We start from the raw sequence: 57671 nt of genomic DNA on the forward strand, positions 1-57671 counted from the left end.
GTTGTACTGTGCTGGCGCCCTGAAAAATGTCAGTGCCAGAGGTAATGATTTGGTCGCCGGTTTTCAGGCCGGACAGAATTTCCACGGCGTTAATGCTGCGTGCACCGGTCTCAATCGGGGTTTTGACGGCAAGACCATCGCGCACCAGATAAGCAAAGCGGCCATTGCTGCTATCCAAAAACTGACCGCGTGCGACCTGTAACACCGCTGGGCGCTGTTCCAGCAAAATCCGGCTGGCGAGGCGTTGGTTTTGTCGCAATGACGTTGGCGCATCTTTGGTGAAACGCACCCGGCCTTTGACCTGGTTTTCAAACACCTCCGGTGAAATGGTGACCAGTTTGCCGGCGTAAACCTGGCTTTCGACGGTCACTTCCACCGGCAAGCCAATGCTTAAGTCATTGGCGTAACTTTCAGGTACGGCAATTTCCACTTCGAACTGGCTTAAATCCACCACCGATAAAATCAGCTGGTTTTTGATGATGTAGGTTTTGTTTTCCACTGCGAGGTTGCCGAGCAAACCATCGACCGGCGAGCGCACATTCAGGCTGTCAACCTGACGCTGATAATCGGCCACCAGCAACTGTTGCCGTTGCAGCGCCTGCGCCAGACTTTGCAGTTCAAATTCGAGGTTTTCTTTATTTAATGTGGCGTCTTCCACCGCATGACGGTGCTGCACTTTGGCGGTTTCCAGGTCATCCTGCGCTTTCTCAAAATCAATCTGGCTGATAGCTTTGAGCGCATAACCCTGCTCGGCGCGGCGTTTTTCCCGATCTGCAGTGGTCAGCGTAACCTGGGCGATGTCCACCGCTTTTTGGTCAGTCAGCTGCTGTTTTTTCGCCAGAATTTTCTGCCGGTCATAGCTGGTCTGCAGGCTGAACAGCGTGGCTTGTTCCTGCTGCAGCCGGCTGGTCAGTTCAGGGCTGTCGAGCGTCGCCAGAATTTGGCCTTTTTTCACTTCAGTGCCGGCATCGAGCAGCAGGGTCACAGTACCTTCGGCCGGTGCGTACAGTTTCGGGCTGACTGCCGCGACGACCTGGCCCTGCGCGGAAATATCGCGGGTAAAATCCGCGGTTTTGACGGTATCGACCCGCACGCGCGACAGCGGCACTGAAATGTCGGATTGTGACCAGCTTTGTACGGCCGGCAGCACTAGCCAGAGCAGCAATGCTGCGCCGCCAAGTGCAGCAACTGGCCACAGCCAGCGGGGTTTGGAACGGGGTTGGTGCAGCACTTCATCCTGCGCACTGGTATCGGCTATTTTCATCAGCAATTCCTCATATGATTGCCAATGAGTCAGAGCGAGCGCGAAAATGGTTGGAAATTACGGCACTAAAACATGTAACGGAATGTGTCATTGACAGTTTTACTGTCGGCCGGCGCTGTGGGGCTGTGCGCCGGATGAAAACTTGCGGTAGAATCCGCCGCCTTCAGCTCAGGCTGCCACATGAAATGCAGAGGTGATCCGCGCATGCTGCTGTTGATCGACAACTACGACTCTTTTACCTGGAACCTGGTGCAGTATTTTGCTGAATTGGGTGAGCAAGTCGTGGTGAAACGGCATGATGAAATCGACCTTGCCGGCATTGCGGCACTAAGGCCAGACCATTTAGTAATTTCACCCGGCCCCTGCAGCCCGAATGAAGCCGGCATCTCGCTGGCGGCAATCAAGCAGTTTGCCGGCAAGCTGCCGATTTTGGGGGTGTGCCTTGGTCATCAGGCGCTGGCACAGGCCTTTGGTGGCAACATCATCCGGGCACGTCAGGTGGTGCATGGTAAAAACTCGTTGATTAAGCATGACAACAGTTCAGTGTTTGCTGGCCTCAACAATCCACTCAGTGTCACCCGTTACCACTCACTGGTCGTTGAAAAACACAGTCTGCCGGCAGAGTTTCGTCTGACGGCCTGGACTGAAACGGCGGATGGCGAGATTGATGAAATTATGGGGATAGCGCATCGCACTTTACCATTGCATGGTGTGCAATTTCACCCGGAAGCCATTTTGTCGGAACAGGGGCATCAGCTACTCGCTAATTTTTTAAGCGGACACTGCGGCTGAGCCGGCCGCAGCATTGACAGTGCCGGCCTTCGCACCGCACACTGCGGTTATTCGCAGCTAAAAATCAAAGCGGTACCATGTCGTCTATTGCTCAGGTGCAACAACAGCGTTTTTTTGATTGCATCCTTGAAATTAAGCCAGATCAAAAACGATATGGCGTTAAACGCCAAAACCAGAAAAGCAACAGTCCTCTGAATGCGCCGGCAGTGGCGACCGGTAATGCCGGCCGGACTTTGCTCGATATCGAGCAGCAGGCTGCTTTTAACCGCCAGGCCGGGGTCATTGCCAAACAACAGTTTGTTGAATTTACCCAGGCACATTTACATGATCAGGTTGCCGAAGAGCTGTTTCTGAAGCTGGGCAAGTTCGACACTGTGGCGAGCACCGTATTTAATCTGGCCGAGGGGTTCCCTGCGGTGCTTGATGTTTTGAGTGCGCGGGCTTTGACACTGAGTCAGCTGGAAAACCTGATTTCTCCGGTCGAGTGGCTCAAAGAAGATTTGCTCAAGCTGGTCAATCAACCACAGTATCGGAATAAAACGCCCTCCGGCAACTTTATCAAAGAATTAAAACCGGCCATTGGTTTGCTGGGTATTGAAACCATGAAGCAAATCCTGCCGGTATTTGCCCTGAAGCGCTCGTTACCGCACGCGACAGATCCTTTTACCGGCTTTAAAAGCCAAATCTGGCAATACAGTATTGCGGTCGCGTTGGCGGCGCAGCGGCTGGCCGAAGAAACCGGTGAAAATGCTTTTGTTGCGTATTGTGCCGGCCTGTTCCATTCATTGGGTTATCTGGTGGTGACCCGCACATACCTGCGCACTTACCAGCAGGTGAAACAAGCGGCGATGCTCAAAGCCCGCGATGCGCGGGACACTGAACTGACGGATGCACTGGACAGCCTCGATGCGGATGCCAGCTTCCTCAATTCCTGTTTCGCCGAATTCGCTGCCATTATCAGCGCCGATTTGGTGTCGAAATGGGGCCTGAAACGATTGCCGCTGAGCCAGGTGCTGGATCAGGTTGCTGAAGGGGTTGGTTATAGTGGCGCCAGTCGCCTCACCGAAATCGTGCATCAGGCGGTGTGTTTTGTGCAGGCGCAGACACTGCGCAAATATAAACTGCTGGATGACGTCGAAGAATTAGCCTGGATGCAGGCGGTACAACTGCGGCCGGAACACCGGCAGCTCCTGCAACAAACCCGGCTGGATCGACTGGAAATTGATTAATTGCCGTTGAAGTAGCTGGTAAGACCAGATTTTTTTTCACCATATTCATGCAACAGCCGGCCAGTCCGGCTGTTGTCGTTTTTAGCGTCCGGCGCTGTTTGCCAGTGGTTGCATAAGGAAACAATCAGTTGCTTAGTTATTCATCTGAACTGCAAATCTATCTGTAGCCCTTTATTTTCGCACCTTGCAGCGATTTTTAACCCGAGACTTCCAGGTTTTTTTCTGTAATACTCGAGCAGAATTCTGAATAAAAATCTGCCGGAATTTTGCATAATTGCATAAGCCAATTTCGGCCTCCCAGACTCAGAGGAATAAATCATGTCAGCAGCTTTACCCGTTACCCGCGCTTTGTTTGATGAAGTCATGGTGCCCAATTACGCACCGGCGCCGATTATTCCGGTACGGGGTCAGGGCTCCCGCGTCTGGGATCAGGACGACCGCGAGTATGTCGATTTTGCCGGTGGTATTGCGGTGAGTTCGTTAGGTCATTGTCACCCGGCACTGGTCAATGCGCTGACCGAACAGGCCGGTAAGCTGTGGCATTTAAGTAACGTGATGACCAACGAGCCGGCATTGCGTTTAGCCAAGCAGCTGGTCGACAACACCTTCGCGGAAAAAGTTTATTTTGCCAACTCTGGCGCTGAAGCCAACGAAGCTGCGTTAAAGCTGGCGCGGCGCTGGGCATTAGAGAAATTCGGCGCACACAAACAAGACATTATCTCCTTTGGCAAAAGCTTCCACGGCCGTACTTTTTTCACGGTAACAGTGGGTGGTCAGGCCGCTTATTCTGACGGTTTCGGGCCAAAACCTGCGGCAATTCTGCATGCTGAATATAACAATCTCGACAGTCTCAAAGCGCTGATTTCCGACAATACCTGTGCGGTCATTATGGAACCGGTGCAAGGCGAAGGCGGCATTATTCCGGCCACGGCTGAATTTATCGCCGGCGTGCGGGAGCTGTGTAACCAACACAATGCGCTGCTGATTTTTGATGAAGTGCAAACCGGTGTCGGCCGCAGCGGCAAACTCTATGCTTACATGCATACGCCGGTAGTGCCGGACATTCTGACCAGCGCCAAATCCCTAGGCGGTGGTTTTCCAATTGGCGCCATGCTGACCACGACAGAAATCGCTTCGCACCTCAAAGTCGGCACGCACGGCTCGACTTACGGCGGCAACCCGTTGGGCTGTGCTGTGGCTTATGCGGCAATTGAAACTATCAATCAACCAGATGTGCTGAGCGGCGTACTGGCCAAAGAAGCACTGTTCCGCGCAGAACTGGCCAAAATCAACGCCAAATATGGCGTGTTCAGTGAAGTGCGCGGCCAGGGGTTATTACTTGGTGCCGCTTTGGCTGACGCCTACAAAGGCCGCTCACGTGATTTCCTGTTAGCCGCTGCAGCTGAAGGATTATTTGTGCTGATGGCCGGTTATGACGTGGTGCGTTTTGCGCCAAGTCTGGTGATCCCGGATGCCGATATCATTGAAGGCATGGCACGATTTGAGCGGGCTGTGGCCAAAGTCGCGCAGGGCTAAGTTCTGCTATTCAAAGCGGCGACTATTCAGGTCGTCGCAGCTGTTAACCACTGCGGGACTATCAGCCACTGCGATGCTATGCCCGCAACGCAACTCCGAGGAAGCGACCCATGATGGTGATCCGTCCAATCCGCGCCGCAGATTTCCCGGTGCTTTATGAAATGGCGGTTGAATCCGGCCACGGTTTTACTTCGTTACCGGTCAACGACGAACTGCTGCAACGCAAAATTAACCGCTCCGAGCAGAGCTTTCGCAAAGCGGTACAGAAGCCGGTCGATGAGGGCTATCTGTTTGTGCTGGAAGATACCGTCAGCGGCGAGATTTGCGGCACCAGTGCCATTGAAGCCGCGGTCGGGCTGGACGATGCCTTTTATAACTATCATCTGGGGAAGGTTGTCCATACGTCGCGGGCGTTAGGCGTCTACAAGACCGTGGACATTCTGACGCTCTGTAATGACTACACCGGCGCCACTGAACTCTGCACTTTGTTTTTGCGTGAACACCGCCGCGAGAAAAACAACGGCAAGATGTTGTCGCGCTTTCGTTTTTTATTTATGGCGGAGTTTCGTGAACGCTTTTCCGACCGCATCATCGCTGAAATGCGCGGAGTGTCGGACGAAAACGGCAATTCGCCGTTCTGGGAATGGCTGCAGGAACATTTCTTTTCGGTCGATTTCCCGACTGCCGATTATCTGACCGGCATTGGCCAGAAAGTCTTTATTGCCGAATTAATGCCGAAATACCCGATTTACGTCAGCCTGCTGAGCAAAGAAGCACAGGCGGTCATTGGCAAAGTGCATGAAAAAACCCGTCCGGCGCTGCAGTTGCTGCAGTCGGAAGGTTTTTCCACTACAGGTTATGTCGACATTTTTGACGCCGGTCCGACCGTGGAAGCCAAGCTTGAGCATATCCGCACGGCGCGCAACAGTCGCCGGCTGCAGGTACGTATTGCGCCGGTCAGCGGCGGTCAGCCTTATCTGGTTTGTAATACCGACCGCGAGAATTTCCGCGCCAGCTGGACGCATCTGCATCTGGCAGAAACTGCCGCTGAGGTGAATTTGCCGGCCGAGTTTGCTGAAGCACTGCAGGTCAGCGATGGCGACTGGGTGCGGTTAGCTCGTTTATAAGTTTGAAGGAACAGTGTGATGACACAGCAAGTACAGTTTATTGACGGCGTTTGGTTAGCAGGCGAAGGTCAGGATTTCAGCTCATCAGATCCGGCGAAAAATCGTATCATCTGGCAAGGTAAGGCGGCGTCAGAGCAACAGGTCGATTTGGCATTTCGCGCCGCCCGTGCCGCGTTTGAGCCCTGGGCTGATTTAACATTTGCGCAGCGCGCTGATGTGGTCCGCGCTTTTGGTCTGCAACTGAATGAACACAAAGAAGCGCTGGCGCTTTGCATTGCTGAAGATACCGGTAAACCTTTGTGGGAAACCCGCACCGAAGTCGCTGCAATGATTGGCAAAGTGGATATTTCGATCCGGGCTTATCAGGAACGTACCGGCGAAAAAGAAAGCCCGATGCCACAAGGCCGCTCTATGCTGCGCCACAAACCGCACGGCGTGGTGGCGGTATTTGGCCCTTATAATTTCCCCGGGCATTTGCCGAATGGCCATATCATTCCGGCTTTGTTGGCAGGCAATACCCTGGTATTTAAACCAAGCGAACTGACGCCTAAAGTGGCGGAAGCGACCGTGAAATTATGGCAGGCAGCAGGTTTGCCGGCCGGCGTGCTGAACCTGTTACAAGGTGAAGTCGCAACCGGCAAAGCCATTGCCGCACACGCGGAGCTGGACGGTTTATTTTTCACCGGCAGCTCACGTACCGGTCATTATTTACATCAACAATTCGCCGGCCGGCCGGACAAAATTCTGGCGCTGGAAATGGGTGGCAATAACCCGCTGATAGTCGCTGAAGTCAGCGACATCGATGCCACAGTGCATGACATTATCCAGTCGGCTTTTATCTCTTCGGGCCAGCGTTGTACCTGTGCGCGCCGCTTGTATTTGCCGCAAGGCGAAGCTGGTGATGCCATTCTTGCGCGACTGCTTGAAGTCACCGCCAACATCAAAGTCGGGCTTTATGACGACGCAGCCCAGCCGTTTATTGGTTCGATGATTTCCAACAAAGTCGCTTTGGGTATGTTGGCGGTGCAACAGCAGCTCGAGGCTTTAGGTGGCAAAGTGCTGTTACCGATGCAGTTACTGGCCGAGGGGACAGGTTTACTGACGCCAGGCATTGTCGAGTGTTCAGCCGCGGCGCAGCTGCCGGATGAAGAACATTTTGGTCCTTTATTAAAAGTGTTCCGTTACAGCGATTTTGATGCGGCTATAGTTGCAGCAAACCAAACCAGCTTTGGTTTATCGGCCGGTTTATTGTCTGACAACGAAGCCTTGTATCAGCGTTTTTTCCGCCGTATCCGCGCCGGCATTGTCAACTGGAACCGGCCTATCACCGGCGCCAGCTCGGCTGCACCGTTTGGCGGTATCGGCGGCAGTGGTAATCACCGCGCCAGCGCTTATTACGCCGCTGATTATTGCGCGTATCCGGTGGCTTCAGTGGAACTGGCACACAGTGAATTACCGGCACAGTTATCGCCGGGGTTGCAGTTCTGATTTAGGCTGCTCGTATTTCAAATGAACCCGTTTAAAGCGGGTTCATGTTTGATAAAGCGCAAACTTTTTGTATTGAATTGCGTTGCTGGCTTGTACTTGGTCAACACCAGATATATTTTTAAGCTCAGCGCTTTACGCTGAAATGCAATCTATGGCAGATTGAATTCCCTCATCTACTTCCGGTACGCAAAGCTATGGTCACGGACAAACCCGGTTATGAACATCTGATTCAGTTTTTAACCGAACATTTAGCGTTATTCGAGCAACAAGGCACGCCGACGTCGCATCGCAAAACGCTGGGCGTGATTATCGAAGAACAAATTGCTGAACAAATTATTCAGCTCTGTCTGCAGCATACTGAGCTTGAGACTATCCATCGCAGCCAAATCATCCGTGAAGTCGATGGCATCATGTACGACTTCCAGGAAGTGCTGGCCTCAGTTATCGAAAAACCGGCGACTGAAGAGCAAATCGAACTGATTAACGAAGTGTCCTTGCTGATTAAAAACCTGTTTGATACCGCGATTGCCCATCTGATGGATTAAGACCGCACTGGTCTGACATAACTGCTGGCAGGTGAAGCCTGTTTTTCGTTAGAATAACTGTTTCCCCTCAGACAGCAGGAGCCTTATATGGCTGATAATAACCAACTTCATGCCACCGTCAGCTGGGCGGGCGACAGTAACTTTATCGGTCGTTCCGGTTCAGGCCATGCCGTAGTATTTGATTCCAACAAAGACAATGGTGTTGCCCCAACACCGATGGAAATGCTGCTGATGTCTGCCGGCGCCTGTTCATCGGTTGATGTGGTCAGCATTCTGCAAAAAGCCAAACAGCAAGTGACCCACTGTCGCGTGGTATTAAGCGGCGAGCGCGTCGATTCTATCCCGCGGGTATTTGAAAAAATTCATCTGCATTTTGAAATCACCGGCTTTAATGTCAGCGAAAAACACGTGGAACGCGCCGTGAATCTGTCAGCAGAGAAATACTGCTCTGTGTCCATCATGCTGCAAAAAGCCATGACAGTGACGCATTCATTTGCAGTGATCCAAAGCGAACTGCAGCCAGAAGGCTGACAGTTCTGAAGTTGAGTAACCTATACTGAGTACTCTGTACTCAGTGGAGAGAAGAAGACCGTGGTCAAACCTTTTGAAAAATTGAAGCTGCATGGCTTTAACAATTTAACCAAAAGCCTGAGTTTCAGTATCTACGATATCTGCTACGCGCAGACCGATCAGCAGCGCCAGGAGTATATCTCCTACATTGACGAGCAATACAATGCCGACCGGCTGACCGACATCCTGTCCGAAGTGGTGCACATCATCGGCGCTAACATTCTGAATATCGCCCGGCAGGATTACGATCCGCAGGGCGCCAGTGTGACCATTTTGGTCTGCGAGGAACCGATCGAAGAAAAAGCTGCAAATCCCACGCCGGATGCGATTGTGGCGCATCTGGATAAGAGTCATATCTGTGTGCACACTTACCCGGAACACCATCCGCATGATGGGATTTGTACTTTCCGTGCTGATATTGAAGTATCAACCTGCGGTGTGATTTCGCCGCTCAAAGCGCTGAATTTCTTAATTCACAGTTTTGAGTCGGATATTGTCACTATCGATTACCGGGTGCGTGGTTTTACCCGCGATGTCAGCGGCGTCAAACATTACATTGACCACCCGATCCACTCCATTCAGAACTTTATGGATGATGCGACCAAAAACGCTTTCCAGATGGTCGACGTTAACGTCTATCAGGAAAACCTGTTCCATACCAAGATGATGCTGAAAGACTTTGCGCTGGATAACTACATCTTTGGTGCCGGCGTGGAGTCCGTCAGCGCTGAGGAACAACGAGCTATCGCGAAAAAAGTAAAACGCGAAATGCGTGAAATTTTCTATGGCCGTAATCTGCCGGATTTGGCTTAAATATTAAGGCCTTGCTCGCAAAGAGTAAGGCCATCTCTCTATCGCGAACAGGACTCTCTGATGCCCCAGTCTGACATGCTGATCCGCGCCGCTACCATCGCAGATGCCGAAGCGATTGCCGCGATTTACAATCCTTATGTCATGGAGACCGCGGTCAGCTTCGAAGAACAACCTGTGACTGCAGGCGAGATGGCTACACGTATCAGCGGCGTGCTGCAACAAGGCTTGCCTTATCTGGTGGCTGAAGCTGACGGCGACGTGTTGGGTTATTGCTACGCCACGCCATGGAAAGCGCGGGCGGCTTATCGTTATTCAGTGGAAGTGACTGTCTATCTGCAACCGGCTGCGCAAGGGCGCGGCCTGGGGTATGCGTTGTATCAGCAGTTGTTTAGCCGGTTAAAAGCCGCGGGTTACCATGCGGCGCTGGGTGGTATCGTGCAGCCGAATCCGGCCAGTGTGGCTTTGCATGAAAAATGCGGCATGAAACAGGTGGCCTTGTTACCCGATATTGGCTTTAAACAAGGCCAGTGGCACAGCGTCGGTTACTGGCAGTTGCTACTCAGTGAGTTTCAGCCGGGCTAAGCCCGGTTAAAAACCGGTTAAACCCCGCCTTATTCAATCCAGCTGACCTGACCCCGTGCCTGGCGGCGTTTGAGCATCAGCTCTTCAATCAGCGGCGTTAAAATCAGCTCCATTGCGAGGCCCATTTTGCCGCCCGGCACCACCAGCGTATTCACCCGTGACATAAAAGAGCCCTGCAGCATTTGCAGGTAATAAGGGAAATCGACGTGTTTGATGCCGCGAAAGCGGATCACGACAAAACTTTCATCCAGCGACGGAATATCTTTGGCACTGAACGGGTTCGAGGTATCGACCGTTGGCACACGCTGAAAGTTAATATGGGTGCGGGAAAACTGCGGCGTGATGTGGTTGATGTAGTCGTCCATGCTGCGCACTATGCTGGCCATCACCGCTTCACGCGAATGGCCGCGCTCCGAGGTGTCGCGCATGATTTTCTGGATCCACTCCAGGTTGATAATCGGCACCATGCCAATCAGCAAATCAACGTGGCGCGCCACGTTATTCTGCTCAGTCACTACACCGCCGTGCAGACCTTCATAAAACAACAAATCGGTATCAGGGCGGATATCCTGCCAGGGCGTGAAAGTACCTGGCAGCTGATTAAAAGGTACTGCTTCGTCAAAGGTATGCAGATATTTGCGGATTTTAGTGCTGCCATGTTCAGCATAACTGGCAAAGCAGTTTTCCAGCGCAGCGAAGTCATTGGCTTCTGCGCCGAAATAACTGATATGGCGGCCTTGTTCGCGCGCTTTGCGAACTTCGACATCCATTTCCGGTCTGCTGTAGCGATGGAAACAATCGCCTTCAACAAAAGCCGCATCGATACCCTGGGTGCGGAAGATATGCGAGAAGGCGTTGGTGGTCGTGGTCGTGCCGGCTCCGGAGGAGCCCGTCACGGCAATAATCGGGTTTTTTTGTGACATCCGCGCACTCCGTTCTGATTTGCTTTGGCTTTACCATAAAGGATAAAGTGAAGTCACAGCAAGCGGCAGCGGATGTCGTCTTCTACTTCTAAAGCAGGAATTTCATGAAAGTGTTCAGTTTTGCCGCGTTGTTTCTGGCCTTGAGTGCCAGTGCGGACCCGCAATATCAAATTCAGTACGCGCAATATCAAAGTGCCGAACATGGGGTTGCCATCCAAAAGGTCCTCGGCACTATCGAGCAAAAAGGCTATCAGAATCAACCGGCTTTCAGCCGTGACGGCAGCCGCTTGCTGTGGACGGCGCAAGCCGGGGAAGGCCCGATGGCAACCGATATTCACTGGTTGTTGTTAACGGAAGGCGGCGCTGGCAAAGCACTGCGCGCCACGCCTTTTGGTGAGTTTTCCGCGACCCCGCTGCCAGGTTCTGACAGCGACTACTCGGTCGTGCGGGTTGAAGCCGACGGCACCCAGCGCCTGTGGCAAATCAACAGCCAGACTGAACAGCTGTTGTTTCCGGAGCTGAAAGGCGTCGGGTATCACGTCTGGGGGGCAGATGAAGATTTATTGCTGTTTTTACTCGAAGACAGTGAAGGCCCGAATCGTGCTGTCTACAGAACCAAAGACGGCGAGCTAACGACGTTAGCGGGCCATATTGGCCGGGCTTTGTTGTATCAGGCCAGTACAGACCGGTTTTTCTTCACCGCACCACGGCCAGGCCAGCCAGAAAACAGCCCGCTGTGGCTCTGGCGTTATCAGGCTGGCAGCAAAAAAGCCGACGCTTTATTACCGATGCCGGCCAATGGTCAGGATTTAGCCGTCACCAGCCAAGGCACTGTACTGGTCAGCGCCGGCAAATATGTCTTCCAGCTGGTCGATGACCACTGGTTGCCCTGGGCTGATTTATCCAAACAATGTGACGGCAAAGTCAGCCGTTTTAAATTAAACCCGGTCCAGCCGGTGCTGGCCTTTGTTTGTGAGAAGGAGAGCTAATGGCCAGTATCCTGTGGGCGTTATTTGCTGTGGCTTTGCTGCCTTATCTGGCGCGTATTCCGGTCGCTCGGGCAATGAATCAGTTAGGCGGTTATGACAATCACCTGCCACGCGTTCAACAAGCGCGGCTGGAAGGGCTGGGGGCGCGCGCTAATGCTGCGCATTACAACAGCTTTGAAGCACTGCAGCTGTTTTTAGCGGCGGTGGCTGGTTGTGTAGTCAGCGGCAATTATGACGGCACTATGCAGACTCTGGCCTGGTTGTATGTCGGCTGTCGGGTACTGTTTATCCTGTTTTACCTACTGGATTATGCCTTGTTACGCTCTATTGTCTGGGGCGTTGGTGTGATCAGCGTGTTCAGCATGCTGGTGCGGGCGGCTCTCAGTGTATGAGTGTTAGTGTGTAAGCGGCATCGCAGATAAAACAAAGCCCCGGTGATGGGGCTTTGTTTTTGCTACTGTCAGAACTTAAAGTCCATGTACAGCGGGTCATGGTCAGACGAGCGGTACGGCGTTGGTGCGTACAGCTCTTGCTGCTGTGCTTTGGATTTAAACTCAGTGTTGTAATCCAGTACCGCCGGTTCGTCGGCGTTGATGCCCCAGTGATGGAACTGCTGCAGTTTGGCTTTTAGCTGCGGGCTGGCCAAAGCGTGGTCCAGCGTGCCGGAGCGGCCGCGATAGACAAAAGATGAATGCACCGCATCTTTTGGTGCCAGATGCTGCCAGCCATTTTGTTCCAGATATTGCAGCGGCGCTTCTTTGCGGTAGGCGTTTAAGTCGCCCATCATCAGCACATTGTCGGTATCAATGCCGGTCGGTTCGGTTTTCAGCCATGCAGTTAAAGCTTTAGCGGCCGCGACCCGGGTTGGCGTCCAGCAGCCCTGACCATCGTTCAAATCTGAATCCGGCCCGCTTTGTTTCGGACAACTGCCTTTGGATTTAAAGTGGTTGATGCTGACCGTCAGCTGCTCTTTTGATTCAAGGTGACGGAAACTTTGCGCCAGTGGCGGCCGGCTGCCTTTATCAAACGGTGCTTTGGTGTAAACAGCCGTGGTGCCGATAGGCTCTACGCTGGCCTTGCGGTAAATCATCGCCACCATGATATCGTCCGAGCCCGGTTTTTCGCTTGGCTGCACAAAAGCATAAACCTCACTGCCGAGCTGCTGGTTCAGGCTCTGCACTATGGTTGCTATGGCGCTACCGCTGCCAAAACCGTTATTTTCAACTTCGAGCAGACCTATCACATCTGCGTCCATCGCGCTGAGCGCGGCCAGCATCTTGGCTTGTTGGCGCTGTAACTCATTGGCATCACTGGCGCCGCGTTTGGTTGGGAAACGGGGGCTGCTGCCTTCGCCGGTGAAGAAATTCAGCACGTTAAAGCTGGCGATACGCAGCTCGCCGGCTTTTTTCGCTGCTGGTGCCGCCGGTCGTGGATTGCTGGCAACAAACTCCGGTTGCTGACTCACCACCAGCCGGTAACCGGCTTTGGTGTGCAGCAGATAACCCTGCAGTTTATTGACGGTATCGCCGACCCGTACCGTGTTGACGGCAGACAAATTGCCGGTCGGGAAGCGCACTGGCTGCGGGTTTTGCTTCAGGCTGGCATCATCGATGGTGATTTCCTGCAGCAGTTGCTTTGCCATTAGCGCTTTCGATGCATCGCCGGGTACAGCGACTTCGGTCGCGACCGGCAGTCGTTCGTTGGCCAGCACTAATTCGCCGTAGCGGGAGAGGCCATAGCTGTCGTTAACAATCAGCGATTGCGGGAAACTCAGCCACATGCCTTCCAGCGCTTCAAAACTTTGTAACGAGGCGACCGGCAGAGTCACGGTAGCAGGGGCAGGCAGTGGTTGTCGTGCGCAATATTCTGCCACAGTGATGTTAGTCAGCGCCGTCATCCCGGATATTTCGCGCACTGTGCCGGTGAGTTGCAACACGTCACCGGGCTGGCGTTGTTTAGCCTGTTGATTATCGAGGATCAGCATGGCTTCGGCTGTTGCCGGATCCTGGTCTGCTGCGATACTGCCAAGTAATAACTGCGGGCTTTTACTGTCGGCGTAAAGTACGCTGAGCACCACTCCACGGGTAGTCAGGGTTTCGCCGGCTTTTGGGCTTTTATCGCTATTACCCTGAATAGCATGCACAGGCACAAAAGGTGCGGCGCATTCAGCTGCCAGCAGCGGGTTGCTGAGGCCGGCGCACAACAGCGCCAGCGGGGTTAAGGTTAAACGCATGATCTGATCCTGTGTTGCTAAAAAAGCCGGCATCAGCCGGCAGTTTCATAAGATTAAAAGCTCAGTAAACAGCGTTATTGCTGTTTTTCCCGCGCCACGGCGCGATAACCGATATCCCGCCGGCTAAACACGCCATCCCAGTGAATTTGATCCACCAGCTGATACGCGGCTTGTTGTGCGGCCGTGACGTTGGCGCCTAAAGCTGTGGCACAAAGCACACGACCACCGGCAGTCAGTACCTGACCGTCTTTGAACACTGTGCCTGCATGGAACACTTTGGCTTCGCGGTTGTCATCCGTTGGCAGACCAGAAATCACATCGCCTTTGCGATAATCATCCGGGTAACCACCGGCGGCCAGTACGACACCAACAGCGGCACGACTGTCAAAGTCAATGTGCATGCTGTCGAGTTTACCGGCACAAGCGGCAGCGCACAGCTCAACTAAGTCAGACTGCAGGCGCAGCATGATAGGTTGCGTTTCCGGGTCGCCGAAGCGGCAGTTAAATTCCAGCACTTTGGCAGTACCGTCTGGCGCAATCATCAGGCCGGCATAGAGGAAACCGGTATAGACCTGACCTTCGGCAGCCATGCCTTGCACTGTCGGGTAAATCACATGCTGCATCACCCAGTCGTGTACTGCAGGTGTGACTACCGGAGCTGGCGAATAAGCACCCATACCACCGGTGTTTGGGCCTTTGTCGGCGTCATCACGGGCTTTGTGGTCTTGTGACGATGCAAAGGGCAGGGCGTTTTTGCCATCCACCATCACGATAAAAGACGCTTCTTCACCGACCAGAAACTCTTCTACTACTACGCGGCTGCCGGCGCTGCCAAATTTGTTGCCGGCCAGCATATCTTCAATAGCGGCGAAAGCTTCGGCTTCATTCTGCGCGATGATCACACCTTTACCAGCGGCCAGACCGTCGGCTTTAATAACAATTGGCGTGCCCATTTTCACAACAAATGCTTTAGCAGCTGCAATGTCGGTGAAAGTCTGATAAGCCGCTGTCGGGATTTGGTGGCGGGCGAGAAAGTCCTTGGCAAAGGCTTTTGAGCTTTCCAGTTGTGCTGCGCCTTTGGTCGGGCCAAAGATCTGCAGACCGTCAGCGCGGAAGGCGTCGACGACACCCCGCGCCAGCGGCGCTTCCGGGCCAACGATGGTCAGCGCAATCTGTTCCGCTTTGGCAAAAGCCAGCAGCGCCGGCACATCGTCAGCCGCAATAGCGACGTTAGTTAAAGTGCTTTCCAGCGCAGTACCGGCATTGCCCGGGGCCACAAACACCTGGCTGACCTGTGGCGACTGTGCCGCTTTCCAGGCCAGGGCATGTTCACGGCCGCCGCCGCCAATCACAAGAACTTTCATCGGTTTATCCACTTATTTAGTTGCAGGTTTACGGAATTTGAGGGTCATACGGTCGCTTTCACCAATGGCCTGATATTTGGCTTTATCTTGCTCTTTGTTGGTGTAAGTCGGTGGCAACGCCCAGACGCCGCCAGGATGATCAGCGGTATCTTTCGGATTGGCGTTCACTTCACTGCTGCCTTCCAGCACAAAACCAGCCTGTTCAGCCAGTTTAATCACCAGACTTTGCGGCATATAACCGGATTTCTGCCAATCGGTGTTCAGTTTGCTTTCTGGCAGGCGGTGTTCCACCACGCCAAGCACACCACCTGGTTTTAACGCGGTATGGAAAGATTTAAAGGCAGTCAACAGGCTTTCATCGCCTTTGGCCATATACCAGTTGTGCAGGTTGCGGAACGTCACCACCACATCTGCGCTGGCGGCTGGTGCGATTTGTTTGCCACCGGCGGCAGAGAACTCAGTCACTTCAACTTTGCTGTAGACCGGGTTAGCAGCGAGTTTTGCCAGATAATCGGCGCGGCTCTTTTGCGCGTATTCAGATTTGGCATCCTTTGGTTGATGCGCAGCATAATATTTACCTTGTTGCTGCAGCAGCGGTGCCAGGATTTCAGTGTACCAGCCACCGCCAGGAGAAATTTCAACCACAGTACTTTGTGGCGTGACACCAAAGAAACTCAGAGTTTCCACCGGATGGCGATACTGGTCACGGGCTTTATTAGTGGCACTGCGCACCGGATTGTCGACCGCGGCCTGAATGGCGGCAGTATCCACGGTATTGGCAGTGACAGAGAACGAAGAGAGGGCAAACAAACTGGAAATAACCACGAGCGAAGTCAAAGCTTTCATGCGATCTATCCTTATTGTGAGGAAAACGGGCGCTATTCTAGCAAAGCCATCAACGCTTTGCAGTGGCAAATACGTCAGATGCCGCTCGCTGGACTACAACCGCACTTTTAGATGGCCAGACATCTTTTTTTCCTGCCCATCAGTGAATTCCTTATGCTAAAATGCCGCTCTTTTTGAAATTGCTATGCCTTTTCATCTGGCGTGGCCGTAGCCGGACTTTTCACCCATGTTTGCACAGATCCGTATCGTCCTCATTGAAACCACTCACAGCGGCAATATTGGCTCTGTGGCGCGGGCAATGAAAACGATGGGCCTGTCACAACTGGTGCTGGTGTCGCCAAAAACTGAAGTGGATGGTCAGGCTTATGCCTTGTCGGCCGGCGCCAGTGATGTACTGGCCAATGCCCGCACTGTCGTGACGCTTGCTGAAGCTATCGCCGATTGTCCATTAGTGGTCGGCACCAGTCACAAGCCAAAAAGCCATGATATTGCAGTGCTGGATCCGCGTCAGTGTGGCTTAAAAGTAGCGGCGGAAGTGGCGCAAGGGCCGGTGGCTATTGTGTTTGGCCGCGAAAGTAATGGCTTGTCTAACGAAGAATTACGCCAGTGCAATTTCCATCTGTGTATTCCAACGAACGCTGACTACACCTCGCTGAATCTGGCGATGGCGGTGCAGGTGGTCAGTTATGAAATCCGCATGGCGCTGCTGGGTGCGCAAACGCTGCCACCTGCCGATGTGCCGGAAAAATATCCGACAGCTGAACAGCTGGAAGGGTTTTACCAGCATCTGGAAACCACACTGGATCAAACCGGTTTTATCATCCGTCAGCATCCTGGTCACATTATGATCAAACTACGCCGGCTCTTCAGCCGGGCACGGCCGGATGAGACAGAACTGAATATTCTGCGCGGCATTTTAACTTCTGTGCAGCGCTTTGGCCGGCAACACCGGCAAGACGATTAAGACAAGGACCCGCTCATGTTTGCAGGTATCAGAGAAGACATCAAAAGCGTATTTGAGCGTGACCCGGCGGCACGTAACTTTATCGAAGTGCTGACCAACTATCCGGGTTTACACGCCATTTGGTGGCACCGGATGAATCATCAGCTGTGGCAAGCCAATTTTAAATGGTTAGCGCGTTTTTTGAGCACTATCGCACGCTGGTTGACCGGTGTTGAAATTCACCCGGGTGCCAAAATCGGCCGGCGTTTTTTTATCGACCATGGCATGGGTGTGGTGATTGGTGAAACCGCCGAAATCGGTGACGACGTCACCTTGTATCACGGCGTAACTTTAGGTGGTACCAGCTGGAATCCGGGCAAACGTCACCCAACACTGGGTAATAACGTGGTCATCGGCGCCGGCGCAAAAATTCTCGGGCCTTTGTACGTCGGCGAAAATGCCCGCATCGGCTCCAATGCTGTGGTGGTGAAAGATGTACCGCCAGGCGCCACAGTGGTGGGTATTCCGGGGCGGATCGTCGCGAAACAGGGCGCTGAAGTCACCGCCGAGCGCCAGCAGCTGGCGAAAAAATTCGGCTTTGATGCTTATGCGGTCGCCAGCGATAACCCGGATCCGGTCGCGAATGCCATTGGCCGGATGCTGGACCATATCCATTGCTTGGATAATAAAGTCGCGGAGCTGTGCCAGAGTGTGAATCAGCTCGGTGGCAACGTCTGCAGCGCAGTGCCAACGATGGATATTGATGATGAAGCGTTTCGGGAAGCGGAGCGGGTTGCCGCCGAGCAGCGTAAGAAGCAACTGGACGAGTTTGACCCGACAATTTAGCGGTAAAACCGGCAAAATGACTGTGGATGAAACAGGCCAGAACTTGATAATACCTGACTAAATTAGTCGGATTAATACTTGACTAAATCAGTCAGGAATGTACAATCGGCGCCATTCCTTGACCGGACTCCGGAGTTCAGATGCGACTTACCTCGAAAGGGCGTTATGCCGTCACCGCAATGCTGGATGTGGCGCTGCACGCAGCCGCAGGGCCGGTACCTCTGGCTGACATTTCAGTCCGCCAGGAAATTTCATTATCATATCTTGAACAATTATTTGCCCGCCTGCGTAAACAGGGTCTGGTCAGCAGTGTGCGCGGACCCGGCGGCGGTTATCAGTTGGGCAAACCAGCAGAACAAATCAGCGTTTCGGAAGTGATTAGCGCGGTCGACGAATCTGTCGATGCGACACGCTGTCAGGGAAAATCCGACTGTCAGGGCGGCGCCAAGTGTCTGACCCACAGTTTATGGAGCGATTTAAGCCATCGCATCGAGGACTTTTTGACCCGGATCACGCTGGGCGAGCTGGTCAGCCAGCACGAAATTCAGAGCGTGGCCAAGCGGCAGGACAGCCGCCAGTTAAAACACCCAATCAGCGAAATTGAAGTCAATTGCCAGTTGTAGACTTCAGACGGAGCCAAGCATGAAGTTACCGATTTATTTAGATTACGCCGCGACAACGCCGGTTGACCCACGGGTCGCAGAAAAAATGATGCAATACCTGACGATGGACGGTGATTTTGGTAACCCTGCATCGCGCTCACACCGCTTTGGTTGGCAAGCTGAAGAAGCCGTTGAAGTGGCACGTAGTCAGATTGCAGAACTGGTCAATGCTGACCCGCGCGAAATCGTATTTACCTCTGGCGCGACAGAATCAAACAACCTGGCCATCAAGGGCGCTGCACAGTTTTATCATAAAAAAGGTAAGCACCTGATCACCCTGCGCACCGAACACAAAGCCGTATTGGACACCATGCGGGCGTTGGAGCGCGAAGGTTTTGAAGTGACTTATCTCGATGTAGAAGCCAACGGCTTGTTAGATCTGGAAAAATTCAAAGCTGCGTTACGCCCTGATACCACAGTCGTCAGCGTGATGATGGTCAACAATGAAATCGGTGTCGTGCAGGACGTGGCTGCCATTGGTGAGTTATGCCGTGCCAACGGCACTATTTTCCATGTCGATTCTGCACAAGCGGCCGGCAAAGTCGATATCGACCTGCAGACACTGAAAATCGACCTGATGTCGTTTTCAGCCCACAAAATTTACGGTCCAAAAGGCATTGGCGCGCTGTACGTGCGTCGTAAACCACGTATTCGTTTAGAAGCGCAAACCCACGGTGGTGGTCATGAGCGTGGTATGCGTTCAGGTACTCTGCCGACCCACCAAATCGTTGGTATGGGCGAAGCTTTCCGCATCGCGAAGCTGGAAATGGCTGAAGAAAATCAACGTTTTGCCACGCTGCGTCAGCGCCTGTGGGACGGTATTAAAGACATCGAACAGGTGTTCTTAAATGGCGATGCCACGCACCGGGTGCCGGGCATTACCAATATCAGCTTTAACTATGTCGAAGGCGAATCACTGATTATGGCGCTGAAAGACATCGCGGTGTCTTCTGGTTCTGCCTGTACTTCAGCAAGTCTGGAACCTTCCTATGTACTGCGGGCGCTGGGACTTTCTGATGAACTGGCCCACAGCTCAATCCGTTTCAGTATCGGCCGTTTCACCACGGCGGAACAAATTGACCACACCATCAAAATTGTGCACGAAGCCATCGCGAAATTACGCGAAATGTCGCCGCTGTGGGACATGTACAAAGACGGTGTTGATTTAAATACAGTGGCCTGGGTGGCTCACTAAGCACAGGGCGGGGCGCAAACCCAACCTGCATTGAGGTAAAGATCATGGCATACAGCAACAAAGTTATCGATCACTACGAAAACCCGCGCAATGTCGGCGCATTTGCCAAAGATGACCCGACTGTAGCCACCGGCATGGTCGGCGCACCGGCGTGCGGCGACGTGATGAAACTGCAAATCAAGGTCAATGACCAGGGCATTATCGAAGATGCCAAGTTCAAAACCTACGGCTGCGGCAGCGCTATTGCATCAAGTAGCCTGGTGACTGAATGGGTCAAAGGCAAAAGTCTGGACGAAGCTGCCCAGATCAAAAATACCGACATCGCACAAGAACTGGCGTTGCCACCAGTGAAAATTCACTGTTCGATTCTGGCGGAAGACGCGATCAAAGCGGCGATTGCGGATTATAAGCAACGTCACGGAGGTTAAGCGCCATGGCTATTACCATGACCAGCGCAGCCGCTGAGCGGGTGCGTAGTTTTCTGACAAATCGCGGCAAAGGCGTCGGGCTGCGGGTGGGCGTCAAAACCACCGGCTGTTCTGGTCTGGCTTATGTGCTGGAATTTGTTGATGAGCTGAATGACGATGATCAGGTGTTCGAACAAGACGATTTAAAAATCATCGTCGATGGCAAAAGCCTGGTGTATATCGATGGCACTCAGCTGGATTTTGTCAAAGAAGGCTTAAATGAAGGTTTTCAGTTCAATAACCCGAACGTCAATGGCGAGTGTGGTTGTGGCGAGAGCTTCACGGTTTAAGTGCAATGCCGGTTAGTTGCAAATTGGTGCCCTAAATGAATTATTTCCAGCTGTTTCAGCTGCCTGCGCAGTTTGATGTGGATTTGACCGAGTTGGGCACCCGGTATCTGGCGCTGCAAAAGCAATTCCACCCGGATAATTTTGCCAGCGCCTCTGAGCGTGACCGCATGCTTGCGGTACAACAGGCCGCCAATATTAACGACGGTTACCACAGCCTGAAACAACCTTTGCTGCGCGCCGAACATTTGCTGGCTTTACGCGGCGTGAAAATCAGCGCTGAGCAACGCAGTTTTACCGATACTGCGTTTTTAATACAGCAAATGGAACTGCGAGAGCTCCTAGGTGAGATACCGCATGCTGCCGATCCCGATGCATTGATTGACGACGCTGAGCGACAAATCCGCGTGCAGAAAAAGCAATTGCTCGCCAGCCTCAGTGCTGCGCTTGGCAGCAACACACACGAGCACGATTTAGCGGCGGCTGATATAATCCGCAAACTCAAATTTTTCTTTAAACTCGAGCAAGAACTTGAGTTTATCGCACAGCAGACACAAGACTGACCGCCATGGCCTTATTACAAATTGCTGAACCCGGCCAAACCGCCGCCCCGCATCAACATAAACTCGCAGCCGGCATCGACCTCGGCACTACCAATTCATTAGTCGCAACCGTGCGCAGCGGCGAAGCCAAGACGCTGCAAAATGCTCAGGGCGACGATATGGTGCCATCTGTGGTGCGTTATACCGCAGATAAAGTCATCGTCGGTAAAGCAGCACTGGCTGATGCAGCGCTGGACCCGCACAATACGATTATTTCGGTGAAACGCCTGATGGGCCGCGGTTATCAGGAAACGCTGGCGCATGCCGCTGAGTTGCCTTACGAACTGGTGGACCAACAAGGTTTAGTCGCGCTGGGTACCGTCGCCGGAGTGAAAAACCCGGTTGAAGTGTCAGCGGAGATTTTGGCGACATTAGCCGATACCGCCAGTCAGACGCTCGGCGGTGAGCTGATCGGTGTGGTTATTACTGTGCCGGCTTATTTTGATGATGCGCAGCGTCAGGCGACTAAAGACGCCGCACGGCTGGCTGGCCTGAATGTGCTGCGGTTATTGAATGAACCGACTGCCGCGGCGCTGGCGTATGGCCTGGATTCTGGTCAGGAAGGCGTGATAGCCGTATATGACTTGGGCGGTGGCACTTTTGATATTTCTATTCTGCGCTTAAGCCGTGGTGTGTTTGAAGTCTTAGCAACTGGCGGTGATTCGGCACTGGGCGGTGACGATTTTGACCAGCAAATTCTGCTGCATTTGAAACAACAAGCTGGTTTGAACGAACTGAGTCATCAGCAGTTACGCCAGTTATTACAACTGTCGCGTCAAATCAAAGAAGCATTAAGCAGCGCCGACAGCTATAGCTATCAGCTGGATGTTGCAGGGGTTGCTACCACTTTCAGTTTAAGCCGCAGCGAATTTGATGACCTGGTCCAGCCGTTGGTTCGCCGCACTTTGCGCGCCTGCAAACAGACGCTGCGTGATGCCAGCCTGGATGTCGCAGACGTTGCCAAAGTGGTGATGGTTGGTGGTTCGACCCGGGTACCGCTGGTGCGTCAGGCGGTGGCTGAACTGTTTGACACTGAACCATTAACCTCAATTGACCCGGACAAAGTAGTCGCCATTGGTGCTGCGATTCAGGCCAACGTGCTGGTCGGTAATAAATCGGACAGCGACACTTTGCTGCTGGACGTCATTCCGCTGTCGCTGGGTCTGGAGACTATGGGCGGACTGGTTGAAAAAATCATTCCGCGTAATACCGTGATTCCGGTCGCGCGGGCGCAGGAATTCACCACTTTTAAAGACGGTCAGACTGCGATGGCCATTCATGTGCTGCAAGGCGAACGTGAAGGTGTTGCCGACTGTCGCTCATTAGCGCGCTTTGATTTAACCGGCATTCCGCCGATGGCCGCCGGCGGCGCGCATATCCGTGTGACCTTTCAGGTCGATGCGGACGGGTTGCTGAGTGTCACAGCGCAGGAAAAATCCAGTGGCGTCAGCGCATCGATTGAAGTGAAACCATCTTATGGCCTGAGCAATGATCAGGTTGCGCAGATGATCCAAAATTCGATGTTATACGCCAAACAAGATATGCAGCTGCGTTTATTGCGTGAGCAGCAGGTTGAAGCCAACCGCGTCTATGAAGCTGTCAGTGCCGCTTTAAGTGCCGATGCGCATCTGTTGTCGTCGGCTGAACTACAGCACATTGAACAGTCATTACATCAGTTGCAGCAACTGGCGGCCGGCGAAGATACTGCCGCTATCAAAGCAGCGATTGAACACACTAATCATTTAACCGACGATTTTGCTGCGCGGCGCATGGATATGTCCATCCGGCTGGCGCTGCAGGGTCATAAAGTCGACGAGGTCTGATATGCCCCAGATTATTTTTCTGCCGCATCCCGAATTATGTCCGGAAGGCGCAGCGTTAGAGGCCAAGGCCGGCGAGACTATCCTCGATGTGGCGCTGAAAAACGGCATTTCGATTGAACATGCCTGCGAAAAGTCCTGCGCTTGTACCACTTGCCATGTTGTGGTCCGCGAAGGCTTTTATTCTTTGAATGAAAGTGACGAGCTGGAAGAAGATATGCTCGACAAAGCCTGGGGGCTGGAGCCTGAGTCGCGTTTAGGCTGTCAGGCGCGTGTCAGCGATGCAGATTTGGTGGTAGAAATTCCGAAGTACACTATCAACATGGTCAGCGAAGGTCATTGATTTTCGGTACATTTTCCCTGTTTTTATCCTAAAAAAGCCTGCTGTTGCAGGCTTTTTTGTCCATGCAGCAGATGATTCTTGTAAGCCTCTGATTTCTCATATAAAGTCCGCAAAAAAAATTTTCGTCTTTGATGGAACTTAAATTTATAGTTCTGAATTTTCTGGTTTTTTTACTTCGGTGAACTAAGCTGGTTGAAAAATATCGCTGTAAGTCTGGAGATTGTTTGAATGAAAAAGACCCTGATCGGATTGTGCGTTTCTGCTGCTTGTTTAATATCCTCTGCTGCAATGGCAGAAGTGAAAATTAACGGCTTTGCGTCGGTGAAAGGTGGTTTGACGACCGGCAATGACGATACGCTTTATGGCTATACCAATGATATCGAATTTAAAAACGAATCCTTATTTGCCGTCCAGCTGTCATCTGATCTGGGCGATAAATTATCAGTAACAGCGCAGCTGATGGCAAAAGGTGCGAATGATTTTGACGCTGAATTTGCCTGGGCATTTTTGAGTTATCAGCTGAACGACGATTTACGTCTCAATGCCGGCCGTTTCCGTATTCCTTTCTACAAATATTCTGATTACCTCGATGTTGGTTATGCCTTTGACTGGGCCCGCACCCCTCGTGCTGTCTACGACGTCGAGTTTGATACGATGGACGGTATCTCGTTATATCACTCCACCTCAATCGCTGACATGACTTCCAATATTCAACTGGTGTATGGTGCATATGAAGGTGATATCTCCGTCAGTGGCGCTTTATCCCGCAGTAAAGTTCAGGACATCAGTGGCGGTTCGTGGGAATTGTCGAATGACTGGTTAAGTGCCCGCATCGCTTATTTCATGGCTGATGTCACCATCAATGCAACTGCCTTTACCCCGCTGTTTAATGCGTTGAATACTTTTGGTTTTGGCGCAGTCGCCCGCGAAATTGATTTCAACGAAGATGAAGGGACTTTCTTCGGTTTTGGCCTTAGTTACGATCGCAATAACTGGGTTGCCGTCACTGAATATACCAACGTGAAAGTGAAGAATTCCTATATGGCGGACCGCGACGCCTATTTCGTTTCAGTCGGTCGGCGTTTTGATACGGTTACACCATACATTTCCTACGAAAAAGATGATGACACCAGTAAGTCTGCGATTTACAAAGTTATCCCGCCACAAGTGCCACTGTTAGCGACAGTCGCCGGCGTTGTTGAAAGTCAGCTGGCAGATCGCGACACCTGGAGTTTTGGCCTCCGCTACGATTTCCATCCGTCCGCAGCTTTTAAACTGCAGCTGAGTTCGGCAAAGGATAACTACACCCTGGACAAAGACCGTCTGCTGACAATGGGTGTCGACCTGGTATTTTAAAGCTGTCGCCCTGGGGCAGCAACATTGATTGGAGGAACGTCTCTATGAAGAAGTCTTTAGTCGCGTTAGCTTTGTGTACTGCGCTGGTCAGCACCAGCTCCGTCGCAGAAGTAGATATCTCCGGGTTTGCATCCGTCGTTGGCGGCAAGGTGCTGAGCGGTGAAGGCGTGCCGGAATTTGGCCTGGAGCCCACCTTTCTGGCTAACTATCCGATCGTCGGTTTTTATGAAGAAGACTGGAGCTTTAAGCCAGATTCAAAATATGGTCTGCAAATCAGCGCCGATCTGACCGAAGGTCTGTCAGCGACTGCCCAGCTGGTTGGTCGCGGTGCTGACGATTTTAATGCCGAGTTTGAATGGGCCTATTTGTCTTATGTGCTGAATGAGCACTGGACCTTACAGGCCGGTAAAAAACGCTTGCCACTGTATTATTATTCCGATTTCTTTGATGTCAGCTATGCCTATCTGTGGATCCGGCCCGCAGCCGACAACTACACCTGGCAAATCTTTAACTACAACGGTGTCAATGCGCAGTTTAACTATCAGGTCAACGATTGGACTGTGTCCGGGAATATTTATACCGGTCGGGAAGACGATACCGAAAACAAACTGCTATCAGAGTTTTTCGGCTCGCAACCTATTCGCGAGATCTGGAAAAACATCGTCGGCGGCGTGCTGAGTCTGAACCGCGACTGGCTGGACCTGCGTTTTACGTACATGACCTATCAGAATGAGCGTTACCGCAATGGCGTGCAAGTGACATGGGACGGTGATGATTCGCGTCGCGGTAAGTTTGCCGGCGTCTCAGCGAACGTCGATTACAACAATTGGGTGGTGCTGACCGAATTTAACCGTCTGACGCTCGATGGCGGTGATTTCGACACCTATCTGTTATCCGCCGGCTATCGGATTGGTCAGTGGACGCCTTTTGTCTCCTTTGCGGACTTCGATTCTGAATCTGAAATGCACAGTACGGCCAGCGTCGGTGCACGCTGGGATTTTCATAGTTCTGCCGCATTTAAGGTGCAATACGACGACGTCACCGATGACGGGATTAACGGCCAGATGGTCGCTGGTGACAGCAAAGCCATTACCTTCGGCATTGATTTAGTATTCTAAGAGTGGAGAAAACCATGAACTGGTTGAAATTTGTAGCTATTCCATTGGTTTTATCGTCGGCTGTTGCCACAGCTGAGGTGGCTGTGGTGGTGCATCCATCCAATGCCGCCAGCCTGGACCAGGCTGAGATCAGCCGTTTGTTTACCGGACGCGGTACAACCTTCAGCAATGGTAGTAAAGCCACGCCATTAAATCTGGCGGAAAGTGCGCCGGCCCGTGCCGAGTTTGACAGTAAGGTGTTAGGTAAATCGTCCAGTCAGATGAAAGCTTATTGGTCAAAACTGGTATTTACCGGTAAAGGCACGCCACCAAAAGAGCTGGGCTCTGATGCCGATGTCAAAGCGGCTGTTGCTGCAGACGCTTCTGCAATTGGTTATATCGACGCAGCTTCGGTAGATGCGTCGGTTAAAGTGGTTGGTAAGTTTTAATAAATCTGATAACTGATTTGGTGCGAGAAACCGGCTGTGGCCGGTTTCTCTGTTTTTGTAACTAGTGCCTTTCTCGCTTCACCTTGTTGGCTGGGCTGCGAGCCGGCGCTGGTCTCGTTGTCTGACCGGCAAAAAGTCACAATGTTTGGGCAGCCTGTTTTGAGTCCTTTTATGCTGAAAATTCGCCGTGACGGAAAGCATAGGCAAGGCTGAACTGATCGCGTATAATTCGCGACCGCTAAATTTTCAACCGTTATTTTTAAGGGAGTCTGACATGGCTTTAGAACGTACTTTTTCAATCATCAAACCAGATGCAGTCGCAAAAAACCTGATCGGTGCAATCTACAACCGTTTCGAATCTGCAGGTCTGCGTATCGTTGCTGCTAAAATGCTGCACCTGAGCCGTGAACAGGCTGAAGGTTTCTACGCAGAACACAAAGAGCGTCCATTCTTCAATGCACTGGTTTCTTTCATGACTTCAGGCCCGGTGATGATCCAGGTGCTGGAAGGTGAAGACGCAGTGCGTAAAAACCGCGAAATCATGGGCGCTACCAATCCAAAAGATGCAACAGCCGGTACTTTACGTGCTGACTACGCTGCCAGCATCGACGAAAACGCGGTACACGGTTCTGACGCTGCTGCTTCAGCTGCCCGTGAAATCGCTTACTTCTTCAGCGATGCTGAAGTTTGTGGTCGTACCCGTTAATTGCATGAAGGCGTCAGTTTGGTCTTTTGGCCAGACTGAACCATTGCAACAGAGCAGAAGGGGCTGATGCCCCTTTTTGCCTGATCTGGCGAGAGCCAAAGAACCAGAGACGATTTTGTCTGTCATAAGCCAAGACTGATTGCAGATGGCAGACCAAATCGCCGCGATATATCCAGCAAGTTAGATTGCAGCAACGCTGCCATCGGAGTGAACCATGAGCCAAACCCCTGAACAGAAAATCAATTTACTCGATCTGACCCGTGATCAGATGAAAGAATTTTTGGTGTCATTAGGGGAAAAAGCCTTTCGCGCCGACCAGCTGATGAAATGGATTTATCACTTCTGTGTTGATGATTTCGACAAAATGACAAATATCAACAAAGTGTTACGCGAAAAACTGAAACGTTATTCGGTGATCGAAGCACCGGTGGTTGTGACGCGTCAGGACAGCGCGGACGGCACTATCAAATTTGTGATGGGTCTTAAAGGCGGTCAGGAAGTGGAGACGGTCTGGATCCCGGAAAAAGACCGCCGCACTTTATGTGTGTCTTCTCAGGTCGGTTGTGCGCTTGATTGTTCATTCTGTTCCACTGCGCAGCAAGGCTTTAACCGCAATCTGACGGTGTCCGAAATTATCGGACAGGTCTGGCGCGTCGGCCAAATCATCGGGAGTTATGGCGACACCGGTGAGAAACCAGTCACTAACGTGGTAATGATGGGCATGGGCGAGCCACTGCTGAACCTCAATAACGTGGTGCCGGCGATGGAGCTGATGATGGAAGACTATGGTTTTGGTCTGTCCAAACGCCGCGTCACTTTATCCACCTCTGGTGTGGTGCCGGCATTGGACCTGCTTAAAGACAAAATCGATGTGGCGTTGGCGATTTCGCTGCACGCGCCGAATAATACGCTGCGTGATGAGCTGGTGCCGGTTAACAAAAAATATCCGATGGAAGAGTTCCTCGCCGCAGCCAAACGTTATGTTGATGGTTCGCGTGCCAACGATAAAGTGACGGTTGAATATGTGATGCTCGAAGGCATCAACGACAGCATGGACCAGGCGCATGAACTGGCCAAAGCACTGAAAGATACCCCGTCGAAAATCAACCTGATCCCGTTTAACCCTTATCCGGGGTCACCTTATAAACGTTCCAGCAATTCCCGCATCGATCGCTTTAATAAAGTTCTGCAGGAATATGGCTTTACTGTCATAGTGCGCAAGACCCGCGGCGACGATATTGATGCTGCCTGTGGTCAGCTGGTCGGTGACGTCATCGATCGCACCAAACGTCTGGTGAAAAAACAGATGAAAGGTGAGGAAATTTCAGTAAAAATGGTCTGAAAAGACAAGGACAGGCAATCAGTTATGCGTTTTAGTTGGCTTGCTGGTATTGGACTCTGTAGTACGCTGCTGTTTGGTTGCGTCTCTGAGTCAACTATTGTCGACAGCAAAGTTCCCGGAGAACGTCCGACCGACAACAAACAGATTGCCCGCACCCGCTTGTCGCTGGGGTTGAACTACCTGCAACGCGGCGAAACTTCACAAGCCCGTTTTAATCTGGAAAAAGCCCGTGAGCTGGCGCCGGACATGCCGGAAGTCGATAACGCGCTGGCGTATTATTACCAGCAGGTTGGCGAGTTTGACCAGGCTGAAGACGCCTACCGCGATGCGCTGCGCAAAGACCACAACAACGCCGACACTTATAACAACTTCGGCGCTTTTTTGTGCCAAATCAATAAGTTTGAAGAAGCTGAAGAGTTGCTGCTGGCTGCAGTAAAACGCCCCGGTTATATCCGCGTGGCCGACAGTTATGAAAACCTGGCGCTTTGTGCGTTAGGCCGTAAAGACTTTGGCAAGTATCAGCAATATCTGGAACAGGCTTTGCGCCACAACGGTGTAAAACATTCCATCGTCTACAACCTGTCAGTGCTGAACTATGCCAAAGGAGATTTGGAAAAAGCGCGGATTTGGCAAAAACGCTTGCAGGAGCTTGGGCAGGTTTCACCACAGGCGACTTTATTGCGTTACATGATTGCCTATCAGCTTGATGACAAAACCGAGCAACAAACCACCGAAAAATTTATGTTGTCTGTGTATCCGACCGCGCCGGAAACTGCCTGGATGCTGTCGGCCGATTTCAGTGCCTCAGCACCAGAAAAATTACGTCAGCAATATAAAGCCAGTTTGCTGGGGCTGGAGCCGGCGGATCTGGTGGCTAAACCGGCAGCAACCCCCAAAATCAAAGTAGTCAAGCGTAAAACCGGCCTAACGCCTGAATCCGAAGCTTTTGGTTTAAGTGCTGAGACCGGGCCACAGCTGATGGAGCGAACGCCTGAACCTGCGATGTCTGCAGCAGCTTCAGTTGGCACTGCCAATATAGTCCCTGAGACCAGCGCCGTCCCAGTTTCTGCTGCTCAGCCAGGTTCTGCCGTAGCGGCCGGGCTGACCGGAACAACAGCCGGTACAGCGACCACTGAAACCTCAGCGCAGACGCCAGCCACGCACCAAGTACAATATGGCGAGACGCTGTTTCGCATTGCCAGTAAATATCGCCTCAGTGTTTCTGAATTACAGCGCCTGAATCAACTCGCGGACCCGGGGGATTTAAAAGCCGGCCAGGTGCTGCGTTTGTCCGACGCACAGCAAATTCCGCGTGAATATCAGACGTTGGATGGCGATACCTTATTCAGCATTGCCTACAAATTTAACCTTGAGCTGGCGCAACTGGCGGCATGGAATCAATTGCCGGCAGATGCTGCACTGAACCCGGGTCAGACGATTCTGTTGCATGACCCGGCGGAGACCGGTTTATGACGTCGGCGGTCGGTTTCGCTGATGCCGGCGCATTGCTGCGTCAACGTCGGGAAGCATTGGGTCTGAGCCTGGAGCAGGCTGCTGCGCAGCTGAATCTGAAAGCTGTGGTGATCCGGCAGCTCGAGAGCGGTCAGTTCGACCCGCAGGTAGCACCGACTTTTATCCGTGGTTATTTGCGCCACTATGTGCGTTTGCTGAAACTGAATGAAGCCGACCTGCTGGCAAAGTTTGACCAGCAACTGGCGACACTGCCACAGGTCAGCGCGACGATGCACAGCTTTTCAAATAAGGCCAGCCGGGACGCCGCTGAAAGCCGCTTTATGCTGGCGACTTATTTCTTGCTGGTGTTGCTGATTGGTTTGTTTCTGATTTGGTTTTGGCAGACGCATATGCTGAATGAACAGCCGGTGGCGATGCTGCCGGAATCTGACAACACAGTGTTACGCTCACAACCAGCGCAAACTGCTGTTGTGATTAAGCCGTCAGACTCTGTATTGTCAACTCCGGCGGCTGAGACGGTTGTAACCAATGAGATGACCGGGCCGGCTGTGACCACGTCCGTGTTAAACGACCCGCAACAATCTGTGGCGAGCGCAGACCTACCTCCCGCAGACTCAGCTGTGGTGGTTGATGCAAACAGCAATCAGCCAGTGCCAGAGACGCAGTCAATGGCCACGGCGCCTGTTACTGTGACAGACGCTGCGGTCGCGCCTGTTGCAGCAGCCGGCGAACTGGCAAATGCAGGCGCGAACAGCGCTGGCCCTGCCAGCACGACAGAGACTTCAGCAGAGCCAACTGGTTTACAGCCCGAAGTCACAGCCGCCGGCACGCTGACTTTACAGCTGCAATTCAGCGCACAGTGTTGGGTTGCCGTGACAGATGGCAGTGGCAAACGCCTCGCGTACAGTATGCAAAATGGTGGACAGAGTCTGACGTTAACAGGGGCTGCGCCATTGCAGGTTACTTTCGGTGATCCCATGGCAGTGACTGCGTCACTCAGTGGGAAAACTCTTGATTTATCAGGCTATAAGCAAGGTCAGGTCGTGCGCCTGACATTAACCGGGTCCGAATAAGATGTACGCTGAAAATCCAATTATCCGCCGCAAATCCAAACAAATCCGTGTTGGTTCTTTATTAATTGGTGGTGATGCGCCTATTGCGGTGCAATCAATGACCAATACCCGCACCACAGATGTGGATGCAACTGTCGCCCAAATCCGGGCAATAGCCGCAGCCGGTGCTGATTTAGTGCGGGTGTCAGTGCCGACCATGGACGCCGCCGAAGCATTTAAACTGATCAAGCAACAGTCGCCGATCCCAGTGGTGGCTGACATCCATTTCGACTACCGCATTGCGTTGCAAGTGGCCGAATACGGTGCGGATTGCCTGCGGATTAATCCGGGTAATATCGGTCGCGAAGACCGCATCCGTGCTGTGGTCGATGCGGCACGCTTTCACAATATTCCAATCCGCATTGGTGTGAACGGTGGTTCGCTGGAAGCTGATATTCAGGAAAAATACGGCGAGCCGACACCGGCCGCTTTGGTTGAATCGGCGATGCGCCATGTGGAAATTCTGGACCGGCTGAACTTTGACCAGTTTAAAGTCAGCGTCAAAGCCTCAGATGTGTTTCTGGCCGTTGGCGCATACCGGTTATTAGCCAAACAAATCGAACAACCACTGCATCTGGGCATCACTGAAGCCGGTGGCGCCCGCGCCGGTGCGGTCAAATCAGCTATCGGTTTAGGCATGTTGCTGGCCGAAGGCATTGGCGACACGCTGCGCATTTCGCTGGCGGCCGACCCGGTGGAAGAAGTCAAAGTCGGTTTTGATATTCTGAAATCGCTGCGCATTCGTTCCCGCGGCATTAATTTCATCGCCTGCCCAAGTTGTTCTCGGCAGGAATTTGATGTGATTAAAACCATGAATGAGCTGGAACAACGGCTGGAAGATGTGGTCGACCCGCTGACCGTATCTGTGATAGGGTGCGTGGTCAATGGGCCGGGTGAGGCGTTGATCTCAGATCTCGGTGTGGCGGGAGCCAGCAAAAAAAGCGGTTTTTACCTCAAAGGCGAACGGCAGAAACTGCGGATTGATAATGAATCTGTCGCCGAACAGCTGGAGCAGCAGGTGCGCATGTATCTTGCCGCACAGAAGCAGCTGATCGATGTGAAGAACGTAGAATAAATCTAAGATATTCAGGTATTTAAGTGTCCAAAGAAATTCAAGCTATCCGCGGAATGAACGATTGTCTGCCGCAGGATACCCCGGTATGGCAATATGTTGAACAGATGATCCGTCAGACCGTCAACAGTTACGGCTATGACGAGATCCGTTTCCCGATCGTAGAAATGACTGAGCTGTTTAAACGCTCGATTGGTGAAGTCACGGACATCGTTGAAAAAGAGATGTACACCTTTGCCGATCGCAATGGTGACAGTCTGACGTTAAGACCGGAAGGCACCGCTTGTTGTGTGCGCGCTGGCATCCAAAACGGTTTACTGTACAACCAGGAACAACGGCTGTGGTATATGGGCCCGATGTTCCGTCACGAAAGGCCACAAAAAGGTCGTTATCGCCAGTTCCACCAGTTTGGTCTGGAAGTCTTTGGCATGCAGGGCCCGGATATCGACGCCGAAGTCATTCTGGTTTCTGCACGTTTGTGGCAACAGCTTGGTCTGACCCCTTATGTGCGGCTGGAACTCAACTCATTAGGTTCCAACGAAGCCCGCGCCGCGTACCGCGACAAACTGGTCGCCTATCTGGAACAGCATAAAGAGCTGCTGGACGAAGACAGCCACCGCCGGTTATATAGCAATCCGCTGCGCGTGCTCGACAGCAAAAATCCGGCGATGGCTGAGATGCTGGCCAAAGCGCCACAGTTACTTGACCATCTGGATGAAGAATCCAAACAGCACTTTGCAGGCTTACAAGCCCGTTTACGCGCCGCCGGTATTGAATACACCATCAATCCGCGTCTGGTACGTGGCCTGGATTATTACAACAAAACCGTATTTGAATGGGTCACCACCAACTTAGGCTCACAAGGCACTGTCTGTGCCGGTGGCCGTTACGATGGCCTGGTCGAACAGTTGGGTGGCAAAGCCACACCGGCTGTTGGTTTTGGTTTAGGTTTAGAGCGGCTGGTATTGTTACTGCAAAGCCTGCCGCTGTTGCCGGCCGTCAGCAATGCTGCTGACGTGTATCTGATGCCACTGGGTGAAGCTGCGGAACTTGCCGCAGTTTCTGTTGCCGAACAGCTGCGTTTGGCCCTGCCGGGTAAACGTGTCATGTTGCATTGTGGCGGTGGTAATCTGAAGAAACAATTAAAACGCGCGGACAAATCCGGCGCTGCTGTAGGTCTGTTGCTTGGCGACGACGAACTGGCAGCCGGGCAGGTCACTGTGAAGTGGTTACGCGCCGAGCACCCTCAACAAACTGTCCATATCGCAGATCTGGCCGCAGTACTGGCCCAGGTTTAACGGAGTTCCTGATGGAAATTTATAATACCGAAGAACAACAAGTCGAAGCGATTAAACGCTTTTTCCATGAGCACGGTCTGTCAATTGCTGCCGGTATCGTGATTGGCCTCGGCGGCTTATATGGCTTTCGTTACTACCAGGCGAAGCAGCTGGAAGCGCAGGAAACTCAGTCTGCCGCTTATGCTGCGCTGGTGGAAAAATCAACAGCAGAAGGCGCAGACAAAAAAGCCTGGTTGGTTGATGCGCAAAAATTCATCGCCGATCATAAAGATTCAAATTACAGCCATCTGACCGCGCTGCTGGCCGCCAAAGAGGCTGTGGTACTGAAAGATTACGCTGCCGCTGAGCAGCAACTGAGCGCAGTGATTAGCAGCAGTAAAGTACCGGAAGTGCTGGCTGTCGCACAGCTGCGTCTGGCGCGGGTACAGGCTGAACAGGCCAAATACAAAGAAGCGCTGGCCACTTTAAGCGCGACGATGCCGGCCGCTTTTGCTGCGCAGCAAAATGAACTGAAAGGCGACGTGTTACTGAAATCCGGCGACGAAGTTGCTGCACTGGCTGCCTATAAAGCAGCGCAGGCTGGCTCTGAAGCTGGCAAAAACCCGTTACTCGATGTCAAACTGAACGAACTGGCCCACGTTGCCGGCTAAGAGGTTGCTGTGAAGTTATCTGTGCGTACCTTATTGGTACCGGCGCTGTTAGCGCTGACGCTGGCGGCCTGCTCGTCGAATGATGAAGAAGAACTGGTCCTGCCGGAGATCGACAATAAAGTCGAACCGGATTATGTCTGGAGCAGCTCTGTCGGTGACGGTATCGAACACTACGATTCCAGCATCAAGCCTGCAGTCTTTGGTGACAAAGTTTTTGTCGCCAGCCGCAAAGGCGACGTGGTCGCCTTTAATCTGCAAAACGGCGACAAGCTGTGGAGTTACGATTTACGCGATGGTGACGATGCACCGTTATTCGGTGGTATCAGCCACTGGTGGAACGAACGCAATGCCAAGCTGGCTGGTGGTGTCGCCGTTGGTTTTGACAAAGTGCTGGTCGGCACTGAAGACGGTGACGTCGTTGCACTGAACCCGGAAACCGGCGAAAAAGTCTGGCACGTTAAAGTCAAAGGTGAAGTGTTAGCGGCGCCTGTAGCCGGTGAAGGCTTTGTGCTGGTCAATACCGGTGGCGGCCGTATTTTTGCACTGCAACCAGACACCGGTGAGCAGCGCTGGATGCATGAATCCGAAAATGCACTGCTGACTTTGCGCGGTATTTCTGAAGTAGCCCCGGCAGCTGGTGGTGTTGTGTATGGCACTGGTAACGGTAAAGTCGGCGTATTGATTGCTGAACAAGGTGCGCCGGCCTGGGAAGAAGCTATTGCTGTTGCTAAGGGCTCGACTGATCTGGCGCGGATCATCGACGTCGATGCGACACCGGTCGTACAAAATGGTACAATCTACGCTATTGCCTACAATGGCCAACTGGTTGCGATGGAGCTGCGTTCCGGCCGGACTTTGTGGAAACGCGATTACGCCAGTTTCCGTGACATGACCGTGGTTGACAATATTATTTATCTGGTTGATTCAACAGGTAAACTTTACGCAGTGGACAGCCGCAATGGCCTGGAGATCTGGTCACAGCAAACGCTGCACAAACATTTTGTCACAGGCCCGGCCGTGTATAAAAACTTTGTGGTTGTCGGCGACAATGAAGGCAACCTGCATTGGTTCAGCCGTGACAAAGGCGAATACTTGGCCCGGCATGAATTTGACAGTTCTGGTTTTTATACCGAAGCTGTCACAACGTCTGACTATTTGATTCTGCAGACCCGCAACGGCGAAATCGACGTGCTGCGCACCAACGATTAAAGGTTGCGCTCTGAGTCAAGCCAAAGCAGGCCTGTTCGCAGGCCTGTTTTTTTTTTATGTACAGGATGTACGGTATGGTGAATCAGGGAGTTCGTAACGCCAATCTGTTGGCGTCGCGCCTGATGAACGCCATAAGCTCCGCGAATGGCCGACGAAAATGCAGGTTCGCGGTATCCGGAGCTTTTCGGCGACTGCGAACCAGGCATAGTGGTTCGCACCGCAGCCAGGTTGCTACATGCAGCGTAGCTGCCACAAACATAGGTGCCGCCTGTGGTGGCACCAGACCTGGCCGTGTAGACTGCGGCCGAAAAAACTGGTCGTCTCTGACGACAATCAAGTGATTACAGCAGCTGACCGCCTTAGATGTGTCAGCTCCATTGAGGTGAAACATGTTACCGGTAGTTGCCCTTGTTGGCCGTCCAAATGTGGGAAAATCCACATTATTTAACCGCCTGACCCGCACCCGCGACGCTTTGGTGGCGGATTTTCCTGGTTTGACCCGCGACCGTAAATACGGCTCCGTTGACTACGAAGGCCTGGAATTTATCGTGGTGGATACCGGCGGTATCGATGGCAGCGAAGAGGGTATTGAGCTGGAGATGGCTGAACAGTCGCTCAAAGCCATCGACGAAGCTGATGTAGTGCTGTTTCTGGTCGACGCCCGTGCTGGCGCGACTGTGGCCGACGAAGCCATTGCCAATCACATCCGCCGCGTCAATAAAACTGTTTTTCTGGTTGCCAATAAAACCGATGGTCTGGATGCCGACACCGCCATTGCGGACTTTTACAGCTTAGGCATCGGTGAAGTGTATCCGATTGCTGCGGCGCATGGCCGTGGTGTCACTGCGTTGTTGCAGCAGGCATTGGTACCTTTACTGACTGAACAGCAAGTCCAGCGTCTGGCGGCTTTTGAAGCCGGTGAAGATCTGGATGCCATCGACGAAGACGCCGAGCAGGAACAACGCGACAAACATATCAAGCTGGCTATCGTTGGCCGGCCGAACGTTGGTAAATCGACGCTGACCAACCGCATTCTCGGCGAAGAACGGGTCATTGTTTACGATATGCCAGGCACTACGCGGGATGCCATTTATATTCCGATGCAGCGCGGTGAACGCGAATACACCCTGATTGATACCGCCGGTGTGCGTCGGCGCGGCCGCATCGACGATGTGGTCGAGAAATTTTCAGTGATTAAAACCCTGCAGGCGATTGAAGATGCCAACGTGGTGATCCTGGTGTTGGACGCGCGTCTCGGTATTTCGGAGCAGGATTTGAGCATCCTCGGTTTTGTCCTCAATGCCGGTCGTTCACTGGTGATTGCGGTGAACAAATGGGATGGCCTGGATGATGGCATCAAAGATGAAGTCAAACGCGAGCTGGACCGGCGCCTTGGTTTTATCGATTTCGCCCGTCTGCATTTTATTTCAGCACTGCACGGTTCAGGGGTCGGTAACTTATTTGAATCGGTCGAAGAAGCTTTTGATTCTGCAACCCGCCGCGTCAATACCGCTCTACTGACCAAAATCATGAACATGGCGCAGGAAGATCACCAGCCGCCGTTGGTCAAAGGTCGTCGCGTTAAACTGAAATACGCCCACGCCGGTGGTTACAACCCGCCGCTCATTGTGATCCACGGCACACAAGTGGAAGATTTGCCGGATTCGTATAAACGTTATCTGATGAATTATTTCCGCAAATCGCTGCAGTTGATGGGGACACCGGTGCGGGTTGAATTCCGCGGCACCGAAAACCCGTTCGCGGAAAAACGTAATACGCTGACGCCAAATCAGCAGTACAAACGCGACCGGCTGATTAAGGCGAAAGCCAATCTGGCCAACAAAAAGAAAATTGGTCATAACCAGGATTAAACGGCGAAGCGCTGTGAGATTTTTCAAAGCCGGCAGCATTGCCGGCTTTTTATTTTCTCTGAATGCAACAATTACGGCACCTGAGCAAAAAGCTAATGGCGCTCAGCTGTGTCTTGGCTCCCGACCTGTGGTGTCAACGGAAAGCTCAGCAGAAAACTGGCCCCAATGGGCGCCTTGGTTTCCAGCCTGATTTGCGCCTGATGCCAATCCAGGACCTTACGAACAATAGCGAGGCCTAGGCCAAATTGCGGCGTGGTACTGCATTGGGTTTCCAGCCGGACAAAGGGCTGGAAAATGCGGTCAGCGTCGTCTGCTGCGATGCCATCACCATCATCGCGCACCCGAACGCATATCTGCTGCGGCTCAAGCCATAATTCCAGCCTGATCTGCTGTTTGGCATATCGACAGGCATTTTGCAGCAGGTTCAGCAACACGCGAGATAACCAATGCGGATGGCCGCACAAGGGCGGGAATGGCGTCACCGGATAGTCCAGTACCAGCTTGAGCTGGCAGGCTGCTGCCAAAGGTGCGCAACTGTGCAGCGCCTGCTCACACAGCTGCAGCATATCGATCTGGCTCAGTTGCCAGTGCTGATGCTGGCGGTCAAGGCTGGCATATTCTAAAAAGGCGTTGACCATCGCCTCCATCCGACCCAGATCTTGCTCAAGCCGCCGCAGATATTGGTTTTTTTGCGCCGGGTCCGGCTCATCCAGCGCAGCATCCAGACCAAAGCGAAAACAGGCAATTGGCGTACGTAAATCGTGTGACAGGCTGGACGCGAGCAGGCGGTTGTCGGCCATCAGCTGTTCAATCTGCCGGGCCATCTGGTTGAAGCTTTGTTCCAGCTCGCTGATGTAAGACCAGCGGCTATAAGGCAGCCGGGCCTCCAGCCGACCGGCGCCAAACTGGCTGGCGGTGTGACTAAGCATCCAAAGCCGGCGGATCAGTGGCGCGAGCCACAATAACATCATCAGGCAGAGCCCGCCATAAAGCGCGAGGGTCAGCCATAAGTCTTCCGGCTGATGGCCGGCTTCCGGTGGGATATGTAATTGCAGCAGCCAATCCGGATGGCCGGCTAAGGCTTTGAGGTAAGAAGTGCCCTCGTTACCGGCCAAAGGTAATATCTGGCTGGCAGCGAGTTGTTGCTGCAGTTCCGCCGGCAGTGCCAGACTGTTACGGCTGACTAAGCTCAGCGCGAGCTGCCAATTCTGCTGTTGCTGCGTGACAAAGGCGCGCAGGCTGGCGGCACTTTGCTGGTCGGCCTGCAGCGCGATATTATCGAGTACTGTGCGGTACAGCTGCTGTTGGGGTGGTGACTGCGGAGCTTCGTTATACGCCAGTTGGTCCAGCAGGGCACCCAGTAAAAACAGCGCGCAAATCGCCGAACATGACAAACTCAGCGCCAGTTTCAGCATCAGTTGACCCAGTGCTCAGTGCTAAATAAATATCCCTGGCCCCACACGGTTTTGATCCGCTTTGGCTCTTTGGCGTCGTCGCCGAGTTTTTTCCTCAGCACTGAAATCATCACATCAAAACGCCGGTCAAGGCCGTCGTGTTCCCTGCCTTTGAGTGCCTGAAACACCTGGTCCCGGCTACAAACCAGCCCGGCCCGACTGGCCAGATACCACAATAAGGCAAATTCGGCGCTGGTCAGGCTAATGTCCTGTGGCCCCAGCAGCACACGGCGCGAACTGGCGCAGATACTCAGACTGCCGAAGCTCAGTTGCTCTATGGGTTTGATATCTGCGCCCTGACGCAGCGCCGCCTGAATCCGTGCCAATAAGATACGGGGCCGCACTGGTTTCACCAGATAGTCATTGGCGCCGACACCCAGGCCAATCACTTCATCGACTTCTTCGCCTTGCGCTGTCAGCATCAACACCGGTACCTGGTAATCACGCCGGATCTGCCGGCAGACATCCAGACCGTTCATGCCCGGCAACATCAAATCTAATAGAATTAAATCGACATGCTGGCGGCGCAGCAGCGGCAGCACGGTGTCACCGCGATGCTCCAGCAGCACCTGATAGCCTTTTTGCTGCAGAAACTCCTGCACCCAGCCGGCTAACGACAGGTCGTCCTCGACCAGTAAAATGGTGCCATAGACTGTATGTTCCATCTCAGAATAATCTCCAGTGCCGTTTGACCTTGGTATTTTTTTGCACCCAGTTCACTTTAATAGTTGCCTCTGCCAGGATGCCATCTGTACCCACTAACTGAATTCGCTCATTGTCCGCAGCGACAAATTCATACCTTAGCCGGCCACTGTTGCTGGCCTGCCAGCACTGCAGTTTTCGGCTACCGGCATGCAGGCAGAGATCCAGTGCAGTCTGGCTGTGCCAGTCAATCTGGATAGTGGCGTAACATTGCCGGCCTTGTTGCAGCGCTACACAGGTATCTGGTGTCAGTTTCAGCCGGACTGGTTCGGCTGCACTCGCAGCGGTAGAAGCGACAGCAAGTAAGCCCACCCAGCAGACGATCAGCAAAGGGCGTTCAGAACACATAGCGGAATTTCACCAGACTGAGGCATTCGCTGTGACGACTGCTCAGCGGGCTATTAATATAAGCCTCGCTAAACAGATTGGCGGCCAGGCCTAACTCCAGCAACCAGTTCGGACTCAGCGGATATAAAGCGCTGACACCAATATGCAATTGCTGGCCGGCGCCGGCTTGATATGAAGGCCTGCTGCTCAAGCTCTCGGCCGGCCGCACGCCATAATAATAATCCACCACTTTTGCCGTCGAAAACGACACCCCGGCGTTGTAGTACAGGTCCCAGTTGCGCAGTTGTTGCCGGTAGCTGTACAGCAGTCTCAGCTGCTGACCATAATGAGATTCGATATCCTGGCCTGCTTCAATAGCCCAGTAGTGCTGGCCCCAAAACCGCTGATAGCGTAAACCGACTAAAAAGTCGGAGTCGCGTTGCTTCAAGCCCTCAAGCTCAGTGATATGTTGACTGCCAAAAGCAGTGATTAAATCAGGGCCAATCGCTTGATGGTAGCCTGTGCCGATCAGCGCCAGACTGGCGTCGTCCTGTTGCCACAAGTGATAGCCGATAATGCCGCTGCCATAGCGCAGCACATTACGACGCTCGTCGGACTCGATAAAAAAATTGTGATAAGTCACATCCGCGGACAGGTTCAGTAGTAGCCGGCCATTCACCGACTGGTCTAAAGCACCGATAATCGCCCGCTGATATCCGGCACCGACTGACACATAGCCGGTGAATTCAACTTCATCCCAGCTGGCCTGACAGTTGCTGCTGATGACGAACAGGATAAAGAGAGCAAAAAGACGTCGCATGCCTGGCTCCAAAAAACACAGGCCCCATCATAACTGGCGGGGCCTGCGTTCGAATGTTTAAAAAGTGTAAGCAGATATCACAAACTTGCTGCGGGCAGCCTCAGAACTGCACTTTGATGCCGACTGACGGAAAGATCCCGAGGTTTTCTTCCGGCTCTATGCTGTAGGCCGGGTTTTCGCCGGCTTTGCCTTTTTGCAGAAAATAGCCCGACACATTTTTCCGGTTCAGTACGTTCAGGATGGCATAAGTGTAAGTGACCGGTAGCCCAAACAATGTGCTTTGTTGCTCGGCCTGTAAATCCAGCCGGTGATAAACCGGCAAGGTCGCAGAATTCAGCTCGCCATACACAGCGACACGATAATCCGGATAATAAGGGTTGGGTTTATCACCAATAATCGGCGTGTATTTGGCGCCGGACCGGACTGTGAGGCGGGCGCTCAAATCCCATTGCTCATCATAGGGATAAGCCACCACAACGTTCGCGACCAGCGGAGTATCGAGATAATATTCAGAGGTCAGATTGCGGCGCAGGTCGGTGCGTTCAGCTTTGGACCAGCTCAGCGACGCCCAGCCATACCAGTCGCCAGCGCTGCGTTGTTTTTTCAGCAACAGTTCAGCGCCATAAGCCTCGCCTTCACTGTCATTGCTGTAATGCAGCGCCTGGTCTGCGTCTTTGTCGGTCAGCCCCAGTGGTAATTTCTGCAGTTTTTTCAAATAGAGTTCAGTCGTGAAATTCCAGGCGTCGGCAAACTGCCAGTCCTGCCCCAATACATAGTGAGTGGCTGTTGGTTGTTTCAGTTGGCGGTTGCCGAGCAGCGGCAGGCTTTTTTCCAGATCGGCCAGCCGGCTATAACGCCCGGCCCGGATAAACCAGCGCTGTTGCGGCGTCAGTTGCAGGCTCAGCTCCGCGCGCGGTTGCAGGAAGCTTTCATCGGTATAATCTTGCTTGTCATAGCGCAGGCCGACCGACGAGCTCAGATATTGATTCCACACCCACTGATGTTGCAGGAAAGCACTATCGGTATTGTAACTGAGCTCGTCTTTGGCTTTGATGCGCTCGCCGCGCTGGGCAAAACAATCGGCCTGATGGTCGGTGCAATAATAGGGGATCACGTCAAAACGGTAATCCGCTTCGCGCTGACTGCGTTCGACCCCGGCTTCCAGACGCTGCGCCGAGTTCAGTTGCCAGCGCGACTGCAATTGCAAAAACTGCTGTTCGTCTTCGTAGCTGACAAACTGGTCACTGCCGTACTGATTGTCCTCGCTGTTGCTGCTGTGCTGATAACGCAGCTGTAGTTGATGGCCAGCCGGATGCTGGTACTGATAACTCAATTGCTGATTGGCAAAAGCGCTGTCGATGCGCAGGTCGCCGACTGATTCCGGATCAGTACGGCCTTGCTCAGATGCTTTGCTGATATTGGCGCGGGCACTGTCGCTGGCGCCGGTCAGCGTCAGCGTCAGTTTTTGCTCCGGCGACAGTTGCCACAGATATCGCGCCTGATAGTCGTCGCTTTTCGGCGGCTGGTAAATTTTGACTCCATCATCCAGCTCGTCACCAGACTTGATAAAAAGCTGCACCGTGCTTTGGCGGGCGGCCAGATAAAATGCCTGGTCTTCGGTCACGGTACCTTCAACCAGCGCACTCATCTGCAGCAAACTGAGTTCTGCTTCGCCGCCGATTTGCTGCATTTTCGGGTCGCGTAGAGTCGCGGCAAACACCCCGCCGGTGGCATTGCCATATTGCGCGCCAAAGCCGCCGCTTTCGAGGCGAAAGTCGTGTAATACTGCTTCGTTGAACACACTGTTGCCAAACAGATGGAATAAATAACCGGCCGGGAGGCCATCAATTAAAAAGGCGTTATCGTCGGGACTGGAGCCGCGTACCGCCGGCATACCGCCATAATCGCCTCCGGCATAGACCACGCCTGGCAAGCTGAACACGGCCGCCAGTGGGTCATTCATAATGCCGGCAACTTTCAGCAATTGTTCGGTTTCTGCATTGGTCTGACTGGCGGCGGGCAGGGCGCTGCCATTGACCTGAATACGTTCAATCGGTTGCTCGCTGGCGGGTTTAGTTTCCTTGGCGTGGTCCGTAGTGCCGGCAAACAGGCTAGGGCTGGTCAAACTCAGACAGAGGGTCAGATAAGAAAAATGAAATCGCATGGTACACTCGCTTCCTGCAGCTTTTACTGCCATGCAGTCTGCCAAAGCGGGCCGGATACAACTGTCGGTCAATTGCTGTGCTTATGTAAGGAAGTGTCAGGAAATGGGTGAGGTGAGCAACAGATTGAAGCAGTCGCTGGCGCTGCTGCAACCTCTGGCAGCGTTGCCGGATTGGGGCATTGGTGGCAGTTTGTTGTTGGTTGAACAGCAACTGCAAGCAGATTTTCGCGATATCGATTTGGTCTGCACGACTGAGGCGGCACCGGCGCTTGATGCAGTGCTTTCTCAGCTGGCAACTCCGCTGCAAACTACACCGCATCCGCAGTATTGCAGCCAGTTTTTCCGCCGCTATCAGGATAGTTCCGGCCTGGTGATTGAACTGATGGCAGGTATTGCGGTGCGAAATTCAACCGGGGCTTTACAGCATTGGAAGTTTGATCCGCATTTTGATCGGCATAGTCTGCAGCGCCGTCATGGCCTGCCTTGGATGACGCTTCGGGATTGGCTGGTGTTGTATCAGTTATTTGAGCGGCCAGAAAAAGTCACGATCATTCAGGCCGCTTTAGCGCGTTCAGCGGATCAGGACTGAATCTGCTTCACTTCTGTCAGCGCGCTGCCGTCGGCAAAACGCACCGTCAGCACGTCGCCGGCTTTGAGTTGTTGCACCGACTTCACTAGTTGGTTATCGGCGTTAAAACTTAAGCTATAACCGCGATTGAGGGTGGCGAGCGGGCTAACCTGATGCAACAAGGCGCTGTGTTGTTGCCATTGCTGAGCGCGTTGCTGCAGTTGTTGTTGCATTGCGCGTTGTAGCCGTTCGCTCAGTGTCTTGCTGTGCTGGAACCATTCGCCGGTGCGTGGAGCCTGCTGCAATAAAGCTTGTTGATGTTGGCGCAACTGTTGTTGTTTGCGCTCAACCTGATGCTGACCAGCACGATTCAGCCGCAGCTGTAATTCGTCAAGTCGCTGCTGCTGTTGCTCTAAAGCACGTTTAGGGTGCAGCAATTGCAACTTGCCATATTGCTGTAAAAACTTCTGCGCCTGTTGGCCCAGTTGCTGCCGGATGCCGCGCTGCAGCCGTTGTTGTAACTGCATCAGCTGCGTCAGCTGATGTTGCTGATCAGGGGATACCAACTCAGCCGCGGCTGAAGGAGTTGCTGCGCGCATGTCGGCGACAAAATCGGCGATGGTAAAATCAATTTCGTGGCCGACTGCGCTGACAATCGGCAGCGGGCAAAAAGCGATTTGCCGCGCCAGCGCTTCATCGTTAAAACAATACAAATCTTCCAGCGAACCGCCGCCCCGGCCAATGATCAGTACGTCGACTTCATTGCGCCGGATGGCGTGTGACAGCGCAGCCTGTAAATCCTGTGCTGCTTGCGCGCCCTGCACTAAAGCCGGATAAATAATGACTTCGAGCGCAGGAGCGCGCCGGGCTAACACGGTCAGAATATCGCGCACCGCAGCACCGGTCGGCGAGGTGATCACACCAATGCGCCGCACCTGAGCAGGCAGTGGTTTTTTCCGCTCCGGTGCCAATAAACCTTCGGCGGTCAGCCTGGCTTTGAGCATTTCATACTGCTGGCGCAATAAACCGTCACCGGCCGGTTCGATAAAATCGACCAGCAACTGATACTCACCACGGGGCTCATACACGCTGATGCGGGCCCGGATCAGCACCTGCTGGCCGTTGCGCGGCATAAAAGCGGCGTTGCGGTTGGCCTGCTTAAACATCGCCACTTTGACCTGCGCCGCCGCGTCTTTTAATGAGAAATACCAATGACCGGAACTGGCCGCGACAAAATTTGAGATCTCACCACAAAGCCAGAGCTGGCGGAATTGCAACTCCAGAGTTAAGCGAACTTCGGCGTTTAGCCGCGAAACTGTATAGATCTCCGGATTAGTTGCCGGGTTTTGTTGTTGATTCATCGAAGACAAGCACCAACTGAGGATCCGGACAATCTACCACAAAAACAAAAAATGCGTTGTTTGAAACGCGCTTTGCGGATAAAATAGCGCCGCAACATTCCCCGATTTTTAACCACCACAGCGAGATTGTTGCAATGCTCAGGATAGTCAAAGAAGCCCTTACATTTGACGACGTGTTACTTGTACCGGCGCACTCCACCGTACTACCTCATACCGCAGATCTGCGGACTCAACTGACCAGCAAAATCAGCCTGAATATTCCGATGGTTTCCGCGTCAATGGACACTGTCACAGAAGCCCGCTTAGCCATCGCGCTGGCGCAGGAAGGTGGTTTAGGTTTTATCCATAAAAACATGACCATCGAAGATCAGGCCGCTAACGTTCGTAAAGTGAAAAAATACGAAAGTGGCGTGGTGTCTGATCCGGTTACAGTGCGGCCGGAACAAACTATCCGTGACGTGCAGCAATTATCGCAACAACATGGTTTCTCCGGTTTCCCGGTAGTCGACGCTGACCACAACCTGGTCGGTATCGTTACAGGCCGTGACTTAAACGTTGAAACCAACCCACAGGCAGCTATTTCCTCAGTGATGACGCCACGTGAGCGTCTGGTCACAGTGCACGAAGATTCACCGCGTCAGGACGCCTTAGCACTGATGCACAAACACCGCATTGAGAAAGTGCTGGTGGTCGACAATGCCTTTAAACTCAAAGGCCTGATCACAGTCCGTGACTACTACAAAGCCGCCAGTAAACCAAACGCCTGTAAAGACGAATTCGGCCGGTTACGCGTTGGTGCCGCAGTAGGTGTAGGTCCAGGCACTGATGAGCGCATCGCAGCTTTAGTGGAAGCCGGCGTTGACATTCTGCTGATTGACACGTCGCACGGCCACTCACAAGGCGTGATTGACCGGGTCAAACAAACCCGCGCTATGTACCCGGATTTACAAATTGTCGCCGGTAACGTCGCGACCGCCGAAGGCGCCAAAGCACTGGCCGAAGCCGGCGCTAATGCCGTCAAAGTCGGTATCGGCCCTGGCTCTATCTGTACCACCCGTATCGTTACCGGTTGTGGTGTACCACAAATCACTGCTATTGCTGATGCAGTTGAAGGCGTCAAAGGCATGGACGTTTGCATCATCGCTGACGGCGGCATCCGCTTCTCCGGTGACGTGTCGAAGGCTCTGGTTGCCGGTGCACACTGTGTGATGGTCGGTTCAATGTTCGCCGGCACTGAAGAAGCACCGGGCGATGTGGAGCTGTATCAGGGCCGTTATTACAAATCCTACCGTGGCATGGGTTCATTAGGTGCCATGGCGCAGCGTAACGGTTCTTCTGACCGTTATTTCCAGGGCAGTAACAGTGCAGAAAAACTGGTGCCGGAAGGGATTGAAGGCCGCGTTGCCTATAAAGGCCCGATTGAAAATATCATTCACCAGCAAATGGGTGGTCTGCGCTCATCAATGGGTCTGACCGGCTGTGCCAATATCGGCGAGCTGCGCACCAAGCCAGTGTTTGTCAAAGTGACAGCGGCTGGTATGGGTGAGTCGCACGTGCATGACGTGCAAATCACCAAAGAAGCACCAAACTACCGCGTCAGTTAAAAATTGCAGCGCCGGACTCAGCCCCTGACTCCGGCGCGGTTTTTTCCGGGCTTGTTGAGCCCCGCACCTCACAAAGGTTGATATGAGCAAAAATATTCATTTCCATAAAATTCTGATCCTCGACTTCGGTTCACAGTACACCCAGCTCATCGCGCGCCGCGTCCGCGAAATTGGTGTTTATTGTGAACTCTGGGCCTGGGACGTCACGGCTGAGCAAATCGCCGAATTTAATCCAACCGGTATTATCCTGTCCGGCGGTCCGGAAAGCGTGACTGAAGCAGGTTCACCGCGTGCACCGCAATATGTGTTTGAAGCCAATGTACCGGTGCTCGGTGTCTGTTACGGCATGCAAACCATGGCTGAACAACTGGGCGGTAAAGTGGCCAGTTCAGATCAGCGTGAATTTGGTTATGCCCAGGTTGATGTGGTGTCTTCATCTGCGCTTTTAAAAGGCATTGAAGACCATGTGACTGAACAGGGCGTGGCGCAGCTCGATGTCTGGATGAGCCATGGCGATAAAGTCATTGAAATTCCTGAAGGTTTTGTCACTACCGCCAGCACACCAACTTGTCCGCACGCAGCGATGGCCGACGAAGCCCGTCAGTTCTACGGCGTGCAATTCCACCCGGAAGTGACGCACACCCGTCAGGGCATGCGTTTGCTGGAACAGTTTGTTGTCGATATCTGTGGCTGTGAAAAACTCTGGACGCCGGCGTCGATCATCGATGACGCTATTGTCAGCCTGAAAAAACAAATCGGCGATGATCAGGTGATTTTAGGCCTGTCTGGTGGCGTCGATTCGTCAGTAGTGGCGATGCTGTTGCACCGCGCTATCGGTAAAAACCTGACTTGTGTGTTCGTTGACAACGGCTTGCTGCGCCTAAACGAAGGTGCACAGGTGATGGAAATGTTCGGCGACCATTTTGGTCTGAATATTATCCACGTCCAGGCGGAACAACGCTTCCTCGAAGCACTGCATGGCGTCGATGAGCCGGAAGCCAAACGCAAAATTATCGGCCGGGTGTTCGTTGAAGTCTTTGATGAAGAAGCGAAAAAGCTGCAAAACGCCAAGTGGCTGGCGCAAGGCACTATTTATCCGGACGTGATTGAATCGGCGGCGTCAAAAACCGGCAAAGCCCATGTGATCAAATCACACCACAACGTTGGTGGCCTGCCGGAAAATATGAAAATGGGCCTGGTCGAACCGCTGCGTGAGCTGTTTAAAGACGAAGTGCGCAAAGTTGGTCTGGCGCTGGGTCTGCCATACGACATGCTGTACCGTCACCCGTTCCCAGGACCGGGTCTTGGTGTACGAGTGCTTGGCGAAGTGAAAAAAGAATACTGCGACATCCTGCGCCGCGCCGACGCGATTTTTATCGAAGAGCTGCGCAACAGCGGCTGGTACGACAAAGTCAGCCAGGCCTTTGTCGTGTTCCTGCCGGTGAAATCGGTTGGTGTGATGGGCGATGGCCGTAAATACGACTGGGTGGTGTCATTACGCGCCGTTCAAACCATCGACTTTATGACCGCACACTGGGCGCATCTGCCGTATGAGCTGCTGGGCCATGTGTCGAACCGGATCATCAATGAAATCAACGGCATCAGCCGTGTGGTTTACGATGTATCGGGTAAACCACCAGCGACCATTGAATGGGAATAAACCCGGCGATTTGATTAAAAACAGCAGCTTCGGCTGCTGTTTTTGTTTCTGCACTGGCAAATTCAGCTTTTTTTCCCACACTTAACCAGCGGTGCCACACTCTCTGGTGCCGTCGGACTTCATGCGGCACGGACCTTCGCCGGAAACACCAGTTGCGGAGGCCCTATGGCTACGCGCTTGATCTGTCAGGCCTTGATTGGTTGCCTGTGTTATCTGTTGGCTACAACGGTTTCGCTCGGCGCCGCGCCGCGCTGGCAGGAACAGGGCTTACCCGAAATTCGCACTTTCAGCGCTGACGATTATCAGGCGCATGGGCAAAACTGGGCTTTTGTGCAGGATAAAGCCGGTTTGTTGTACTTCGGCAATACCGAAGGTGTGTTGCAGTTTGATGGCCTGCGTTGGCAACTGATTGCATTGCCGAATAAATCTATCGTCCGCTCGCTGGCGCTGGATGAAGCTTCCGGCCGTATTTATGTGGGGGGCGTTGGTGAGCTGGGTTACCTTGCGCCGGACGCAACCGGCACCTTGCATTATCAGTCTTTGTTGGACCAGCTACCCGTAAAGCGGCGCGATTTCACGGATGTCTGGCAGACACACGTCACGGCCGAAGGCGTCTATTTCACCAGCTACAAATACCTGTTCCGACTCGGCGCGGACGGCCACTGGCAGCACTGGCAGGCCGCACAACGTTTTCATCGCAGTTATGTCGTCAATCAGCAATTTTATCTGCGCGCTGAAGGCGTCGGCCTGCTGACGCTACAGCAGAATCAGTTGCAGCTGGTGCCTGGTGGCGAGCGTTTTGCCGCAGATCCGCTACAAGCATTGCTGGCGTACCCGGCTGCCGGCGGGTTGCTGGCGGTGAGCCGCAGTTCCGGTTTCTGGCAATATCGTGACCAGCAATTTAGCGCGATGCAGACTGAACTCGATGCGATTTTGCCGCAAAAGCTGTTGTATCAGGCGCTGCTGTTACCTGACGGAACCCTGGCGCTCGCGATGTTGCAGGGTGGTATTTATCTGTTGAATGCACGTGGGCAATGGGTTGGGCTTTACAACAAAGCGCGGGGGCTGCGAGATGACACAGTCTACAACCTCGGACTCGATCATCAGCACGGGCTGTGGGTCAGCGGCAACACCGGTTTGTCGCGCATTCAGCTTGGTAGTGCACTGAGCCGGTTTGACCAGCGCCAGGATTTACAAGGCAATGTGTATATCAGCCGGCGGGTTGGCGAGCGGCTGAATGTCGGGACTTCGCAGGGGCTTTATCAGCTGGAACCAGGCCCGGTTGCCGGCTTCAGGCAAGTGACAGGCATCAGCGGTCAGGTCTGGGCACTGGAGCAGGTCGGCGCTGAGACGCTGATTGGCAATTATCAGGGCATTTACCGGCTGGACGCCGGAGTGGCGCAGCTGGTTTATCTGAGCGACAGCACGACCTGTTTTCTGCAGGTGGCAGCAGTGCAGCCAGTGTTACTGGCCGGCCAGCGTGAAGGCGTGGTGCAGTTAACTTTTGTCGACGGGCAATGGCAGGTCCTCGGTAAACTTGCCGATGTGCCGGATAACGTGCGCAGTATGGTGCAAAGCGGTCCGGCAGACCTGTGGTTTGGCACGGTCAACACTGGGGTGTTACATCTGCACTACCCGTCAGGTCAGGTATTGCAGGGCCCGGCCACTATCAGACGCTATCAGCTGGCCGAAGGTTTGCCTGGTTTGAGTGATAACCGGGTGGTTATGCTGCTGGATGAGCTGCGGATATTAACCGAAGCCGGGGTTTATCAGCTGAGCCCGGATGCGACGAAAATGCTGCCAGATCCGGCTTTTGCTACGCTATTTGCCGGCGGTCCGCGGCAGATCTCACGCTTATTGCCGGAACAGCGTGGCGTCTGGCTGGAAACTCGTGATGAAAAGTTACGCCGCAGCGAAGTGGGGCTGGCGGTGCACGAGGGCTCGGGTACTTATCGCTGGCAGCCACTGACTGAGTTTGGTTACAGCCGGTTAACTGGCCTCACGCTCGAAGCCGATGGCACTTTATGGCTCGGCGGCAATGAACTATACCGCTGGCAACAGAGCCCGTATGCCGCGCCGCCGCGGGGGTTTCAGCTGCAGCTGCGTAGCATTGAGGCGGCAGATGGTCATCAGCGTCTGTTGCCGGCGCAAGGTGATATGCCGTTGCAACTGCGCTTTGCGCAGAATCAGCTCCGATTTGAATTCGCCGCCACCAGTTATCGTGGCGACAACCAATATGCGGTATTGCTTGAAGGTGTTGATCAGAGCTGGTCTGATTGGTCAGCAGCGGCTTTTGCCAGTTACAACAGTTTGTGGGAAGGGCAATATCGCTTGCGGGTGCGCGCAAAAGACGCGTGGGGCACTGAGCAGCAGATGGCGCCGCTGACTTTTCACATTGCGCCCCCTTGGTATCGCAGTCTGCTGGCTGGATTGTTGTATCTGCTGTTGCTGGCGCTTCTGATCAACCGCTGGTATCACTGGCGCAGTGGCCGGTTACGCCGTCAGGCGCAGGCATTGGAGACCTTAGTCGCGAGCCGGACTCAGCAGTTGTCTGAGGCAAAAACAACAGTGGAACGGACGTTAACCGACCTGCAGTCAACACAGCGCCAGTTAGTGCGCGCGGAGAAAATGGCGGCGCTGGGGCAACTGGTCGCTGGTGTCGCGCATGAGGTGAATACGCCACTGGGCGTTGCGCTAACCGGTAGTAGCTACCTGCGGGAAAGCACAGCGGCGCTCGCAGAGACGCTAAACACCGGACAGCTGCGCAAACAGGATTTGGCGCAATATCTGGATACTGCAGTGGAAAGCGCTGAGTTGATTGAGCGTAATTTACAACGAGCGGCCGATCTTATCAGTAACTTTAAGCAAGTCTCGGTCGATCGCAGCAGCGGCGAGCGACGTCAGTTCCGGCTGCAGAGTTTTCTGACTGAAGTGGCGCAAAGTCTGAAAACGCTGTGGAGTAACCGGCCTCTGGAGCTGGTGGTGGAATGTCCGGTTGATCTGGTTTTGCAGAGTTATCCCGGCAGCCTCAGCCAGGTGATTACGATGCTGGCGCAAAATAGTCTGTTACATGCTTTTGCGCCTGACCAAGCCGGGCAGATGGATTTAGTTGTACGCCAGCCCGATGCAAACCATTGTGAAATCAGCTTTGCTGACAATGGTTGTGGCATCGCCGCGGAGCATCTGGACAAAATATTTGAGCCGTTTTTTACCACCAAAAGAGCGCACGGAGGCACCGGGCTTGGCCTGCATATTATGTTTAATCTGGTCACGGCAAGGCTGGGCGGCACTGTGACGGTGGAAAGCGAACCCGGTGCCGGTTGCCGGTTTATTCTGTTGTTACCGCTGATTGCGCCGGCGCCGGAAACAACAACAGCAGCAGATGCTGCTGTTGAGTTAGGGCATTAATTACAAGCGGTTAATTTCATCTTTCAGGGTGTAGGACTTGTCGGTCACTATGGCTTCCAAAGTCGCTATCCGTTGTTTTAATTGTTCGAGCTGGGCCCGCACATCGTCGGTATTCTGATTGGCATTGGCCAGTTTTACTTTGGTTTTGGTGTGCTGCTCGTAAAAGGCATAAGCAAAAGCACCAACCACTGCGACAAATCCGATATCAAATACACCCATTGCTGTTCCCCTTCGATTTTTTGACCTGACTTTTTGACCTGATGTTTTGGGTAGGCAACAGTTATGCCACAAATAAATTTCATATAAAACAACGAAGTTGTATCAAAGTGAAAATGGCTGATGAGCAAAATCACTAACATCTGGTCAATTTGGCTGACGCACTGTGGCCTTATGCTAAAATGGCGCCGTTGCAGAGGACGAGGTTGAAGTTGAATCACACGGAACAAGACATCTTTTGGATGCAATATGCTATGGCTCTTGCGGCCAGAGCTGAAGCGGCCGGCGAAGTGCCGGTTGGTGCAGTACTGGTTAAAGACGGGCAAGTGCTTGGCGAAGGCTGGAATTTATCCATCAGCGGCCACGACCCGACGGCGCATGCCGAAATGCAGGCTATTCGCCAGTCTGGCCAGGCGCTACAGAACTACCGGATGCTGGATTGTACTTTGTATGTCACGCTGGAACCTTGCGCTATGTGCGCCGGTGCTTTGGTGCACAGCCGGGTGAAGCGGCTGGTGTATGGCGCCACCGATTTAAAAGCCGGTGCTTGTGGTTCAGTATTTGATATTGTGCGCCATCCGCAGCTGAATCATCAGCTGGACGTCACGCCCGGGGTGTTGGCAGAGGATTGTGCGACTCAGTTGTCGGCATTTTTTCAAAAACGCCGCGCTGAACAAAAAGCGCTGAAACTGAAGAGTAAAATTGCAGAAGCCGTAGATCAGCCGCAAGCCTCAACACCGGCAGAGAGCGGGGAGCTCAGTAACTGATTAAATTCGCGTTGCCGGCGAAACAGCTTTAACACCGCCATATTGCGCTTGATGCGGCGCCGGCTCGAGCCCACGTCCATCAAACGGCGTTTACGTAACATCTTCGGTTTCTTACGTCTTAACATGTCTGGTTCCTTTACCTGAATGCCGCCACTATAGGGAAATCACCGGATGGCGGCAAGACTGCTAACAGCCACACTGGGAAGTTGGAATGTTTCAAGGCTGTTTTGGTTCAGATTTTTTACTGGTGCTGGCTTTGGGTGCTGCTTTTTTCACCGCTGCGGGAGTTTGGCTGCCGGCAGGCGTTGCCGCTGATGACGCTGCTTTTTGTTTCAGCTCAGCTTGTTTGCGTTCGTCGACCCACAGCAGGGTGTCGTAGTAACGGCGGATATTTTCGACGTAATACACCGCCATATCACCACGGGCATAGCCAGTGCGGGTTTGGCGGTAATATTTGCGCTGGCGCAGCAGCGGCAGGCGCTGTTTAACCTCAGCCCAGTTATCGGCGTTGGCGCCGTCTTTTTCCGTTAATAAACGCGCGCTTTCGACATGACTCAAACCAAGATTATAAGCCGCTAAGGCAAACCAGAGTTTGTCCGGCATCGGGATACGCTCGGGCAGGCGGTCCAGCATACGCTGCAAGTAACGGCTGCCACCGCGAATACTTTGGGCCGCATCGACCCGGCTTGAGACTTTCATCAGATTGGCAGTATCGACGGTTAACATCATCATCCCAACGACGCCCTGTGGGCTTCGTGCTTTCGGGTCCCAGCGCGATTCCTGGTAAGCGAGTGCAGCGAGCAGACGCCAGTCCAGTGCGCCGGCATGTTGTTCAAACAGGTTTTTATAACGCGGCAGGGTTTTATCAATAGCTTCGATGTAATCCAGGGTATCGGCATAATTAAAACGCCGCACGTGGCCAAAATATTTATCTTCCAGCGTCAGTAAATCCGCACCTTCGTAACTGCGGCCAAAGAATTCAATCAATACCGCATACAGCGAATCATCACTGTTTTTTGGCAGCAGCCAGGCCACGGGTTGCTGGCGTTTTAAGGTCAAAGCCACGCCGAGATTGGGATAAAACCGCTGATTAATCGCCAGCATATGCGAGTCGGCTAAGGTGTAAGCGATTTTGCCTTCGGCGACTTTTTGCAGCAGTTCGGTTGGGTCGTCGGTGTCGTTGAGTTCAATTTGCAACTGAGGTTCAGTGGTTTTTAGAGCCAGCAAAGTTTCGGCCTGACTGGAGCCTTTCAAAACGACGATTGGGCCGGATAAATCCTGCAAAGATTTCGGCCGGCGCTTTTGCTGGCCAAATACCAGCACTTCGTCGGCGAGCTGATAAGCCGGCGCCAGCCGGTATTTTTGCTGCAGCGCTTCAGAGATAGTCGACCCGCTGGCGATTAAATCAATATCGCCATTACTGAGTTTCACTAACAGCTCATCAATAAAAAACGCAGGGACCAGTTCCAGTTTGACACCGAGTTTGTCGGCCAGCGCCTGTGCCAGCTCATATTCGTAGCCGGTGGCGCCATCCGGACCAACAAAATAACTGGTTGGGCCGTTTAGAATACCAACCCGAATGCTATCCCGTTGATAAATCTGATGTAAATGCATAGGAGCTGGCGCCGGTGTGCAACCGGTTAACAGCGAAATCCACAGCAAAACGGTCAGAAAAAATCGCATCCGTAAGCAACCTCTGGTCGGAGAAGCCGGTATTTATATCAAATTTTGTGCAAAACGTCAGGCTTTGCCGCCAAAGCCTGACGTTCTGGTGGCCACTTCAGTGCGGTGACCCGGCTGGCAAACGGCTTTATTGATACCCAAAGACGGCTTTTTTCTTTATAATGCGGCGCCGATTTCAAGGTTCCGTCCACGACCAACCCACGGGAAAAAAATCTATGTTAATCCTGCGTGGTGCAGCTGCACTGTCCGAGTTCCGAGTTCAGAAAATCATCGACCTGTGTGCCAAGGCGCAACTGCCTGTCAGCGATGTTTACGCCGAATTTATGCATTTTGCCGATGTGAGCGACAGCTTAAGCGCTGACGAGCACAACACGCTGGAAAAACTGCTGACTTACGGACCGACGCTGGCCACGCACCAGCCGGCCGGCCAGTTGTTACTGGTGACGCCGCGTCCGGGCACAATTTCGCCCTGGTCGTCCAAAGCGACTGATATCGCCCACAATTGTGGCCTTGCCAAAGTATTACGTTTAGAGCGCGGCGTCGCTTATTACCTGACCACCACTCGGTCACTGACCGCTGCTGAGCAACAACAAGTGGCTGCGCTGTTGCATGACCGCATGATGGAAGTGGTATTTACTGAACTGCAGCAAGCGCAGGCGTTATTCCGTAAAGCGGAGCCGGCACCATTATCTTCCGTTGATATTCTGGCCGGTGGCCGTGAAGCTTTGGTTGAAGCCAATATCCGCATGGGCCTGGCCCTGGCTGATGATGAAATCGATTATCTGTTCAGTAACTTCACCGCGCTTGGTCGTAATCCAAACGACATCGAACTGTATATGTTCGCGCAGGCCAACTCTGAGCACTGCCGCCACAAGATTTTTAACGCCGACTGGACCATCGACGGCGAAAAACAGCCAAAGTCGCTGTTTAAAATGATTAAAAACACTATGGAAAAAACACCGGACCACGTGTTGTCAGCCTATAAAGACAATGCGGCGGTGATGGAAGGCTCTAAAGCCGGTCGTTTCTTTCCAAAGCCAGATACCCTGGAATATCAATATCACCATGAAGACATTCATGTGCTGATGAAAGTCGAAACCCACAACCACCCAACGGCGATTTCACCATTCCCGGGCGCTGCGACAGGTTCTGGTGGTGAAATTCGTGACGAAGGCGCGACCGGTGTTGGTTCCAAACCAAAAGCCGGTTTAGTCGGCTTCTCGGTATCAAACTTACGCATTCCGGGCTTCGAGCAGCCGTGGGAAACTGATTTTGGCAAACCAGGCCGCATCGTATCAGCACTGGACATTATGACCGAGGGCCCACTCGGTGGCGCTGCGTTTAACAACGAATTCGGCCGGCCCAATATTCTCGGTTATTTCCGCACTTACGAAGAACAAGTACCAAGCCATAACGGCGAGGAAGTTCGCGGTTACCACAAACCTATTATGATCGCCGGTGGCCTTGGCAATATCCGCGCTGAGCACGTACAAAAAGGTGATTTACCGGTTGGCGCCAAATTAGTCGTCCTCGGCGGCCCGGCGATGAACATCGGTCTGGGTGGCGGCGCAGCCTCTTCCATGGCGTCCGGTCAATCAGCTGAAGATTTGGATTTTGCTTCAGTGCAGCGCGAAAACCCGGAAATTGAACGCCGTTGCCAGGAAGTGATCGACCGCTGCTGGCAGTTAGGCGCGGACAACCCAATTGTGTTTATCCACGACGTCGGTGCTGGTGGTTTATCCAATGCCTTCCCTGAACTGGTGAACGACGGTGGCGTCGGCGGCAAGTTTGAACTGCGCAATGTGCCAAACGATGAACCAGGTATGTCTCCACTGGAAATCTGGTGTAACGAATCGCAAGAGCGTTACGTGATGGCGATTCCGGCCGACAAAATGCCGGTGTTTGAACAAATCTGTAAACGTGAGCGCGCGCCTTACGCGGTCGTCGGTGAAGCGACTGCAGAACAGCATTTGACGCTGTCTGACACGCATTTTGGCAATACGCCAATCGACCTGCCATTGTCGGTGTTACTGGGTAAAGCGCCAAAAATGCACCGCGATGTGCAATCCAAACAAAGCAGCGGCAAAGCGCTGGACCTGGCTGGTGTCAGCATCAAAGATGCGACTGAACGTTTATTGCGTTTACCGACTATTGCTGAGAAGACGTTCCTGATCAGCATCGGCGACCGCACTGTGACTGGCATGGTGGCGCGGGATCAGATGGTTGGTCCATGGCAGGTGCCGGTAGCGAACTGTGCGGTGACAACAGCTGCGCTGGACACTTATCACGGTGAAGCTATGTCGATGGGTGAGCGTACGCCGGTTGCCCTATTAGACTTCGGCGCGTCGGCACGCCTGGCGGTGGCAGAAGCCATTACCAACATCGCCGCGACTGACATCGGTGATTTAAAACGCATCAAGTTATCCGCCAACTGGATGGCTGCAGCCGGTCACCCAGGGGAAGATGCTGGTCTGTACCAGGCGGTCAAAGCCATTGGTGAAGAACTGTGTCCGGCGCTGGGTATTACCATTCCGGTTGGTAAAGACTCGATGTCGATGAAAACCAAGTGGCAGGACAATGGCGAAGACAAAGCCGTCACAGCGCCAATGTCACTGGTGATCACCGCTTTTGCCCGCGTTGAAGATGTGCGCAAAACCGTGACGCCGCAGCTGCGTACCGACAAAGGCGCAAGCTCGCTGCTGCTGATTGATTTAGGTCAGGGCGAAAACCGTTTAGGCGCATCTTGCCTGGCACAGGTATACAAACAGCTGGGTCAAACCACGCCAGACCTCGCGTCCCCAGAACTGCTGGCGAATTTCTTTAACGCCATGCAGCAATTAACCCACGAGCAAAAACTGCTGGCCTACCATGACCGTTCAGACGGTGGTTTGCTGGTGACACTGGCGGAAATGGCCTTCGCCGGTAAAGCCGGCTGGAATGTCGATGTCAGCGCTTTAGGCAATGACAACCTGGCAGTGCTGTTCAGTGAAGAGCTGGGTGCTGTCATTCAGGTTGCTGATACTGAGCTGGCGCATGTGCAGCAAGTGCTGGCCAAATACAATCTCGCCGCCAACAGCTATCTGCTGGGTGCCGTCAGCAACAGCGACGAATTAACGGTTCGTCGTGGCAATGACGTGATTTACAGTGACAGCCGTACCCGTCTGCGTTGTATCTGGGCGGAAACCACTTATCAGATGCAGGCACGCCGTGACAATCCGGCCTGTGCTGCGCAGGAACACGCGGCCAAAGCCGACCAGCAAGACCCGGGCCTGAACGTCAAACTGAGTTTTGACCTGAACGAAGATGTTGCTGCACCTTATATTCTAAAAGGTGCCAAGCCGAAAGTGGCGGTGCTGCGTGAGCAGGGCGTCAACTCTCATGTCGAAATGGCGGCCGCTTTTAACCGCGCTGGTTTCACCGCAGTCGACGTGCATATGAGCGACATTCTGAGTGGCCGCCGTAAGCTCGAAGAGTTTAACGGTTTAGTTGCTTGTGGTGGTTTTAGCTACGGCGACGTGTTAGGTGCCGGTGAAGGCTGGGCCAAGTCGATTCTGTTTAACGAGCAGGCGCGGCGTGAATTCAGCCAGTTCTTTGAGCGTGAATCGACCTTCACACTCGGCGTTTGTAACGGCTGTCAGATGGTGTCGAACCTGAAATCGCTGATCCCGGGCGCAGATTTGTGGCCACGGTTTGTCCGCAACAAATCAGAGCGTTTTGAAGCCCGCTTCAGCCTGGTCGAAGTGCAGCAGAACCCGTCATTACTGTTCGCTGGCATGGCTGGTTCACGCATGCCAATCGCCGTGTCGCACGGCGAAGGTCATACAGAGTTCGCAAGT

52 protein-coding genes (2 of these 52 cut by a window edge) are annotated in these 57671 nt (G+C 53.1%); 38 read left to right on the forward strand and 14 right to left on the reverse strand.

Going from position 1 to position 57671, the window contains the following annotated elements; translation table 11 throughout:
- Positions 1-1264, reverse strand: partial view of an efflux RND transporter periplasmic adaptor subunit gene (locus Q399_RS0107700; protein WP_031567405.1) — the 5' portion only. 8 nt of this gene lie to the left of the window's left edge; only the first 1264 of its 1272 coding nucleotides appear in the window; its start codon is at positions 1262-1264; its stop codon lies beyond the left edge, outside the window.
- Positions 1265-1468: 204 nt separating this feature from the next.
- Here Q399_RS0107700 and Q399_RS0107710 point away from each other — a divergent pair, with 204 nt between their 5' ends.
- The 9 genes from Q399_RS0107710 to Q399_RS0107755 all read left to right on the forward strand — a co-directional run bounded on the left by Q399_RS0107710 (position 1469) and on the right by Q399_RS0107755 (position 9946).
- Positions 1469-2056, forward strand: a complete 588-nt coding sequence (locus Q399_RS0107710) for an anthranilate synthase component II (protein WP_031567407.1) — start codon at positions 1469-1471, stop codon at positions 2054-2056.
- A gap of 77 nt (positions 2057-2133) precedes the next feature.
- On the forward strand, positions 2134-3285 hold the full coding sequence (locus tag Q399_RS0107715) for an HDOD domain-containing protein (protein WP_031567410.1): 1152 nt from the start codon (positions 2134-2136) through the stop codon (positions 3283-3285).
- Positions 3286-3603: 318 nt separating this feature from the next.
- A complete protein-coding gene (locus Q399_RS0107725; protein WP_031567414.1) occupies positions 3604-4821 on the forward strand; it encodes an aspartate aminotransferase family protein in 1218 nt (405 codons plus the stop codon).
- Positions 4822-4931: 110 nt separating this feature from the next.
- Positions 4932-5948 carry an arginine N-succinyltransferase gene (astA, locus tag Q399_RS0107730; RefSeq protein WP_031567417.1) on the forward strand — a complete coding sequence of 339 codons (1017 nt, stop codon included), beginning with the start codon at positions 4932-4934 and terminating at the stop codon, positions 5946-5948.
- 18 nt (positions 5949-5966) lie between these two features.
- Positions 5967-7436 carry a succinylglutamate-semialdehyde dehydrogenase gene (astD, locus tag Q399_RS0107735; RefSeq protein WP_031567419.1) on the forward strand — a complete coding sequence of 490 codons (1470 nt, stop codon included), beginning with the start codon at positions 5967-5969 and terminating at the stop codon, positions 7434-7436.
- Between the two features lie 194 nt (positions 7437-7630).
- Complete coding sequence (locus Q399_RS0107740; protein WP_031567421.1) at positions 7631-7981, forward strand: DUF3802 family protein; 351 nt, start codon at positions 7631-7633, stop codon at positions 7979-7981.
- A gap of 87 nt (positions 7982-8068) precedes the next feature.
- Positions 8069-8512, forward strand: a complete 444-nt coding sequence (locus Q399_RS0107745) for an OsmC family protein (RefSeq protein ID WP_031567424.1) — start codon at positions 8069-8071, stop codon at positions 8510-8512.
- A 60-nt stretch (positions 8513-8572) separates the two neighbouring features.
- Positions 8573-9364, forward strand: coding sequence for an adenosylmethionine decarboxylase (speD, locus tag Q399_RS0107750; RefSeq protein WP_031567426.1), 792 nt, complete (start codon positions 8573-8575; stop codon positions 9362-9364).
- A gap of 60 nt (positions 9365-9424) precedes the next feature.
- On the forward strand, positions 9425-9946 hold the full coding sequence (locus tag Q399_RS0107755; RefSeq protein WP_211253232.1) for an arsinothricin resistance N-acetyltransferase ArsN1 family B: 522 nt from the start codon (positions 9425-9427) through the stop codon (positions 9944-9946).
- 29 nt (positions 9947-9975) lie between these two features.
- On the opposite strand, the gene Q399_RS0107760 is transcribed toward Q399_RS0107755, so the two are convergent.
- Positions 9976-10869 carry a phosphoribulokinase gene (locus Q399_RS0107760; protein ID WP_031567430.1) on the reverse strand — a complete coding sequence of 298 codons (894 nt, stop codon included), beginning with the start codon at positions 10867-10869 and terminating at the stop codon, positions 9976-9978.
- Positions 10870-10973: 104 nt separating this feature from the next.
- On the opposite strand from Q399_RS0107760, the gene Q399_RS0107765 reads away from it, so the two are divergent.
- Positions 10974-11858: a TolB-like translocation protein gene (locus Q399_RS0107765; protein ID WP_031567432.1), complete on the forward strand. Its 885-nt coding sequence runs from the start codon at positions 10974-10976 to the stop codon at positions 11856-11858.
- Entirely contained in the window at positions 11858-12250 is a 393-nt protein-coding gene (locus Q399_RS0107770) for an MAPEG family protein (protein WP_031567434.1), read from the forward strand. Before Q399_RS0107765 ends, Q399_RS0107770 begins: the two co-directional genes overlap by 1 nt.
- Positions 12251-12318: 68 nt before the next feature.
- Here Q399_RS0107770 and Q399_RS0107775 read toward each other — a convergent pair whose 3' ends face one another.
- The 3 genes from Q399_RS0107775 to Q399_RS0107785 all read right to left on the reverse strand — a co-directional run bounded on the left by Q399_RS0107775 (position 12319) and on the right by Q399_RS0107785 (position 16301).
- On the reverse strand, positions 12319-14091 hold the full coding sequence (locus tag Q399_RS0107775; RefSeq protein WP_031567436.1) for an ExeM/NucH family extracellular endonuclease: 1773 nt from the start codon (positions 14089-14091) through the stop codon (positions 12319-12321).
- A 74-nt stretch (positions 14092-14165) separates the two neighbouring features.
- Positions 14166-15455 (reverse strand): phosphoribosylamine--glycine ligase, encoded by a 1290-nt coding sequence (gene purD, locus Q399_RS0107780; RefSeq protein WP_031567439.1) that lies wholly within the window; start codon positions 15453-15455, stop codon positions 14166-14168.
- A 12-nt stretch (positions 15456-15467) separates the two neighbouring features.
- Positions 15468-16301, reverse strand: coding sequence for a class I SAM-dependent methyltransferase (locus tag Q399_RS0107785; protein ID WP_031567441.1), 834 nt, complete (start codon positions 16299-16301; stop codon positions 15468-15470).
- A gap of 226 nt (positions 16302-16527) precedes the next feature.
- On the opposite strand from Q399_RS0107785, the gene trmJ reads away from it, so the two are divergent.
- The 21 genes from trmJ (at position 16528) to der (ending at position 37101) form a co-directional block, all read left to right on the forward strand.
- Complete coding sequence (gene trmJ / locus Q399_RS0107790; RefSeq protein ID WP_031567443.1) at positions 16528-17265, forward strand: tRNA (cytosine(32)/uridine(32)-2'-O)-methyltransferase TrmJ; 738 nt, start codon at positions 16528-16530, stop codon at positions 17263-17265.
- 15 nt (positions 17266-17280) lie between these two features.
- Entirely contained in the window at positions 17281-18090 is an 810-nt protein-coding gene (gene cysE / locus Q399_RS0107795) for a serine O-acetyltransferase (RefSeq protein WP_031567445.1), read from the forward strand.
- Positions 18091-18230: 140 nt separating this feature from the next.
- Complete coding sequence (gene iscR / locus Q399_RS0107800; protein ID WP_031567447.1) at positions 18231-18713, forward strand: Fe-S cluster assembly transcriptional regulator IscR; 483 nt, start codon at positions 18231-18233, stop codon at positions 18711-18713.
- A 19-nt stretch (positions 18714-18732) separates the two neighbouring features.
- The gene (locus tag Q399_RS0107805; RefSeq protein ID WP_031567449.1) at positions 18733-19947 is read left to right on the forward strand and encodes an IscS subfamily cysteine desulfurase; all 1215 of its coding nucleotides are present in this window, start codon (positions 18733-18735) and stop codon (positions 19945-19947) included.
- Between the two features lie 44 nt (positions 19948-19991).
- A complete protein-coding gene (gene iscU, locus Q399_RS0107810; protein WP_031567451.1) occupies positions 19992-20375 on the forward strand; it encodes a Fe-S cluster assembly scaffold IscU in 384 nt (127 codons plus the stop codon).
- A gap of 5 nt (positions 20376-20380) precedes the next feature.
- Positions 20381-20704, forward strand: coding sequence for an iron-sulfur cluster assembly protein IscA (iscA, locus tag Q399_RS0107815; RefSeq protein ID WP_031567453.1), 324 nt, complete (start codon positions 20381-20383; stop codon positions 20702-20704).
- Positions 20705-20739: 35 nt separating this feature from the next.
- Positions 20740-21264, forward strand: coding sequence for a co-chaperone HscB (gene hscB, locus Q399_RS0107820; RefSeq protein WP_031567456.1), 525 nt, complete (start codon positions 20740-20742; stop codon positions 21262-21264).
- Between the two features lie 5 nt (positions 21265-21269).
- A complete protein-coding gene (gene hscA / locus Q399_RS0107825; RefSeq protein WP_031567459.1) occupies positions 21270-23126 on the forward strand; it encodes a Fe-S protein assembly chaperone HscA in 1857 nt (618 codons plus the stop codon).
- Between the two features lies 1 nt (position 23127).
- Positions 23128-23466: an ISC system 2Fe-2S type ferredoxin gene (fdx, locus tag Q399_RS0107830; RefSeq protein ID WP_031567462.1), complete on the forward strand. Its 339-nt coding sequence runs from the start codon at positions 23128-23130 to the stop codon at positions 23464-23466.
- A gap of 228 nt (positions 23467-23694) precedes the next feature.
- A complete protein-coding gene (locus tag Q399_RS0107835; RefSeq protein ID WP_031567464.1) occupies positions 23695-24822 on the forward strand; it encodes a porin family protein in 1128 nt (375 codons plus the stop codon).
- A gap of 44 nt (positions 24823-24866) precedes the next feature.
- A complete protein-coding gene (locus tag Q399_RS0107840; RefSeq protein ID WP_031567466.1) occupies positions 24867-25940 on the forward strand; it encodes a porin family protein in 1074 nt (357 codons plus the stop codon).
- A gap of 14 nt (positions 25941-25954) precedes the next feature.
- Positions 25955-26368 carry a hypothetical protein gene (locus Q399_RS0107845; protein ID WP_031567469.1) on the forward strand — a complete coding sequence of 138 codons (414 nt, stop codon included), beginning with the start codon at positions 25955-25957 and terminating at the stop codon, positions 26366-26368.
- Between the two features lie 274 nt (positions 26369-26642).
- Positions 26643-27074 (forward strand): nucleoside-diphosphate kinase, encoded by a 432-nt coding sequence (ndk, locus tag Q399_RS0107855; protein WP_031567472.1) that lies wholly within the window; start codon positions 26643-26645, stop codon positions 27072-27074.
- Between the two features lie 214 nt (positions 27075-27288).
- Positions 27289-28416, forward strand: a complete 1128-nt coding sequence (gene rlmN, locus Q399_RS0107860) for a dual-specificity RNA methyltransferase RlmN (RefSeq protein WP_031567474.1) — start codon at positions 27289-27291, stop codon at positions 28414-28416.
- Between the two features lie 24 nt (positions 28417-28440).
- Complete coding sequence (gene pilW / locus Q399_RS0107865) at positions 28441-29889, forward strand: type IV pilus biogenesis/stability protein PilW (RefSeq protein ID WP_031567476.1); 1449 nt, start codon at positions 28441-28443, stop codon at positions 29887-29889.
- The gene (locus Q399_RS0107870; RefSeq protein WP_031567479.1) at positions 29886-30962 is read left to right on the forward strand and encodes a RodZ domain-containing protein; all 1077 of its coding nucleotides are present in this window, start codon (positions 29886-29888) and stop codon (positions 30960-30962) included. Before pilW ends, Q399_RS0107870 begins: the two co-directional genes overlap by 4 nt.
- Position 30963: 1 nt before the next feature.
- Positions 30964-32076: a flavodoxin-dependent (E)-4-hydroxy-3-methylbut-2-enyl-diphosphate synthase gene (gene ispG, locus Q399_RS0107875; protein WP_031567482.1), complete on the forward strand. Its 1113-nt coding sequence runs from the start codon at positions 30964-30966 to the stop codon at positions 32074-32076.
- Positions 32077-32099: 23 nt separating this feature from the next.
- Positions 32100-33371, forward strand: a complete 1272-nt coding sequence (gene hisS / locus Q399_RS0107880; RefSeq protein ID WP_031567484.1) for a histidine--tRNA ligase — start codon at positions 32100-32102, stop codon at positions 33369-33371.
- Between the two features lie 11 nt (positions 33372-33382).
- A complete protein-coding gene (locus Q399_RS0107885) occupies positions 33383-34021 on the forward strand; it encodes a YfgM family protein (RefSeq protein ID WP_031567486.1) in 639 nt (212 codons plus the stop codon).
- A gap of 9 nt (positions 34022-34030) precedes the next feature.
- The gene (gene bamB, locus Q399_RS0107890; protein WP_031567488.1) at positions 34031-35230 is read left to right on the forward strand and encodes an outer membrane protein assembly factor BamB; all 1200 of its coding nucleotides are present in this window, start codon (positions 34031-34033) and stop codon (positions 35228-35230) included.
- Between the two features lie 389 nt (positions 35231-35619).
- Positions 35620-37101 carry a ribosome biogenesis GTPase Der gene (gene der, locus Q399_RS0107895; protein ID WP_031567490.1) on the forward strand — a complete coding sequence of 494 codons (1482 nt, stop codon included), beginning with the start codon at positions 35620-35622 and terminating at the stop codon, positions 37099-37101.
- A gap of 92 nt (positions 37102-37193) precedes the next feature.
- Here der and Q399_RS0107900 read toward each other — a convergent pair whose 3' ends face one another.
- From Q399_RS0107900 to Q399_RS0107920, 5 genes are all read right to left on the reverse strand, one after another.
- Positions 37194-38516, reverse strand: coding sequence for an ATP-binding protein (locus Q399_RS0107900; protein WP_031567493.1), 1323 nt, complete (start codon positions 38514-38516; stop codon positions 37194-37196).
- Entirely contained in the window at positions 38516-39220 is a 705-nt protein-coding gene (locus Q399_RS0107905) for a response regulator (RefSeq protein WP_031567495.1), read from the reverse strand. Before Q399_RS0107905 ends, Q399_RS0107900 begins: the two co-directional genes overlap by 1 nt.
- Position 39221: 1 nt before the next feature.
- Positions 39222-39605, reverse strand: a complete 384-nt coding sequence (locus Q399_RS0107910) for a DUF3019 domain-containing protein (RefSeq protein ID WP_031567497.1) — start codon at positions 39603-39605, stop codon at positions 39222-39224.
- On the reverse strand, positions 39595-40404 hold the full coding sequence (locus Q399_RS0107915; RefSeq protein ID WP_031567500.1) for a MipA/OmpV family protein: 810 nt from the start codon (positions 40402-40404) through the stop codon (positions 39595-39597). Before Q399_RS0107915 ends, Q399_RS0107910 begins: the two co-directional genes overlap by 11 nt.
- Positions 40405-40504: 100 nt before the next feature.
- Complete coding sequence (locus tag Q399_RS0107920; RefSeq protein ID WP_051685842.1) at positions 40505-42568, reverse strand: TonB-dependent receptor plug domain-containing protein; 2064 nt, start codon at positions 42566-42568, stop codon at positions 40505-40507.
- Positions 42569-42680: 112 nt separating this feature from the next.
- Between Q399_RS0107920 and Q399_RS0107925 the strand changes: the two genes are divergently transcribed.
- Positions 42681-43157 carry a hypothetical protein gene (locus Q399_RS0107925; protein WP_157836255.1) on the forward strand — a complete coding sequence of 159 codons (477 nt, stop codon included), beginning with the start codon at positions 42681-42683 and terminating at the stop codon, positions 43155-43157.
- On the opposite strand, the gene xseA is transcribed toward Q399_RS0107925, so the two are convergent.
- The gene (gene xseA, locus Q399_RS0107930) at positions 43148-44497 is read right to left on the reverse strand and encodes an exodeoxyribonuclease VII large subunit (RefSeq protein ID WP_031567507.1); all 1350 of its coding nucleotides are present in this window, start codon (positions 44495-44497) and stop codon (positions 43148-43150) included. The two genes, Q399_RS0107925 and xseA, sit on opposite strands and share 10 nt — an antisense overlap.
- Before the next feature lie 134 nt (positions 44498-44631).
- Here xseA and guaB point away from each other — a divergent pair, with 134 nt between their 5' ends.
- The 3 genes from guaB to Q399_RS21445 all read left to right on the forward strand — a co-directional run bounded on the left by guaB (position 44632) and on the right by Q399_RS21445 (position 51169).
- Positions 44632-46101 (forward strand): IMP dehydrogenase, encoded by a 1470-nt coding sequence (gene guaB / locus Q399_RS0107935; RefSeq protein ID WP_031567509.1) that lies wholly within the window; start codon positions 44632-44634, stop codon positions 46099-46101.
- 82 nt (positions 46102-46183) lie between these two features.
- A complete protein-coding gene (gene guaA / locus Q399_RS0107940; protein ID WP_031567511.1) occupies positions 46184-47761 on the forward strand; it encodes a glutamine-hydrolyzing GMP synthase in 1578 nt (525 codons plus the stop codon).
- 165 nt (positions 47762-47926) lie between these two features.
- Entirely contained in the window at positions 47927-51169 is a 3243-nt protein-coding gene (locus tag Q399_RS21445; protein WP_051685843.1) for a sensor histidine kinase, read from the forward strand.
- On the opposite strand, the gene Q399_RS0107950 is transcribed toward Q399_RS21445, so the two are convergent.
- Positions 51170-51388, reverse strand: a complete 219-nt coding sequence (locus Q399_RS0107950; RefSeq protein ID WP_031567516.1) for a hypothetical protein — start codon at positions 51386-51388, stop codon at positions 51170-51172.
- A 179-nt stretch (positions 51389-51567) separates the two neighbouring features.
- On the opposite strand from Q399_RS0107950, the gene tadA reads away from it, so the two are divergent.
- Entirely contained in the window at positions 51568-52152 is a 585-nt protein-coding gene (tadA, locus tag Q399_RS0107955) for a tRNA adenosine(34) deaminase TadA (protein WP_031567518.1), read from the forward strand.
- Here the strand turns inward: tadA and Q399_RS22190 are convergent.
- Together Q399_RS22190 and mltF are read right to left on the reverse strand one after the other, a co-directional pair.
- On the reverse strand, positions 52104-52277 hold the full coding sequence (locus Q399_RS22190) for a hypothetical protein (protein WP_169739305.1): 174 nt from the start codon (positions 52275-52277) through the stop codon (positions 52104-52106). The genes tadA and Q399_RS22190 overlap by 49 nt on opposite strands.
- Positions 52278-52368: 91 nt before the next feature.
- Positions 52369-53835: a membrane-bound lytic murein transglycosylase MltF gene (mltF, locus tag Q399_RS0107960; RefSeq protein WP_084164202.1), complete on the reverse strand. Its 1467-nt coding sequence runs from the start codon at positions 53833-53835 to the stop codon at positions 52369-52371.
- Positions 53836-54050: 215 nt separating this feature from the next.
- Here mltF and purL point away from each other — a divergent pair, with 215 nt between their 5' ends.
- Positions 54051-57671 carry the 5' portion of a phosphoribosylformylglycinamidine synthase gene (purL, locus tag Q399_RS0107970; protein WP_031567521.1) on the forward strand. 273 nt of this gene lie beyond the right edge of the window, so the window shows 3621 of its 3894 coding nt (coding positions 1-3621); its start codon is at positions 54051-54053; the stop codon falls past the right edge of the window.

It is taken from the genome of Rheinheimera texasensis DSM 17496 (assembly GCF_000711985.1).
Lineage (GTDB): Bacteria > Pseudomonadota > Gammaproteobacteria > Enterobacterales > Alteromonadaceae > Pararheinheimera > Pararheinheimera texasensis.

Excerpts from the sequence above, each read along its gene's own strand:
- guaB (WP_031567509.1), top strand. The coding sequence starts at position 44,632 with ATGCTCAGGATAGTCAAAGAAGCCCTTACATTTGACGACGTGTTACTT.
- Q399_RS0107725 (WP_031567414.1), top strand. The coding sequence starts at position 3,604 with ATGTCAGCAGCTTTACCCGTTACCCGCGCTTTGTTTGATGAAGTCATG.
- Q399_RS21445 (WP_051685843.1), top strand. The coding sequence starts at position 47,927 with ATGGCTACGCGCTTGATCTGTCAGGCCTTGATTGGTTGCCTGTGTTAT.
- der (WP_031567490.1), top strand. The coding sequence starts at position 35,620 with ATGTTACCGGTAGTTGCCCTTGTTGGCCGTCCAAATGTGGGAAAATCC.
- Q399_RS0107770 (WP_031567434.1), top strand. The coding sequence starts at position 11,858 with ATGGCCAGTATCCTGTGGGCGTTATTTGCTGTGGCTTTGCTGCCTTAT.
- hscA (WP_031567459.1), top strand. The coding sequence starts at position 21,270 with ATGGCCTTATTACAAATTGCTGAACCCGGCCAAACCGCCGCCCCGCAT.
- Q399_RS0107785 (WP_031567441.1), bottom strand. The coding sequence starts at position 16,301 with ATGAAAGCTTTGACTTCGCTCGTGGTTATTTCCAGTTTGTTTGCCCTC.
- Q399_RS0107835 (WP_031567464.1), top strand. The coding sequence starts at position 23,695 with ATGAAAAAGACCCTGATCGGATTGTGCGTTTCTGCTGCTTGTTTAATA.
- iscU (WP_031567451.1), top strand. The coding sequence starts at position 19,992 with ATGGCATACAGCAACAAAGTTATCGATCACTACGAAAACCCGCGCAAT.
- astA (WP_031567417.1), top strand. The coding sequence starts at position 4,932 with ATGATGGTGATCCGTCCAATCCGCGCCGCAGATTTCCCGGTGCTTTAT.
- tadA (WP_031567518.1), top strand. The coding sequence starts at position 51,568 with ATGGCGCCGTTGCAGAGGACGAGGTTGAAGTTGAATCACACGGAACAA.
- Q399_RS0107760 (WP_031567430.1), bottom strand. The coding sequence starts at position 10,869 with ATGTCACAAAAAAACCCGATTATTGCCGTGACGGGCTCCTCCGGAGCC.
- Q399_RS0107885 (WP_031567486.1), top strand. The coding sequence starts at position 33,383 with ATGGAAATTTATAATACCGAAGAACAACAAGTCGAAGCGATTAAACGC.
- cysE (WP_031567445.1), top strand. The coding sequence starts at position 17,281 with ATGTTTGCAGGTATCAGAGAAGACATCAAAAGCGTATTTGAGCGTGAC.
- Q399_RS0107905 (WP_031567495.1), bottom strand. The coding sequence starts at position 39,220 with ATGGAACATACAGTCTATGGCACCATTTTACTGGTCGAGGACGACCTG.
- astD (WP_031567419.1), top strand. The coding sequence starts at position 5,967 with ATGACACAGCAAGTACAGTTTATTGACGGCGTTTGGTTAGCAGGCGAA.
- rlmN (WP_031567474.1), top strand. The coding sequence starts at position 27,289 with ATGAGCCAAACCCCTGAACAGAAAATCAATTTACTCGATCTGACCCGT.
- iscR (WP_031567447.1), top strand. The coding sequence starts at position 18,231 with ATGCGACTTACCTCGAAAGGGCGTTATGCCGTCACCGCAATGCTGGAT.
- trmJ (WP_031567443.1), top strand. The coding sequence starts at position 16,528 with ATGTTTGCACAGATCCGTATCGTCCTCATTGAAACCACTCACAGCGGC.
- iscA (WP_031567453.1), top strand. The coding sequence starts at position 20,381 with ATGGCTATTACCATGACCAGCGCAGCCGCTGAGCGGGTGCGTAGTTTT.
- mltF (WP_084164202.1), bottom strand. The coding sequence starts at position 53,835 with ATGCGATTTTTTCTGACCGTTTTGCTGTGGATTTCGCTGTTAACCGGT.
- purD (WP_031567439.1), bottom strand. The coding sequence starts at position 15,455 with ATGAAAGTTCTTGTGATTGGCGGCGGCGGCCGTGAACATGCCCTGGCC.
- hscB (WP_031567456.1), top strand. The coding sequence starts at position 20,740 with ATGAATTATTTCCAGCTGTTTCAGCTGCCTGCGCAGTTTGATGTGGAT.
- Q399_RS0107915 (WP_031567500.1), bottom strand. The coding sequence starts at position 40,404 with ATGCGACGTCTTTTTGCTCTCTTTATCCTGTTCGTCATCAGCAGCAAC.
- fdx (WP_031567462.1), top strand. The coding sequence starts at position 23,128 with ATGCCCCAGATTATTTTTCTGCCGCATCCCGAATTATGTCCGGAAGGC.
- Q399_RS0107840 (WP_031567466.1), top strand. The coding sequence starts at position 24,867 with ATGAAGAAGTCTTTAGTCGCGTTAGCTTTGTGTACTGCGCTGGTCAGC.
- Q399_RS0107765 (WP_031567432.1), top strand. The coding sequence starts at position 10,974 with ATGAAAGTGTTCAGTTTTGCCGCGTTGTTTCTGGCCTTGAGTGCCAGT.
- Q399_RS0107950 (WP_031567516.1), bottom strand. The coding sequence starts at position 51,388 with ATGGGTGTATTTGATATCGGATTTGTCGCAGTGGTTGGTGCTTTTGCT.
- Q399_RS0107710 (WP_031567407.1), top strand. The coding sequence starts at position 1,469 with ATGCTGCTGTTGATCGACAACTACGACTCTTTTACCTGGAACCTGGTG.
- Q399_RS0107845 (WP_031567469.1), top strand. The coding sequence starts at position 25,955 with ATGAACTGGTTGAAATTTGTAGCTATTCCATTGGTTTTATCGTCGGCT.
- Q399_RS0107900 (WP_031567493.1), bottom strand. The coding sequence starts at position 38,516 with ATGCTGAAACTGGCGCTGAGTTTGTCATGTTCGGCGATTTGCGCGCTG.
- xseA (WP_031567507.1), bottom strand. The coding sequence starts at position 44,497 with ATGAATCAACAACAAAACCCGGCAACTAATCCGGAGATCTATACAGTT.
- Q399_RS22190 (WP_169739305.1), bottom strand. The coding sequence starts at position 52,277 with ATGTTAAGACGTAAGAAACCGAAGATGTTACGTAAACGCCGTTTGATG.
- ispG (WP_031567482.1), top strand. The coding sequence starts at position 30,964 with ATGTACGCTGAAAATCCAATTATCCGCCGCAAATCCAAACAAATCCGT.
- Q399_RS0107775 (WP_031567436.1), bottom strand. The coding sequence starts at position 14,091 with ATGCGTTTAACCTTAACCCCGCTGGCGCTGTTGTGCGCCGGCCTCAGC.
- Q399_RS0107805 (WP_031567449.1), top strand. The coding sequence starts at position 18,733 with ATGAAGTTACCGATTTATTTAGATTACGCCGCGACAACGCCGGTTGAC.
- Q399_RS0107910 (WP_031567497.1), bottom strand. The coding sequence starts at position 39,605 with ATGTGTTCTGAACGCCCTTTGCTGATCGTCTGCTGGGTGGGCTTACTT.
- Q399_RS0107920 (WP_051685842.1), bottom strand. The coding sequence starts at position 42,568 with ATGCGATTTCATTTTTCTTATCTGACCCTCTGTCTGAGTTTGACCAGC.
- pilW (WP_031567476.1), top strand. The coding sequence starts at position 28,441 with ATGCGTTTTAGTTGGCTTGCTGGTATTGGACTCTGTAGTACGCTGCTG.
- Q399_RS0107755 (WP_211253232.1), top strand. The coding sequence starts at position 9,425 with ATGCCCCAGTCTGACATGCTGATCCGCGCCGCTACCATCGCAGATGCC.
- ndk (WP_031567472.1), top strand. The coding sequence starts at position 26,643 with ATGGCTTTAGAACGTACTTTTTCAATCATCAAACCAGATGCAGTCGCA.
- Q399_RS0107745 (WP_031567424.1), top strand. The coding sequence starts at position 8,069 with ATGGCTGATAATAACCAACTTCATGCCACCGTCAGCTGGGCGGGCGAC.
- Q399_RS0107715 (WP_031567410.1), top strand. The coding sequence starts at position 2,134 with ATGTCGTCTATTGCTCAGGTGCAACAACAGCGTTTTTTTGATTGCATC.
- Q399_RS0107740 (WP_031567421.1), top strand. The coding sequence starts at position 7,631 with ATGGTCACGGACAAACCCGGTTATGAACATCTGATTCAGTTTTTAACC.
- guaA (WP_031567511.1), top strand. The coding sequence starts at position 46,184 with ATGAGCAAAAATATTCATTTCCATAAAATTCTGATCCTCGACTTCGGT.
- Q399_RS0107870 (WP_031567479.1), top strand. The coding sequence starts at position 29,886 with ATGACGTCGGCGGTCGGTTTCGCTGATGCCGGCGCATTGCTGCGTCAA.